58 protein-coding genes and 14 tRNA genes are annotated in these 57,671 nt (G+C 27.8%); 18 read left to right on the top strand and 54 right to left on the bottom strand.

What is annotated here, in order from left to right; translation table 11 throughout:
• Positions 1-385 precede the first annotated feature (385 nt).
• The 9 genes from AC4FQW_RS12955 to AC4FQW_RS12915 all read right to left on the bottom strand — a co-directional run bounded on the left by AC4FQW_RS12955 (position 386) and on the right by AC4FQW_RS12915 (position 9,379).
• On the bottom strand, positions 386-1,987 hold the full coding sequence (locus AC4FQW_RS12955) for a recombinase family protein (protein ID WP_491149474.1): 1,602 nt from the start codon (positions 1,985-1,987) through the stop codon (positions 386-388).
• A 162-nt stretch (positions 1,988-2,149) separates the two neighbouring features.
• Positions 2,150-3,742, bottom strand: a complete 1,593-nt coding sequence (locus AC4FQW_RS12950; RefSeq protein ID WP_491149472.1) for a DNA primase family protein — start codon at positions 3,740-3,742, stop codon at positions 2,150-2,152.
• Positions 3,743-3,946: 204 nt separating this feature from the next.
• A complete protein-coding gene (locus AC4FQW_RS12945; RefSeq protein WP_491149470.1) occupies positions 3,947-4,885 on the bottom strand; it encodes a hypothetical protein in 939 nt (312 codons plus the stop codon).
• 112 nt (positions 4,886-4,997) lie between these two features.
• On the bottom strand, positions 4,998-5,477 hold the full coding sequence (gene rlmH / locus AC4FQW_RS12940; protein ID WP_491149469.1) for a 23S rRNA (pseudouridine(1915)-N(3))-methyltransferase RlmH: 480 nt from the start codon (positions 5,475-5,477) through the stop codon (positions 4,998-5,000).
• 169 nt (positions 5,478-5,646) lie between these two features.
• Positions 5,647-6,288, bottom strand: a complete 642-nt coding sequence (locus tag AC4FQW_RS12935) for a lactate utilization protein (RefSeq protein WP_303130628.1) — start codon at positions 6,286-6,288, stop codon at positions 5,647-5,649.
• Positions 6,289-6,403: 115 nt separating this feature from the next.
• Complete coding sequence (locus AC4FQW_RS12930; protein WP_303130626.1) at positions 6,404-6,901, bottom strand: SEC-C metal-binding domain-containing protein; 498 nt, start codon at positions 6,899-6,901, stop codon at positions 6,404-6,406.
• Positions 6,902-6,925: 24 nt separating this feature from the next.
• Complete coding sequence (locus AC4FQW_RS12925) at positions 6,926-7,717, bottom strand: MBL fold metallo-hydrolase (RefSeq protein ID WP_491149466.1); 792 nt, start codon at positions 7,715-7,717, stop codon at positions 6,926-6,928.
• 19 nt (positions 7,718-7,736) lie between these two features.
• Positions 7,737-9,002 carry a UDP-N-acetylglucosamine 1-carboxyvinyltransferase gene (murA, locus tag AC4FQW_RS12920; protein ID WP_303130624.1) on the bottom strand — a complete coding sequence of 422 codons (1,266 nt, stop codon included), beginning with the start codon at positions 9,000-9,002 and terminating at the stop codon, positions 7,737-7,739.
• Positions 9,003-9,220: 218 nt separating this feature from the next.
• Entirely contained in the window at positions 9,221-9,379 is a 159-nt protein-coding gene (locus AC4FQW_RS12915) for a DUF1540 domain-containing protein (protein WP_491149464.1), read from the bottom strand.
• Positions 9,380-9,528: 149 nt separating this feature from the next.
• On the opposite strand from AC4FQW_RS12915, the gene AC4FQW_RS12910 reads away from it, so the two are divergent.
• The 5 genes from AC4FQW_RS12910 (at position 9,529) to AC4FQW_RS12890 (ending at position 13,392) form a co-directional block, all read left to right on the top strand.
• Positions 9,529-10,071 carry a hypothetical protein gene (locus AC4FQW_RS12910; protein ID WP_303130622.1) on the top strand — a complete coding sequence of 181 codons (543 nt, stop codon included), beginning with the start codon at positions 9,529-9,531 and terminating at the stop codon, positions 10,069-10,071.
• 190 nt (positions 10,072-10,261) lie between these two features.
• Positions 10,262-10,720, top strand: a complete 459-nt coding sequence (locus tag AC4FQW_RS12905; RefSeq protein ID WP_303130621.1) for a dUTP diphosphatase — start codon at positions 10,262-10,264, stop codon at positions 10,718-10,720.
• An 83-nt stretch (positions 10,721-10,803) separates the two neighbouring features.
• Complete coding sequence (locus AC4FQW_RS12900) at positions 10,804-11,235, top strand: DMT family transporter (RefSeq protein ID WP_491149462.1); 432 nt, start codon at positions 10,804-10,806, stop codon at positions 11,233-11,235.
• A 24-nt stretch (positions 11,236-11,259) separates the two neighbouring features.
• Positions 11,260-12,084 carry an MBL fold metallo-hydrolase gene (locus AC4FQW_RS12895; RefSeq protein ID WP_303130618.1) on the top strand — a complete coding sequence of 275 codons (825 nt, stop codon included), beginning with the start codon at positions 11,260-11,262 and terminating at the stop codon, positions 12,082-12,084.
• Between the two features lie 108 nt (positions 12,085-12,192).
• Positions 12,193-13,392 (top strand): S8 family serine peptidase, encoded by a 1,200-nt coding sequence (locus AC4FQW_RS12890; RefSeq protein WP_491149461.1) that lies wholly within the window; start codon positions 12,193-12,195, stop codon positions 13,390-13,392.
• Here the strand turns inward: AC4FQW_RS12890 and AC4FQW_RS12885 are convergent, their stop codons facing one another.
• Positions 13,393-14,592 carry a peptidoglycan DD-metalloendopeptidase family protein gene (locus AC4FQW_RS12885; protein WP_491149460.1) on the bottom strand — a complete coding sequence of 400 codons (1,200 nt, stop codon included), beginning with the start codon at positions 14,590-14,592 and terminating at the stop codon, positions 13,393-13,395.
• Between the two features lie 182 nt (positions 14,593-14,774).
• On the opposite strand from AC4FQW_RS12885, the gene AC4FQW_RS12880 reads away from it, so the two are divergent.
• Together AC4FQW_RS12880 and AC4FQW_RS12875 are read left to right on the top strand one after the other, a co-directional pair.
• Positions 14,775-15,782: a DnaD domain protein gene (locus AC4FQW_RS12880; protein WP_303130614.1), complete on the top strand. Its 1,008-nt coding sequence runs from the start codon at positions 14,775-14,777 to the stop codon at positions 15,780-15,782.
• Positions 15,775-16,752, top strand: coding sequence for an ATP-binding protein (locus AC4FQW_RS12875; protein ID WP_303130612.1), 978 nt, complete (start codon positions 15,775-15,777; stop codon positions 16,750-16,752). Before AC4FQW_RS12880 ends, AC4FQW_RS12875 begins: the two co-directional genes overlap by 8 nt.
• Before the next feature lie 30 nt (positions 16,753-16,782).
• On the opposite strand, the gene feoB is transcribed toward AC4FQW_RS12875, so the two are convergent.
• The 17 genes from feoB to AC4FQW_RS12790 form a co-directional block, all read right to left on the bottom strand.
• A complete protein-coding gene (gene feoB, locus AC4FQW_RS12870; RefSeq protein ID WP_491149459.1) occupies positions 16,783-18,909 on the bottom strand; it encodes a ferrous iron transport protein B in 2,127 nt (708 codons plus the stop codon).
• A 12-nt stretch (positions 18,910-18,921) separates the two neighbouring features.
• Positions 18,922-19,149, bottom strand: a complete 228-nt coding sequence (locus AC4FQW_RS12865) for a FeoA family protein (protein WP_303130610.1) — start codon at positions 19,147-19,149, stop codon at positions 18,922-18,924.
• Positions 19,150-19,283: 134 nt separating this feature from the next.
• Positions 19,284-19,360 (bottom strand) — tRNA-Asp (locus AC4FQW_RS12860).
• 14 nt (positions 19,361-19,374) lie between these two features.
• Positions 19,375-19,450: transfer RNA gene (locus tag AC4FQW_RS12855), tRNA-Val, on the bottom strand.
• Positions 19,451-19,473: 23 nt separating this feature from the next.
• Positions 19,474-19,548, bottom strand: a tRNA-Glu gene (locus AC4FQW_RS12850).
• 44 nt (positions 19,549-19,592) lie between these two features.
• A tRNA-Asp gene (locus tag AC4FQW_RS12845) sits at positions 19,593-19,669 on the bottom strand.
• Positions 19,670-19,683: 14 nt separating this feature from the next.
• Positions 19,684-19,759 (bottom strand) — tRNA-Val (locus AC4FQW_RS12840).
• Positions 19,760-19,768: 9 nt separating this feature from the next.
• Positions 19,769-19,843, bottom strand: a tRNA-Glu gene (locus AC4FQW_RS12835).
• Positions 19,844-19,852: 9 nt separating this feature from the next.
• Positions 19,853-19,928 (bottom strand) — tRNA-Thr (locus AC4FQW_RS12830).
• 29 nt (positions 19,929-19,957) lie between these two features.
• Positions 19,958-20,034: transfer RNA gene (locus AC4FQW_RS12825), tRNA-Asp, on the bottom strand.
• A 15-nt stretch (positions 20,035-20,049) separates the two neighbouring features.
• Positions 20,050-20,125 (bottom strand) — tRNA-Val (locus AC4FQW_RS12820).
• Between the two features lie 9 nt (positions 20,126-20,134).
• Positions 20,135-20,209: transfer RNA gene (locus tag AC4FQW_RS12815), tRNA-Glu, on the bottom strand.
• 9 nt (positions 20,210-20,218) lie between these two features.
• Positions 20,219-20,294 (bottom strand) — tRNA-Thr (locus AC4FQW_RS12810).
• Between the two features lie 28 nt (positions 20,295-20,322).
• Positions 20,323-20,399 (bottom strand) — tRNA-Asp (locus tag AC4FQW_RS12805).
• 15 nt (positions 20,400-20,414) lie between these two features.
• Positions 20,415-20,490, bottom strand: a tRNA-Val gene (locus tag AC4FQW_RS12800).
• Positions 20,491-20,499: 9 nt separating this feature from the next.
• Positions 20,500-20,574, bottom strand: a tRNA-Glu gene (locus AC4FQW_RS12795).
• Positions 20,575-20,713: 139 nt separating this feature from the next.
• On the bottom strand, positions 20,714-21,322 hold the full coding sequence (locus tag AC4FQW_RS12790; protein WP_491149457.1) for a hypothetical protein: 609 nt from the start codon (positions 21,320-21,322) through the stop codon (positions 20,714-20,716).
• 92 nt (positions 21,323-21,414) lie between these two features.
• Between AC4FQW_RS12790 and AC4FQW_RS12785 the strand changes: the two genes are divergently transcribed.
• Positions 21,415-22,659: a BaiN/RdsA family NAD(P)/FAD-dependent oxidoreductase gene (locus AC4FQW_RS12785; protein ID WP_491149455.1), complete on the top strand. Its 1,245-nt coding sequence runs from the start codon at positions 21,415-21,417 to the stop codon at positions 22,657-22,659.
• Positions 22,660-22,687: 28 nt separating this feature from the next.
• On the opposite strand, the gene AC4FQW_RS12780 is transcribed toward AC4FQW_RS12785, so the two are convergent.
• From AC4FQW_RS12780 to AC4FQW_RS12710, 15 genes are all read right to left on the bottom strand, one after another.
• Positions 22,688-23,449, bottom strand: coding sequence for an acyl-[acyl-carrier-protein] thioesterase (locus tag AC4FQW_RS12780; protein ID WP_303129430.1), 762 nt, complete (start codon positions 23,447-23,449; stop codon positions 22,688-22,690).
• Positions 23,450-23,673: 224 nt separating this feature from the next.
• A complete protein-coding gene (locus tag AC4FQW_RS12775) occupies positions 23,674-23,868 on the bottom strand; it encodes a DUF1858 domain-containing protein (protein ID WP_303129429.1) in 195 nt (64 codons plus the stop codon).
• Positions 23,869-23,960: 92 nt separating this feature from the next.
• Complete coding sequence (locus tag AC4FQW_RS12770; RefSeq protein ID WP_303129428.1) at positions 23,961-25,247, bottom strand: adenylosuccinate synthase; 1,287 nt, start codon at positions 25,245-25,247, stop codon at positions 23,961-23,963.
• A 418-nt stretch (positions 25,248-25,665) separates the two neighbouring features.
• Positions 25,666-26,466 carry a pyrroline-5-carboxylate reductase gene (gene proC / locus AC4FQW_RS12765; RefSeq protein ID WP_303129427.1) on the bottom strand — a complete coding sequence of 267 codons (801 nt, stop codon included), beginning with the start codon at positions 26,464-26,466 and terminating at the stop codon, positions 25,666-25,668.
• A 77-nt stretch (positions 26,467-26,543) separates the two neighbouring features.
• A complete protein-coding gene (locus tag AC4FQW_RS12760) occupies positions 26,544-27,878 on the bottom strand; it encodes a replicative DNA helicase (RefSeq protein WP_303129426.1) in 1,335 nt (444 codons plus the stop codon).
• 95 nt (positions 27,879-27,973) lie between these two features.
• A complete protein-coding gene (lonC, locus tag AC4FQW_RS12755) occupies positions 27,974-29,869 on the bottom strand; it encodes a Lon family ATP-dependent protease (RefSeq protein ID WP_491149452.1) in 1,896 nt (631 codons plus the stop codon).
• A gap of 14 nt (positions 29,870-29,883) precedes the next feature.
• Positions 29,884-30,330, bottom strand: a complete 447-nt coding sequence (gene rplI, locus AC4FQW_RS12750) for a 50S ribosomal protein L9 (RefSeq protein ID WP_303129424.1) — start codon at positions 30,328-30,330, stop codon at positions 29,884-29,886.
• Position 30,331: 1 nt separating this feature from the next.
• On the bottom strand, positions 30,332-32,275 hold the full coding sequence (locus tag AC4FQW_RS12745) for a DHH family phosphoesterase (protein WP_303129423.1): 1,944 nt from the start codon (positions 32,273-32,275) through the stop codon (positions 30,332-30,334).
• Between the two features lie 21 nt (positions 32,276-32,296).
• Complete coding sequence (locus tag AC4FQW_RS12740) at positions 32,297-32,617, bottom strand: MazG-like family protein (protein ID WP_303129422.1); 321 nt, start codon at positions 32,615-32,617, stop codon at positions 32,297-32,299.
• A 133-nt stretch (positions 32,618-32,750) separates the two neighbouring features.
• The gene (rpsR, locus tag AC4FQW_RS12735) at positions 32,751-32,996 is read right to left on the bottom strand and encodes a 30S ribosomal protein S18 (RefSeq protein WP_024614038.1); all 246 of its coding nucleotides are present in this window, start codon (positions 32,994-32,996) and stop codon (positions 32,751-32,753) included.
• Positions 32,997-33,024: 28 nt separating this feature from the next.
• On the bottom strand, positions 33,025-33,465 hold the full coding sequence (locus tag AC4FQW_RS12730; protein WP_491149449.1) for a single-stranded DNA-binding protein: 441 nt from the start codon (positions 33,463-33,465) through the stop codon (positions 33,025-33,027).
• Between the two features lie 16 nt (positions 33,466-33,481).
• Complete coding sequence (gene rpsF, locus AC4FQW_RS12725; RefSeq protein ID WP_024614036.1) at positions 33,482-33,769, bottom strand: 30S ribosomal protein S6; 288 nt, start codon at positions 33,767-33,769, stop codon at positions 33,482-33,484.
• A 101-nt stretch (positions 33,770-33,870) separates the two neighbouring features.
• Positions 33,871-34,065: a DUF951 domain-containing protein gene (locus AC4FQW_RS12720; protein ID WP_303129420.1), complete on the bottom strand. Its 195-nt coding sequence runs from the start codon at positions 34,063-34,065 to the stop codon at positions 33,871-33,873.
• 37 nt (positions 34,066-34,102) lie between these two features.
• Positions 34,103-34,975 carry a mechanosensitive ion channel family protein gene (locus AC4FQW_RS12715; RefSeq protein WP_303129419.1) on the bottom strand — a complete coding sequence of 291 codons (873 nt, stop codon included), beginning with the start codon at positions 34,973-34,975 and terminating at the stop codon, positions 34,103-34,105.
• A 25-nt stretch (positions 34,976-35,000) separates the two neighbouring features.
• The gene (locus AC4FQW_RS12710; RefSeq protein ID WP_303129418.1) at positions 35,001-35,234 is read right to left on the bottom strand and encodes a putative Se/S carrier protein; all 234 of its coding nucleotides are present in this window, start codon (positions 35,232-35,234) and stop codon (positions 35,001-35,003) included.
• A gap of 154 nt (positions 35,235-35,388) precedes the next feature.
• Here AC4FQW_RS12710 and AC4FQW_RS12705 point away from each other — a divergent pair, with 154 nt between their 5' ends.
• The 3 genes from AC4FQW_RS12705 to yyaC are packed head-to-tail and all read left to right on the top strand — an operon-like array spanning position 35,389 to position 37,839.
• Positions 35,389-36,027 (top strand): LysE family translocator, encoded by a 639-nt coding sequence (locus tag AC4FQW_RS12705; protein WP_303129417.1) that lies wholly within the window; start codon positions 35,389-35,391, stop codon positions 36,025-36,027.
• Between the two features lie 16 nt (positions 36,028-36,043).
• A complete protein-coding gene (locus tag AC4FQW_RS12700) occupies positions 36,044-37,195 on the top strand; it encodes an aminotransferase class V-fold PLP-dependent enzyme (protein ID WP_303129416.1) in 1,152 nt (383 codons plus the stop codon).
• Positions 37,196-37,251: 56 nt separating this feature from the next.
• A complete protein-coding gene (gene yyaC / locus AC4FQW_RS12695) occupies positions 37,252-37,839 on the top strand; it encodes a spore protease YyaC (protein WP_491149446.1) in 588 nt (195 codons plus the stop codon).
• A 44-nt stretch (positions 37,840-37,883) separates the two neighbouring features.
• Here the strand turns inward: yyaC and AC4FQW_RS12690 are convergent, their stop codons facing one another.
• The 12 genes from AC4FQW_RS12690 to rpmH all read right to left on the bottom strand — a co-directional run bounded on the left by AC4FQW_RS12690 (position 37,884) and on the right by rpmH (position 47,709).
• The gene (locus tag AC4FQW_RS12690) at positions 37,884-38,384 is read right to left on the bottom strand and encodes a DUF4446 family protein (protein WP_303129414.1); all 501 of its coding nucleotides are present in this window, start codon (positions 38,382-38,384) and stop codon (positions 37,884-37,886) included.
• A 58-nt stretch (positions 38,385-38,442) separates the two neighbouring features.
• Complete coding sequence (locus AC4FQW_RS12685) at positions 38,443-39,303, bottom strand: ParB/RepB/Spo0J family partition protein (RefSeq protein ID WP_491149444.1); 861 nt, start codon at positions 39,301-39,303, stop codon at positions 38,443-38,445.
• Positions 39,304-40,086: a ParA family protein gene (locus AC4FQW_RS12680; protein WP_303129412.1), complete on the bottom strand. Its 783-nt coding sequence runs from the start codon at positions 40,084-40,086 to the stop codon at positions 39,304-39,306. It abuts the gene before it with no gap.
• A gap of 204 nt (positions 40,087-40,290) precedes the next feature.
• Positions 40,291-41,073, bottom strand: coding sequence for a nucleoid occlusion protein (gene noc, locus AC4FQW_RS12675; RefSeq protein WP_491149441.1), 783 nt, complete (start codon positions 41,071-41,073; stop codon positions 40,291-40,293).
• Between the two features lie 136 nt (positions 41,074-41,209).
• Positions 41,210-41,929 (bottom strand): 16S rRNA (guanine(527)-N(7))-methyltransferase RsmG, encoded by a 720-nt coding sequence (gene rsmG / locus AC4FQW_RS12670; protein ID WP_303129410.1) that lies wholly within the window; start codon positions 41,927-41,929, stop codon positions 41,210-41,212.
• Between the two features lie 19 nt (positions 41,930-41,948).
• Positions 41,949-43,841: a tRNA uridine-5-carboxymethylaminomethyl(34) synthesis enzyme MnmG gene (mnmG, locus tag AC4FQW_RS12665; protein WP_491149438.1), complete on the bottom strand. Its 1,893-nt coding sequence runs from the start codon at positions 43,839-43,841 to the stop codon at positions 41,949-41,951.
• 10 nt (positions 43,842-43,851) lie between these two features.
• Positions 43,852-45,231 carry a tRNA uridine-5-carboxymethylaminomethyl(34) synthesis GTPase MnmE gene (mnmE, locus tag AC4FQW_RS12660; RefSeq protein ID WP_491149437.1) on the bottom strand — a complete coding sequence of 460 codons (1,380 nt, stop codon included), beginning with the start codon at positions 45,229-45,231 and terminating at the stop codon, positions 43,852-43,854.
• Between the two features lie 257 nt (positions 45,232-45,488).
• Positions 45,489-46,118 (bottom strand): RNA-binding cell elongation regulator Jag/EloR, encoded by a 630-nt coding sequence (gene jag / locus AC4FQW_RS12655; RefSeq protein ID WP_303129402.1) that lies wholly within the window; start codon positions 46,116-46,118, stop codon positions 45,489-45,491.
• 49 nt (positions 46,119-46,167) lie between these two features.
• Positions 46,168-46,938: a membrane protein insertase YidC gene (yidC, locus tag AC4FQW_RS12650; protein ID WP_491149435.1), complete on the bottom strand. Its 771-nt coding sequence runs from the start codon at positions 46,936-46,938 to the stop codon at positions 46,168-46,170.
• Positions 46,939-46,958: 20 nt separating this feature from the next.
• Positions 46,959-47,168 (bottom strand): membrane protein insertion efficiency factor YidD, encoded by a 210-nt coding sequence (gene yidD / locus AC4FQW_RS12645; RefSeq protein WP_303129400.1) that lies wholly within the window; start codon positions 47,166-47,168, stop codon positions 46,959-46,961.
• A complete protein-coding gene (gene rnpA, locus AC4FQW_RS12640) occupies positions 47,140-47,514 on the bottom strand; it encodes a ribonuclease P protein component (protein WP_303129398.1) in 375 nt (124 codons plus the stop codon). The genes yidD and rnpA overlap by 29 nt, the downstream gene beginning before the upstream one ends.
• Before the next feature lie 60 nt (positions 47,515-47,574).
• Positions 47,575-47,709: a 50S ribosomal protein L34 gene (gene rpmH / locus AC4FQW_RS12635; RefSeq protein WP_024614019.1), complete on the bottom strand. Its 135-nt coding sequence runs from the start codon at positions 47,707-47,709 to the stop codon at positions 47,575-47,577.
• Positions 47,710-48,245: 536 nt separating this feature from the next.
• Between rpmH and dnaA the strand changes: the two genes are divergently transcribed.
• The 7 genes from dnaA (at position 48,246) to gyrA (ending at position 57,214) form a co-directional block, all read left to right on the top strand.
• On the top strand, positions 48,246-49,604 hold the full coding sequence (gene dnaA, locus AC4FQW_RS12630; protein ID WP_303129395.1) for a chromosomal replication initiator protein DnaA: 1,359 nt from the start codon (positions 48,246-48,248) through the stop codon (positions 49,602-49,604).
• Positions 49,605-49,878: 274 nt separating this feature from the next.
• On the top strand, positions 49,879-50,979 hold the full coding sequence (gene dnaN / locus AC4FQW_RS12625; protein ID WP_491149433.1) for a DNA polymerase III subunit beta: 1,101 nt from the start codon (positions 49,879-49,881) through the stop codon (positions 50,977-50,979).
• Positions 50,980-51,037: 58 nt separating this feature from the next.
• Positions 51,038-51,244, top strand: a complete 207-nt coding sequence (yaaA, locus tag AC4FQW_RS12620) for a S4 domain-containing protein YaaA (protein ID WP_303129392.1) — start codon at positions 51,038-51,040, stop codon at positions 51,242-51,244.
• 88 nt (positions 51,245-51,332) lie between these two features.
• Positions 51,333-52,418, top strand: a complete 1,086-nt coding sequence (gene recF, locus AC4FQW_RS12615) for a DNA replication/repair protein RecF (protein ID WP_303129391.1) — start codon at positions 51,333-51,335, stop codon at positions 52,416-52,418.
• Positions 52,419-52,433: 15 nt separating this feature from the next.
• A complete protein-coding gene (gene remB, locus AC4FQW_RS12610; protein ID WP_024614014.1) occupies positions 52,434-52,694 on the top strand; it encodes an extracellular matrix regulator RemB in 261 nt (86 codons plus the stop codon).
• Between the two features lie 52 nt (positions 52,695-52,746).
• Entirely contained in the window at positions 52,747-54,657 is a 1,911-nt protein-coding gene (gyrB, locus tag AC4FQW_RS12605; RefSeq protein WP_303129388.1) for a DNA topoisomerase (ATP-hydrolyzing) subunit B, read from the top strand.
• Positions 54,658-54,679: 22 nt separating this feature from the next.
• Entirely contained in the window at positions 54,680-57,214 is a 2,535-nt protein-coding gene (gyrA, locus tag AC4FQW_RS12600) for a DNA gyrase subunit A (RefSeq protein WP_491149430.1), read from the top strand.
• Positions 57,215-57,671: the final 457 nt, after the last annotated feature.

Genomic DNA, 57,671 nt, shown 5'->3' with positions numbered 1-57,671 from the left:
CTCATCCATCTTTCAGAATAACCTAGTTCCCTTGATAACTCTGTTAAATTTTTACCATTATATTTATATTTTATATCCCTTAAAACATATTCTTTAGAATACAATCTCATGAAAAATGTTATTTGTTGCCTTTATAATTCTTACATAGTTTTATAGTAGCTTCTTCTCCTAATAAATCAGCAATATTCTTATATATCCCTTTAAAATCTTCATTTTCCATTTTTATATTATAATACGCCTCTAAATCAAGTATTCTCTTAAAATAATATGCAATTTTTTAAACTTTTTCATTTTACATCCTCCTTTATAAATATAATTAAATTATTATGTCTTGTAATTTGAATTATGTCTTGTAAAATTTATTGATTGCTTTATTCATTTCTGTTTAAAATTCTATATAAAAATAAAAGGGTGAACCCAATGGCTCACCCTTATTTAACTTAATAAATCGCTTATTTACTTCATCATTAAATTTTATACTTATTGAGTTAATTTCTCTATTTTCATTCATTGTTATTTTATCAATCAATAAATGTAATAACATTTTTTTATTATCCTTATTAAACTCATTAAATATGTCTGATATTTTGCTTATTACTAATTTTACATCTTCTAAACTCACTTTTGTAACTGTATTATATTTTATTTTTTCTTCAAGTTCTTTTTTTCTTTTAAAATCTAATTCAATTACTCTTTCAAATTCTTCTATTCTTGTTTTCAGTATTTGTTTATCTACTATTCCATCTTCATATAATTCAAATATTTTATTTTTCTTTATATTTAAATTATTTAATTTATTTTCAAGTATTTTTATTTCATTCTTTACTGGCTCTATTCCTTCTAAATTTTTCTTATTAAATTTATCTATTGCTTCATTTAATAGATTTTCATTCTTTAAAATGTTATTTATTTTAGCAATAATAAATTCTTCTGCTTTATCTGCACGTATTCCATTACTTTTACAAACAGCACTTCCTTTATTCCTCCAGTTTCCACAATGATAATATCGTATCACTTTTTCTTCTCCATTTTTTAGTTTTCTTTTAACTCTTCCAGCAACCATCGAAGCTCCACATACAGGACATTTTAATAATCCTGTTAAAAGATAATTTCCTTCAAATACTCTTGCTGGTCTTTTACTTTTACTTTTAAAAATACATTGAACCTCTTCCCATTTCTCCTTAGAAATTATTGCTTCATGTATTCCTTCTACTATTATAGGATTTTTATTTATTCCTCTTCTTCTTTTCTCACTCCAATTTTCTCTATAATTATATCTTATGTTACCACAGTATATTGGATTTAATAATATCTCTTTTACTCCAACTATATTAAAATAATTATTTTTCTTAGTTTTATATCCCTCCTTATTTAACATATTGGTTATAGCTTTAAGTCCTAATCCATTTAGATATGAATTATATATTTTCTTTACTACAAAAGCCTCTTCTTTATTTATAACAAGTACTCTTTTCTCTTCATTATTGTTCAAACTCACACTATCATACCCTAAAACTCTGCCACCATTCCACTTCCCCCTTTTTGCTCGTTCTTTATGCCCCATTTTTACATTATCTACAATTGTTTCACGCTCAAATTCTCCAATAGAAGCTAATAAATTTAATAATAATTTCCCTGTTGCTGTATTAGTTTCAAATGGTTCTGTACAACTTTTAAAACCTACATTATACTTATCAAATATGTGTACCATATTTAATAAATCTAAATGATTCCTTGCCAATCTATTTGTTTTCCATACCCATACTTCATCAATTCCACCTTTCTTTATATCTTCTAATAATTTTTGTAAAGCTAATCTGTTTTTTAAAGACTTACCACTTATTCCTCTATCAACATAACTATCAATTACTTCTCTTCCTTCACTTATACACTTATTTTTTACCATACTAAGTTGTGCGTCTATACTATATCCTTCTTCCGCCTGTTCAATGGTACTTACCCTTGCATATATAACCGCCTTCTTCAACTTAATCTTCCTCCTTTTTTATAATATCTTCTATAACCTCACTAATCATTTCAATAATAATTTCAAAATTACTTATCTCCATAAAATCCTCTTCTTTCACTAAAATAATATATAATTAAATTTTTCTTTAATCCTATGTGGAAAATTCCAAAATTCCAACATCTAATAAAAAACTTTTAAATTTAAAAATCCATATTTATTTTCTCCATCTCTATTTATTCTCTTATATAAATATTTTTTTTTGATTTTATCTATAAGTTCTTTTAACTCTATATCCTTTGGCATTACTCCTTTTTTTTCAGAGTAATAATTTATAAAATATTCTTCAACCTCATATTTAAAGCTATATTCATTTTCATCATATTTACAACATTCATTAATAAATGAATCTACTAAATTTATTGAGGATATATATTCTTTCATCATCCTTTTTGTAATATTAGGCTCTATAAATTTATTACCTTTGTCTATATATTGTTGTAATCCATCAATAGACCATGAAAAAATTAAATCTCTTTCTTTCAAAAGTTTTTTGAAGAGGTTTTTATCTTGCTTTTCTTCAGGTATACTATTTAAACAAGGAATAATTATTAATCTATTAAAAAAAGCACTATAATCTAAGCTTTTATTATTGCTAATAGTTGGAATATTATTACATGCGAATACTAACTTTGCTTTATTATAAAAACTAAATGGATTATTATATAATGCCTTACCAGTAACTTTATCATTATCACTAACCAAAGCTTTAAATATGCCAGTATCAGTTATTTTATAGTCTGGTAATTCGTTGCATACATTTAATTTTTTACCATATAAACTTGCTATATTTTCTCTCTTATTTAGATTTTGTAATTCTATATTTGAGACATTGCTTTCTCCACATATATTAATTAATAAATTTAACAGTACACTTTTCCCTGTATTAGACTTTCCATAAAATATAAATGCTTTTTTTGCATTATTAAAGTTAGATAGACAATATCCTAAAACTTGTCGTATTAATATTATTAATTCTTCATCTCCATTAGTTAATGTTTCAATAAATACTTTAAATCTAGAATTTTTAAAATCATATTTTTTTAAATAATTAGCATTAATAACATTTAAAAACAAATACTTTTTACTATGTTCCTTAATATCAATATCTTCGTTTTTATTTATTTTTAAAACACAATTCTTACAATTAATAAATTTTTTATTTATTTTTTTATCTTCTTCATAAATCTGAATACTTGGGTGTATTTTAAGCAGTCTTAATATACCTATAATATCATTTCCATTAAAAAAGTTTATTTTATTCTTTAGAATTTTGGAATAAATGTAAGTACCAGCTCTATGATCACTTAGCTGTCTAAAACAACCATTTTCTTCATCATACTTCATCAAATAATTGTTAAAAATTATATTTCTATTTGATATTATGTCTTCTACAATATCATTATGAACTAGATTTTTATTTTTAATATTAATATAACTCTTATTAAAATAATCTATTTCTTTATTGTAATCATTTTTTTCTTTATAATTTAGTCCATATTTAAAAAGTTCTTTATTTCTTTCCTCATAATGTAACCCTTTTTTATCTTCAAAATAATCTAAAAATGTTTTTTCTTTAACTTTATTCAATTTATTCTTTCTCTCTTTTTTTTCTGCATAATTTTTATCAATATTCGATTGTAAAGTTTCATCTTTATTCTTAAAGATTTTTTTATATCCCCTTTCATTTTTATTTTTAAATATATTTTTTTCCACTTTAATCACTCCTTAAAATTTATCTTACACTTTTATTTTAAGGGTAATCATAATACACAAGTTTACAAAAAAATTTACAGTATTTTTTATTAAAAAGTAAATTTTTAATCCAATTTTATATAAAAATAAAGAGTAATAACTAAATTATTACTCACAAAAAGAATCCTTTTTACATACTATTTTCTAAAATTTTGAATAAGAATATTAATATTTGTCTTCTAATTCAAGTATTTCTTCTCCTATTTCCATAGCTTTCAAATATGAAAATCCAGTTTTTTCTTTTATTTTTAATATCTCTTTTTCAGTAATATGATTCCTTAAAGCTATTTCATTTGTATATTTATCTAATATAGAATTATTCTTATTTTTTTTAAACCTTTCATATTCCTTTATTATTTCTTTTTTAATTTTTCTATTTAGATTACATTTACTTTTGTAATTCATTTTTAATATCTTATTTTTCAATAAATTTTCTAATTCTTTATCTATATCCTTAGTTTTACTTTCCATGAACTTACTATATTCCATTACTATGTCAATTGATCTTTTCATTCCATAATCTAAATCTTTCTCAAAAGAATCTTCATCTTCTCTTTCAATTTTATTAATTTCTTTAATCTTTTTACACCTTAAATTTTCAGATTTTATACACTTAATAATTCTACGAATTTCTTTTTTATTTTTAGATTTCTCTTTAAATATATGTAATGCAATTTTCTTTACTTCAATTAACCTATCATCTACTAATTTTGTATATTCAGAAAAGTTTAAATCTATATATTCATTTTCATTTATATTATTTTTCATTATATTTTTAACTAAATTATTATTACTACTCTCCTCAATTAATAAAAATAAAACTATTAAACAAAATGTTTTATAAGAAAATCTAGTTTTATTTGACAGTATTGGACTTATTGCATCACAAAAAAAACTTTTTTCACTTTCTAAACTATTTTTTTCTAAATACTCTAAAAATCTTTCATCATATATTTTTTTTATTATTTTTCTAGATTTTCTACTTATAACAGTTTGTTGTACATTTAATGTTTTACACTTTGGAAAATATAATTCATTATATATTTTCGTTAAATCAGCAAATTTTATATCATCACTTCTCATATACAATTTCACTCTTTTCATATATTTGGTCTGCTAAACTTATTATACAAAAAAAGTCCACTTAAAATAATATATTTTAGTAGACTTAATAATTTTTATATTCTTTATTTATAATTAGGTATAATATTTACCGTTACTTATGGTACGGTTCATTGTTCATTATTCTAAAAGCTCTATATACTTGTTCTAAAAGCATAACTCTAAATAGCTGATGTGGGAAAGTCATCTTAGAGAAACATAACTTATAATCTGCTCTTCTTCTCACTTCATCAGAAAGACCAAGGCTTCCACCAACTATAAATACTATATTTGAATTACCAGTAACTCCACACTTTTCTATAAAACTCGAAAACTGCTCTGATGTAATTTCTTTACCTTGTAAATCCATAGCTACAACGTAGGAATTATCCTTTATTTTTGAAAGTATTAATCTACCTTCTTTCTCCTTTATTTGAATTTCCTCTTTCTCTGATGCATTATCAGGAGTTTTTTCATCCGGAAGTTCTATTATATCAAGTTTGCAGTATCTTCCTAACCTCTTTGAATATTCATCAATAGCTTGTTTTAAATATTTTTCTTTTAATTTACCTACAGTAACTAATGTTATGTTCATTTTTTCCTCCTAAACTAAACATTTTTGAAATTATGTAATAATGTTTTAACCAAAATCATATATTTATAATAGTTAAATGCACTAGTTATTTTAATTTTATTTTGAAAGTATCTCCTTGCGTTCAAAAAATTAAGTATAGTTATACTTTATTAACTAGTGCATATGTTTTTTAATATCCTAAGTTTTCATTTAAAAATATTATGTGCATTCTCTCTTTTCTATTTTGTCTTTTTATTAAAGTATACTCATTGCATATTCTATCTTTACTTTTACAATCCATGCAATATCCAACCTTTGAACATGGTGTTTCTTTATTTAATCTTTTTGCATTTATTGGTGCAGCACATTCTCTATTTCTTTTTATTGCTTCTTCAACATTCTTTACTATTTTATTTACTCCACAAATAACTATAACCTTTTCTGGTCCATAAAGCATTGCTGCAACTCTATTTCCATTTCCATCTACATTATAAAGTTCCCCATTTTCAGTAACAGCATTACTACTTGTAAAATATGCATCAGCAAAAAATGATTCCTTAAACATATTTACAACTTCTTCTCTTGTAATATCTTCTTTATACCTATCTAAAAACTTATATCTTCCGCTCCTTAAATGTTCCATTACACCAGTTTCCAAAAGAGTCATAGAACCTCCACATGAAACTAAGGAATTTTCACTTACTATATCTTCTATAATTCTTATAAGTTCTTCTCTATCTTTTGCATAGTATCCGTTCATATTATTTTTATTTATAGCTTGTACAGTTCTGGTTATCTTTTGTTCATTTGCCCATATAACATTTTTATCCATAATACAAAACCTCCTAAATATTTATATAAAAATAAAAAAAAATATAAATTTAATATAACTTGTTCTAAATATTAAGAAAAGCTCATAAAATCTTATGAGCTTTTAAATGTCTAAATTATTTTCCACAACATTTCTTATATTTTTTTCCGCTTCCACATGGACATGGATCGTTTCTGCCTATCTTTTCTTCATTTCTTACTGTCTTTGAATCATTATATGCTTTTTTAATTTCTTTTCTCTTTTCTTCTGAAAAAATTCCATCCCATTGTGGTAAATTAAATAAATAATCAGCTTTTGCATCTAACATATTAAAATATAATTTCTCAAAATCTATATCTAATACTAATTCAGTGTTTCCATCTATAGTTTCTAAATCATATGGAACTTTTAAACTATCATTTATTCCATCAACAAATCCCATTACGAATTCTTCAGTTGTATTTTGTTCTTTAGCTAAATTATTTATTGTTGTTTTTTTAACTTCTTTGTGGTTTGATAATAAATCTTTATAAATATTTGTTTCTATCTTACCATACTCTTCCCAAAAAGCTTTTTCACCTTTTGTTTTTACATATTCAACAACCATGTCAGTCCAATTTTTGTATAAACTCATCTCATTCTCCCTCTTTCCTTCTTATTATAAGTTAATTAATGAGCTAGGTTCATGTCTACTAGCCATTGAAATTTTAACATCCAAACCTTCTTCAATACCTTTTTCGGCTAAAGAAGTTAAAACTGTCTGATAAGCTAAGTCTGGATGATTATTTGTACCACTTAAGTGACCTAATATTATTTTTTTATCATTACCATGCTTTATAATTTCAGCAATGGCTTCTCCACAATCATCATTTGATAAATGTCCTATTTCACTTAATATCCTTCTCTTAAGACTGTAAGGATAAGGACCAAATTTAAGCATACTAACATCATGATTGCATTCTAAAAGTATAATATTAGAATCTTTTATATTATCTCTTATTTCTTCAGTAAATGTACCAAAATCAGTTGCAATACTTATTAAATTATCTTTTGACTTTATTGTATATCCAACTGGAGAAATAGCATCATGAGGTATTACAAATGATTTAATCTCTAAATCATTTATAATTACCGTACTTCTTCTGTCCATTATTTTTATATTGTGTTCTTTTATTTTGCCAATCGATCCTTTCATGGCTTCCCATGTTTTATCATTTGCATATATAGGTATATCATATTTCCTTGATAAAACTCCCACACCTTTAATATGATCTGAATGTTCATGTGTCACAAAAATACCATTTATATCTTTTGGATTTTGATCTATCTTTGCTAGTGCTTCATCAATCTTCTTGCCTGGCATTCCAGCATCAACTAATATTCTAGTATTATCGTTACCTACAAAAATACTATTTCCACTACTCCCACTATAAAGCGAACAAAATTTCATTATATATCTTCGCCCCCAATTATTCTGCTACATCAACTCTTACTATTTCAGCACCTAAACTTCTGAACTTATCTTCAATATGAGGGTATCCTCTATCTATATGCTCTATACTTGTTATTTCAGTTGAACCATCTGCTATAAGACCAGCTATAACCATTGCGGCTCCGGCCCTTAAGTCAGTTGCCTTAACAACCGCCCCAGTAAGTTTTTCAACTCCATCTATTATAGCAACTCTTCCTTCAACCTTTATATTAGCACCCATTTTCTTAAGTTCATCAATATGTTTATGTCTGCTTTCCCATATTGATTCAGTTATTAAACTTCTTCCTGGCACTATACTTAATAAAGTTGACATTGGTTGTTGTATATCTGTTGGGAAACCTGGATATGGAGCTGTCTTAACATTTACTCCTTTTAACTTTCCAGAACATGTAACTCTTACAGAATCATCACCTTCTTCAACTTTAGCACCCATTTCATTAAGTTTAGCTGTTATTGATTCTAAGTGTTTTGGTATAACATTTTTTATAGTTACATCTCCTTTAGTAGCAGCTGCAGCTATCATAAATGTACCAGCTTCTATCTGATCTGGTATTACGCTATATGCACAACCTTTGAACTTTTCTACACCTTGAATTCTTATAATATCAGTACCAGCACCCTTAATATTTGCTCCCATTGAGTTTAAGAAGTTAGCAACATCAACTACATGTGGTTCCTTAGCAACATTTTCTAAAGTAGTAACTCCTTCTGCTCCTGTAGCAGCTATCATAACATTTATAGTTGCTCCAACAGAAACAACATCAAAGAAAATATTTGTTCCTACTAATCTATCAGCTTTAACCTTTACAGCACCATGTTCTATAGTAACATCTGCACCTAGAGCTTCAAAGCCTTTAATATGTTGATCTATAGGTCTAACACCTATAGGACATCCCCCTGGAAGTTCAACTCTTGCTTCTTTAAATCTTGCTAAAAGTGCTCCAATAAAATAATATGATGCTCTCATTCTTCTTACATCTTCAGTACAAGCATCATAATTATTAACCTCTGTGCTATCTATTTCTAATGTATTATTATCAATTTTTCTAACTTTACAACCTAAGCTTACAAGTATTCTTTCTAAACAATGTACGTCCTCAATATCTGGTATGTTATCTATAACACACTTTGATTCACTAGCAATTACTGCTGCTGGTAATATTGCGACTGCTGCATTTTTAGCTCCATTTATATCAACTGACCCTACTAAAGGTCTTCCTCCATTTATAACTAACTTTTCCATCCAATTCACCCTTATTTTTAGATTCTATATACTTAAAATTCCCAAAATTATATTATTTATCAAAAAAATATTTATTAGACATTATAATCCTATTATCAATTTTTATAGTTCGTTTATCATTATAACACAAAGTTGCATTATTGAAATATTTTTTTGACAAAAAATAAGATAGATAAAAGCTTTGTGGGCTTTTATCTATCTCCAAATGGTTATTTTTGTTATTTAACTTCAAAAGAGTTACAATCTGTACATTCAGTTGTAGTTGCTTTATGAGAATGTTTTCCTACCATAATTGTGTCTAATGTACAATAATTATCTTCTTTGCAATGATATTTACATTCATTAACTACACATTTAATACTTGAATTGTGATTCATAAAAAATCCCTCCTAAACTTAAGTTACATAAGTAGTATGTGATAAAACCTTTTATTTATTCCTTTTAGTTTTTTTCTTTAAAGTATTATGTTATAATTTATAGAAAAGTTTGGTTATTAAATCAAAGAGTATATTAGGCGAGGTAAAATATGAGATACTATATTGTTGCATTATTTGATGATTCTTCATATGAATTTATAAACCCTATTCAAAAAACCTTATCAAAAAAGTTTAGAGCAAACAGAAATTCACCTGCTCCATATATAGCACTAGAAATATTAGATAATCCTAATATTGAAAAATTAACACCAGTAATAGAAAAGGTTTTAAAACCTTACAAGAAATTTAAAATAGAACTTTCTGATGAATTTGCTATAAATGAAAATTTAAAGACTATAAATATAAATTTAAATGGAGTTGGATATATCAAAAAAATCGAAAGATGTCTAAAAGATACATTAAAACTTCATGGATTTAATGTTAGAGAAGAAAATATAGATAAATTATCTGTTTCCTTAGCTAACTTAAATTATCTTCCAAAAGATAATAAGAAAAATTCTTTTGATTTAAAATCTACCATAAATAAAAATTTAGAAAATCAAACACTAAAAATAGATAAATTTGAATTATGGAAAGTTCCACATAATAAAAAAGAATTAAAAATAAAAGATTTTGATTTAAAAACATTTTAAATTATTTTTTAATTAAGACTTCATTTAAAATAAATGAAGTTTATTTTTTTAATTTTATTTCTAAATTTTATGAAATTTTATAAATTTTCAAAAAAGTTTTATTTGTATTCGTTTACTGACCTTTTCATCTACTGAAAGTTTTTGTAAAATAAATAAAGATAATTGCTTTAAGAGCAGGGAGGATTCGTTGATGTTTGTTTCCAATTTATTTAAAATTCAAAAAAAACTTGATAATAAAATAACTATTAATCCAGATTTAGATGATTATAAAATTAAATCTCGTAAAAATTTAGAGTTACATATTAAGATTAGTGACCTTGCAAATGAAACTGATTGCTTTAACTATTCTAAAAATATAAACTCTCATCTTGATAAGAAAAAGATTTTTAATAAGTATTTAATTTGTTTACAACAAGTATTATCAATAGGAATTACTAATGAATATGACAACGTAACTGAAATTTCTATGCAACCTACAGAATATTGTTTAAGTGATCAATTTCTTAATCTCTATATAGATATAAATGATTTAATCATATCACGTTCAGAAGATCATTTTGAAACTTTATTCGAAGATTTACTAAGTCTTGGAAATTCTCTTGGATTTTCAGAAGATGAAATAACAGAAGGATTTAAACAATTTAATTAATCATTTGGCTATAAGATTTTCTTATAGCTTTTTTTTATTATAATTTTTACTTAATTGGTAAAACTAACTTTGAGGTGATTCAATTGTTAGGAATAATTTATGCAATAGTATCTGGAATTTCAATGAGCCTTCAAGGAGTTTTTAATACAAAGCTTGGAGAGAAGATAGGTACTTGGGAAACTAATGTATTAGTTCAATTAATAGGTTTAATACTTACAGTCATTATAACTGCATTTGCTGGTAAAGGTAATTTTAAAGAACTTAATAACGCAAACAAACTATACCTTTTAGGTGGAGTCCTTGGAGTAGTAATAATATTTACTGTTATGATGAGTATAGGTTCTCTTGGAACTACTTATGCTATAGGAGTAATATTAATATCTCAAATTATTGCTGCTGCAATAATTGATTACTTTGGACTATTTGGTACTGAAAAACTTAATTTTACCTTAAAAGATTTTTTAGGTATTGCAATTATGATTATAGGTATTATAGTATTTAAGTGGAAAAGATAACTAACACTTAAGGAGATAATACTTATGAATTTATTTAAAAACATTCATTTTTTATCTAAGTTAACTTACACAAATATGAGAGAATATTTTAATGATAGAGATAAATCTGCAAATGATCCAATCCATGAAGATTCAATACACTGGTACGGTCATGCTACAACAATACTAAATTTAGGTGGAAAATTAATTTTAACAGATCCTGTTATTTCAAATAGATTAGGATATTTTAAAAGAGTTATAGAAAAACCATTTGATATTACTGAATTAAAATTTGATTATATTCTTTTATCACATGGTCATATGGATCATATGCATTTTCCATCATTAAGGCAACTTAAAAAGTTAAACAAAGATGCAACTGTTATAGTTCCTAAAGGCTATAAAAGGATTTTATCAAAGCTAGGATATAAAAATGTTCACTTATTAAGATCTGGTAATACATTTGAAGATGATTTTATTAAAGTGAAATCTATTCAAGCTAATCATGATGGTCGTAGATTTTATATTGGTATAGACGATGAGAGTAACTCCTATATTATTGAAGGTAACAATAAGAAAATTTTCTTTGCAGGAGATACAGCTTACACCGAAGCATTTAAAGATATAGAATGTGATGTTGCACTTATGCCAGTAGGTTGTTATAAACCCGCTAGATTTGAATATATGCATTGTAATCCTGAGCAAAGTTATAAAATGTTTAAAATGATGAAAAGTAAAATAATGATTCCTATTCATTATAAAACATTTAAAATATCATTAGAAGACTTTGATGAAACTCATGATACATTAGTTAACTTTAAAGATAACACCGTCAAAATTATAAATGTCGGAGAAACATATAAGCTATAGTCTTACTATAGCTTATTTTTTATAATTTTTATATTAAATAAAATATTATTAACAATTATTGTATCAAATTTATACTATGATATTGTAATAATATTTTAGGAGAACTCTATGTTTAGTTTTAAAAATAAACTTGATTATAATCTAAACATCGCATTAAAAAATAATTCTTATAAAAAATATAGAGTCCTTGTAAAGTGTAAAAACTTATTTTCATCTATAGTAAAGAAAATATCTCACTTTAAAGGTGCTTTAATTTATTCACTAGATTATTGTAATATAGTTGTTGCTAATTTAAATAAATATGAAATAAAAAAATTAATTGAATATCCAGAAGTAGAAAGTATATTTCTTGATGACTACTTATTTTTATGTGGAATAAGTGTCACTTCAGCAAATAACTGTAATTTATACGACACTAATAAATCAAAATATTCAGGAAAGAATATAAACATAGGCTTAGTAGATAGTGGTGTTTTTCCTCACCCTGATCTTCTAAGCCCTAATAATAAAATAGAATATTTTTTTGATCTTATAAATGAATTTAAATATCCTTATGATGATAACGGACATGGAACTGCAATAGCAGGATTAATGTGTTCTAGTGGTTTAAATTCTAATAATCTATATAAAGGTATATCACCATCAAGTAATATAATTTGTTATAAAGCCTTTGACAAATTAGGTAAAGGATATGCTTCTGACGTACTTTATAGTATTGAATGCTTAATAAAATTATCAGAAGAAAAAAATATAAGAATTCTTTGTTTACCTTTTGAACTTTTAAATTTAAATTATTATATAATTGATGCCTTTAAATGTGTATTTAATGTTGCAATAAAACATAATTTAATACCAATCGTTCCAAGTGGAAGTGTAAATTATGAAAAAGATATGATTAAAGGAATAGCAACATTAAATAATTGTATAACTGTAGGTGGGGTAAATAGCTCAAAACCAGTCACACCTTATTTATATTCATCAAAAGGTCCGTACAATAAAATTATTAAACCTAATTGTGTTGCATCCTGTACTAATATAGCATCATTAAATAGTAATACTTCATATGTTTCCGAAAGAAATGGTATTAAGGTATATCCAAGTAAGCTAAATTCTAACTATAAAACATTTAGTGGAACATCTTTAGCAGTTGCATTTGTTTGCTCTGTATGTGCATTAATATTAGAGAGTAATCCATCTTATACATTTAATGATGTTTTATCTATAATAAAGTTAGCTTGCGATAAAAAGGATTTACCTAAAGATATTGTTGGTAATGGAATTTTATCTTTCAATAATATATTAAAATAATTAATCTATATAATCTTCAGGATTTACAGGGTTTCCATTTGCTCTTAATTCAAAATGTAAGTGTGGCCCTGTACTTCTTCCAGTACTTCCAACCTTTCCAACAACATCACCTTTCTCAATTTTTTCTCCTTCCTTCACATCTATCTTACTCATATGTGCATATCTTGTCTCAAGTCCATTTTCATGTTCTAGAATAACAATGTTTCCATAACCATTCCTCTCAAAGAATGCATTTTTAACAACACCATCAAATGCAGCTACTACAGGTTCTCCAGTATTTCCTGCTATATCAATTCCATTATGATTTTTACCCCATCTCTTACCAAAGCTAGATGTTATGACATCTCCTCTAGTAGGTCTCATTAAAAATGGAGTATTACCATTCAAAGGATTTTTTGTCCCTTTGCATATAACTTTACTTTTACTTTCTACTATTGTATTTTCAGAAATAACTTTACTATTCTTCTTTTCATTATTTATATATATTGTTTCTATGTATTGTTCCTTTCTCCCTCTTTCCCCCTTGCTTTTTACATAACTTTCTCCTAAAAACAAATCATCAGTTCTTTCAATTTTAACTGATGGCTCTACATCTACTATTAATTTATCCTTTACCGTTAATTCAACTTTTAATAATTCTTTTTCATTTCTTTCTATAATAGAATTTGCTAAATCTTCACTTCTATCTAATTTTGATAAATTAACCTTTTCATCTTTTAAATTTATATTACCTTTTATATTTATGTTATTAATTTTTTTATTATCTATTTTATTTTTAGTAATATATATATTACTAACCTCTCTTAAAACATCTTCTAATTGATTTTCATCAATAACATATCCTAACTTTACACCATCTATACTTAATAACTTTAATGTTACTTCATTATTCAGTGAATTTATAATACTACTCATAAATTCATCATAGTTCGTAAGCTGAACATCTTCATAAATTCTTTTAAAAGATAATCTTTTCTTATCTATTTTTTCTTCTTTTGATAATTTATCATTTATACTCACTAATATTTTATTGTAATCTTCTTTAATTCTTTCTTTATTATTTCCATAACCAATTACAGCATTTCCTAAATATACTTCAAAGCCTTTTGCTCTATAATCTAAAAAGTTGTTTATTAATAATGCTCCTGATATTAATATAAATAGTAATAGTATAAATTTCTTAATATTTCTCGAGCTCATAAAAATCTCCTTTTCTATAGTTTTTTAACACATCAATTAATTTTTCCAATTGATATTATTTTTATTCATATCAAAGATTTTCCTTAAGTTGTTATATAATGTTCCCTTTGTTATAATTAGTTTACGTAAATGAAATAATATAATTTAACTATTAAATTTAATTTGAAAGGTAGAGAATCTAAATGAGCACTTTTATGCTTAAAAATAAACCTTTAGATTTTACCCCTGTTAGCAATGTCTTTCTAGAAAAATACATGCCAAAAGCTCGTGGTGAATTTGTTAAGGTTTATTTGTTAATGTTAAAATATAACGTAAGTGGTGAGCTTGGAGTTAATTCTTCAATTTTAGCTTCAACATTAAACTTGCTAGAGTCTGACATAATGAATGCATTAAACTACTGGAATGATGAGGGTGTTTTAAAACTTGTTCCAATAGATAAAATGAATAATTTTAATATAGAATTTATTGACCTTAAAGAAGAAGATGTAGAGTTTAATAAAGACAGTATAAATATATTAGAGGCCCTAAACAGTTCTGAAACACACGATATGCTTAAAGATATAGAAAAAATATTATCAAGACCTCTTTCAAGCAAAGAAATGGAAATATATCTTGGTTGGCAAAAGGACTTTTCATTCCCATCTGAATTAATACTATTATTAATAGAATATTGTTCCTCAAAAGGAAAAACTAATTTCAGATATATAGAAAAGGTTGCTGAAGCTTGGAATGATATGGGCATAAAGACTATAGAAGATGCTCAATCTCAAATTAAACAAACAGAAGATAAGTGGACTAAAATAAGAAGAATTTTATCATATCTTGGAATGAAATCATCCGAAGTTATGAAACCACAAGAAGAAATGCTTGAAAAATGGATATTTACTTATAAATTTCAAATGCCTTTAATAGAAAAAGCTTGTGATATATGCTTTGAAAGACTAAATAGAGCAGACTTTAAATACATAGATGGCATATTAGGTAATTGGCATAAAAATGATATAAAAACTATAGAAGATGTTGCATTAAAAGATAAAAATCATAATAAGTCAAATAAAAACTTTAATAACAATTTTAATTCTAATAATCAAAACAAGCCAAAAGCTATCAGATTTAATGATTTTAAACAAAGAGAGTATGATTATGACTCCTTAGAGAAAAAACTGTTAGGATGGGATAAAGATGATTAAGGGATATCAATCTGAATTAATGGAAGTATATCAAAAAATTCGAAATGAAGAAACTCATAACTTAAAAAAACGTAGAGCTGAAATTAAAGCACTACATCCTGAAATAATTGACTTAGATAATGAAATCCATAAACTTTCTTTAAAATTATCTATGACAATTTTAAAGAGTAACGCTACTGAAGATCAAATTCAAGAAATTAAAGATAATATTATTGATATAAGAGCTAAAAAATGTGAAAAGCTTGTTCAATATGGATATGATCCTGAATACTTAAATATGCATTATAGATGTAATAAATGTCAAGATACAGGTTATGTAGGAATAGAAAAATGTGATTGTTATAGAGAAAAACTAACTAAACTATATTACAAAGATTCAGAACTTGAAGAAATACTTAAAGATAACAACTTTAGTAACTTTAATATTGAACTCTTTTCATCATCAAAAGATAGTTATGAAAAATTTTCTCCTAGAACTAATATGAGAAATAATCTAGAATTCATAATGAAAGACTTTATTCCAAACTTCAGTAATAGTTCTGATAACTTATTGTTTTATGGAACTCCAGGTAGCGGAAAAACCTTTCTTTCATATTGTATAGCTAAAGAACTTTTAGATCGAGGATTCTTAGTTATTTATAAAACTTCTGATGAATTAATAAAAGCATTAAAAGAAGTAAGATTTAATAATAATACTTATATGGAAAAACTTCTTATAGACTGTGATCTTCTTATTATAGATGATTTAGGTTCAGAACAACTTAATGATTTTGTTGCTACAGAATTATTTAATTTAATAAATAAAAAACTGCTTAAAAAGAAAAAGATGATTATATCAACTAACTTCACATTAGCTGAACTTTCAAGACATTATAGCGAAAGAATATCATCAAGACTTTTAGGAAACTTTAAATTACAAAAGTTTTATTCTGAAGATATAAGAATAAAATTAAATTTATCAAAGAGATAAAAAATGGAGTATTTATAAATACTCCACTTTTTATACGATCAATCTCCAAATTTGTGTTGTACAAAAACATATAAATATACCAGCAACAGTTGGTATTAAAAAACTTATAATAGTCCACTTAATACTATTTGTTTCCTTTTTTATAGTTAAAAGCGTTGTTCCACATGGATAATGCATTAAACATAATATCATAACATTAATAGCCGTAAGTATTGTCCAGCCATTTGCTATTAACAAGTCTTTAAGCTCATATAAACTTTCTAGTTCAAGCATTGTTGTCGCTCTTAAATAACTCATTATTATAATTGGCATAACTATTTCATTAGCTGGTAAGCCTAGTATAAATGCCATTAAAATATATCCATCTACACCTATACTATTAGCAAAAGGTGCTAAAAAATCAGCACATACTGTTAAAAGCGAACTATCTCCAACATTAATATTAGAAAATACCCATATAACAACACCAGCTGGTGCTGCAACAACTACCGCTCTTCCTAGTACATATAATGTTCTATCCAATATTGATCTAACTATTATTTTACCTGCTTGAGGTTTTCTGTATGGAGGAAGTTCTAATATAAAGTTTGATGGAACTCCCTTAAGTATAGTCTTAGATAAAATTTTAGATACTAGAAAAGTCATAAGAACTCCAAAAATAATAACAACAGTAACAGTAATTGCTGATACTAAATTTCCACTAATTCCTACTGATATTCCTCCCATGAATATAGTAGCTATAGATATAAGCATTGGAAATCTGCCATTACAAGGCATAAATACATTAGTTAAAATTGCTATTAATCTTTCTCTAGGAGAATTTATTATTTTACATCCTATTACACCAGCTGCATTACATCCAAGACCCATGCACATAGTTAAAGCTTGTTTTCCGCATGAACAGCATTTTTTAAAGCACTTATCTAAATTAAAAGCAATTCTTGGTAAGTATCCTAAGTCTTCTAAAAGAGTAAACATAGGAAAAAATATAGCCATAGGTGGAAGCATTACCGAAACTACCCATGCTAATGTTACATATACACCATCTATTAAAATTCCAGAAATCCAATTTGGTACAGATGTATTTAAAAATAAATCTCTTAAATACTCTTCACCATATCCGAATAAATTTGCAAGCATAGAAGATGGATAATTTGCTAATGTTATTGTTATCCACAAAACAACAAGCAATGTAATTATCATTATAGGTATTCCAGTTATTTTAGAAACTAATACTTTATCAATTTTTCTTTGAAAATTATTATATTTATTCGTTACTTTTACAACTTTATTACAAAGATTTTCAGCCTTACCTATAAGAGTTTTTATTATTTTATCCCCTATAATCTTATCTCTATTTTCTTCTAGTATCTCATTAACTTTTAATGAAATTATATCCAAATTCTTTTCATTAAAGTTATATATATTGTATATAGAATTTTTTATACTGCTATCTCCCTCTAATAATCTTAAAGCTATCCATCTACCTTCTTTTTCTGTAATTTCATTATTAGCTTCCATTAGAACATTTTTTAAAACTTTAATATTTTTTTCTATATAATTATCATATTTTATTAAGCATTTTTCATTTTCTTCTCTTGACACTTCAATAAGTATAGCTTCCTTTAATTCTTCTATACCTACTCCTTTTGTTGCAGCTGTTTCTATGACTGATGTTTCTATTTCTTTTGATAATAATTTAGTATTTATATTTATACCCTTTTTCTTAGCCTCATCTATTAAATTAACACATAAAATTACTCTTTTACTTATTTCTGAGATCTGAAAAAATAAATTTAAGTTTCTCTCTAAAGAAGTTGCATCAGCTATTACAACAACTAAATCAGGTTTATTAAAACATATATAATCCCTTGCAATTTCCTCTTCTTCTGAATTAGATAATAGTGAATAAGTTCCTGGTAAATCAACTACCTTAATAATTTTATTTTTAAATTCATAATATCCTTCCGCATTACTTACTGTTTTTCCTGGCCAATTACCAGTATGCTGATTTAATCCAGTTAATGCATTAAAAACCGTACTTTTTCCCACATTTGGATTTCCAGCTAATGCAATTACAAAATTCTCTTTAGTATTATTTTTATAATTATTTAAAGATAATATATTTATTCCAGTTGAGTTTTTATTTAGTCCCAATTTAATCCTCTCCTAAAATTGATTAACTACACTAATCTTTTCACTATCCTCTTCTCTTATTGCAATTACAGTCCCTCTTATTAAATATGCTCTTGGATCTTTAAATGGACTCTCGTATAAAACTTCTATTAAAGTCCCTTCTACTATTCCCATATCAAAAAACCTTCTTCTAAGATCTCCATCTACTTCTATATCAATTACCTTCACAATAGACCCTAACTCAACTTCATTTAATTTCATTATTAACCTCCTTTTCGTGTTAATTTTTATAATTTCTTATTAATAGATTATGAAAATAATTATATGTCGTGATTGATAATATAAAGAATAAAAAAATAAAAAAAAGAAGTAAGATAAAATCTTACTTCTAACTTTGGCGACTCAGAAGGGGTTCGAACCCTCGACCTCTGGCGTGACAGGCCAGCACTCTAACCAGCTGAGCTACTGAGCCGCATTAAAATTATGTGGTGGGCACAACAGGGATCGAACCTGTGACCCCCTGCTTGTAAGGCAGGTGCTCTCCCGGCTGAGCTATGCGCCCATTTTTGTATAAAAAAAAAGAAATGGTGACTCCTAGGGGAATCGAACCCCTGTTACCACCGTGAAAGGGTGGTGTCTTAACCGCTTGACCAAGGAGCCATATTAAATTTTAAAAAATAATTTTTCAAATAATAATTTTAAAGTGGCGACTCAGAAGGGGTTCGAACCCTCGACCTCTGGCGTGACAGGCCAGCACTCTAACCAGCTGAGCTACTGAGCCGCATTAAAATTATGTGGTGGGCACAACAGGGATCGAACCTGTGACCCCCTGCTTGTAAGGCAGGTGCTCTCCCAGCTGAGCTATGCGCCCACATAAAAATGGTGACTCCTAGGGGAATCGAACCCCTGTTACCACCGTGAAAGGGTGGTGTCTTAACCGCTTGACCAAGGAGCCATATTAAATTGGAGCTGATGATCGGACTTGAACCGATAACCTGCTGATTACAAGTCAGCTGCTCTGCCAATTGAGCCACATCAGCATATTATAAAAAATTATTAATTTTAAAAATGGCGACTCAGAAGGGGTTCGAACCCTCGACCTCTGGCGTGACAGGCCAGCACTCTAACCAGCTGAGCTACTGAGCCGCATTAAAAATTATGTGGTGGGCACAACAGGGATCGAACCTGTGACCCCCTGCTTGTAAGGCAGGTGCTCTCCCAGCTGAGCTATGCGCCCACATAAAAATGGTGACTCCTAGGGGAATCGAACCCCTGTTACCACCGTGAAAGGGTGGTGTCTTAACCGCTTGACCAAGGAGCCATATTAAATTGGAGCTGATGATCGGACTTGAACCGATAACCTGCTGATTACAAGTCAGCTGCTCTGCCAATTGAGCCACATCAGCATATTATAAAAATTATTAATTTTAAAAATGGCGACTCAGAAGGGGTTCGAACCCTCGACCTCTGGCGTGACAGGCCAGCACTCTAACCAGCTGAGCTACTGAGCCGCATTAAAAATTATGTGGTGGGCACAACAGGGATCGAACCTGTGACCCCCTGCTTGTAAGGCAGGTGCTCTCCCAGCTGAGCTATGCGCCCACATAAAAATGGTGACTCCTAGGGGAATCGAACCCCTGTTACCACCGTGAAAGGGTGGTGTCTTAACCGCTTGACCAAGGAGCCATGTTAAAACTTTTTATAATCTGCGCTTATTCGTTACTTGGCGCTAATCACATAGACTATATTACATAAAATCAATTTAAGTGTCAACACTTTTTTAAATAATTTTTTATTTTTTTTATTTTTTATATTTAATAATTCATTATTCTAGCAATTTAAATTCTTTTTTATTATTTGGTTTATTCTTTAAAACACCCGGATTTTCAAGGTTTTCCATAGCTAAAGTATATTTTGATATTAATTTTTCTCTTTCATCAACTTCTTTCTTTATTTTACTAATTTCTCTATTACATAATTCTTTAAATTCAGCTTTTTCTATAGTCCTAATCTTTAAACTATAATCTTTTCTACTAAATTTTTTCCCAATTGCTTCAACTTTTATAGGAAATTTATTATTAACTAGCATGAGTAAGTTTTTTTCCCAAACATTACGTTTATTTATTGAATAAGTATCTAATAATATTATTAGTTCATCTAATTTTTCCTTACACTCAATTTCTATTCCATCTAATAAAGCTTTATATAAAAATACTGAAATTCCCCTTTGAAGTCTTATTTTTAAAAGTTCCTTATTAGAAAATAAAAATTCATCTATTTTATTTTCAGTTAATATTTCTACATCTTTATTATAAAATTCTTTAATTCCTTCAGTATTTGGATATAATACTAAAACTTTATCATAATTTATTCTTCTTACACTAAATTGCTTATTATAATCCTCTGAATACTTATCTTTTACAATAACTTTCATAATACACACCTCTATTTTTAATATTCCATTCTTTAATCAAAATTATTACTATGGTAGAATTATTTAAAAGATTTATTAAGGAGCGTTTTAAAATGATATATCACGATTTAATAATTGTTGGCGGTGGTGCTTCAGGACTTATGTCTGCAATACTAGCTAAAGATCTTGGTTTAGATGTTGCTATAGTTGAAGGAAATGATAGAGTTGGTAAGAAAATTTTAACTACTGGAAATGGTAGATGTAATATTTCAAATTCTTCTATATGTTATCCATTTAAAAATTATCATAGTTCAAATGATAATTTCTTTATTGATGCATTAAATAGTTTTTCTATAGAAGATACTAAAAATTTCTTTTTATCTATAGGACTTCCAATCGTTCAAATTGAAAATAGCAAACTTTATCCACAATCCTTACAAGCATCTTCAGTTGTAGATATTTTTAGGTTAGCTCTTGAAGATAGAAACATACCTGTATACACAAATTGTAAAGTTAAAACTATCCACAAGAAAAAAACTTTTAAATTATCCACAAGTAATGATGAATTTCCTAATTTTAATTGTTCAAAACTTTTACTTTGCTGTGGTGGAAAATCTGCTGTTAAAACTGGTTCAGATGGATCAGGGCATAAACTATCTGAAATCCTAGGACACTCAATAACTCCTACAATGCCTGGCATAGTACAATTAAAACTTGATTATCCTCGACTTAAAGGATTGTCAGGAATAAAATTTGAAGGTAAAGTATCTTTAATATCTAACAATAAAATTATTAGAGAAGAATTCGGAGAAATATTATTCACAGATTACGGAATTTCTGGTCCACCAATACTTCAAATTTCATCCACAGTTTCTCGTGAATTAAAAAAACATAACGATGTGTGGATAAACTTAGATATGATGCCTGAAAAATCTTTAGATGATGTTAGTAATTTTATATATGGACACCTTGCTATGTTCTCTCATAGAAGTATATCTGATTCTTTAATTGGAGTAGTTAATAAAAAACTTATACCTATTTTACTTAAAGATATAGGAATTATCGATATTCATATTCCTTGTTGTGATATGGATTGGAGTTATCAAAATACTTTAATTGAAAGACTTAAAAATTGGTCATTTAAATGTATAGGAACTAAAGAATTCCAAAATGCACAGGTAACAGTAGGTGGTGTAAATACTAAAGAAGTTAATCCAAAAACCTTAGAATCTAAGTTAGTTGAAAATCTATACTTTGCAGGTGAAATCTTAGATGTAGATGGTGATTGTGGTGGTTTTAATCTTCAATGGGCATGGAGTTCAGCATTTTTAGTAGTTAATTCAATTGCAAAAAAATAGACTGCAAAAGCAGTCTATTTTTAAAATTTTATATTGATTTTCTCCAATGAGCTTCTAATAACGTAAGTTCTTGACCATCTTTATCCATAATTTTATGAAGTGTTATTAATTCATTATTTTCTTTTATAACTTCTGCTGATACATGAATTCTATTTCCATAAGTTGTTTCTTTTTCAAATACTACTTTTAATTTATCTATTTCATAATCCTTAACCACATCTATTGGAACTGATTCTATAGCCCATTCAATGTATTTTACATTATTAACATGAGTATTAGAATCTATATCACTATACCTTATTTGAAATTCTTTATAATGATCTTCTTTATCTATTCTTCTTATTTTTCCCATATCTATGGCTTTTTCCATATCTCCTAATTCACCATAAAATTTATATTGCTCTTTAAGTATTCTAGCGGGTCTTCTCTTTTCTATATTTATTAAGAAAAATAGTGCTGTCGCCTCTGCTAAAAGTTCTCCATCTTCATTTTTTATTAAATATTTTCTAAATGCATAAAACTTCTTAAATCCTAATGGAACTGTTGTTACATTTATTTTCTGTCTATATTTTGGATATTTATAAATATTTATATCATATTTATAAAATACCCAAGTACATCCATGTGATAATTGAAAATCTATTGAATCTCCTACTGCTTCTGCATGAATATTACCAATATCACAGAAAAAATCTACCATAGATGCAAGTTTACATCTTAATTTATAATCTGAATCTCTATACATTACTTCATATTGTTTTGTATATTCTTTAATACATTTATTAGTCATTATTCTCACACCTCAAAGTATTATTTATTATAATCCTACATTAAATTAATTAAACTTTCTATCTTCCATGTACTTATTAATTTAGTTTTTACAAATTATTAATTATATTAAGTTTGCAAATATAATATTAACTAATAACATGTTAAAACTATTTTTTACAAACTTCTAACAAAAACATATATGTAAAGTAAAAAGCAGATAGCCTAGGCTATCTGCTAAATTTATTAATATTCTACTTTATTATTTAAAGCTTCTAATAAAGCTTCTAAGTTTAATCCATGAACTTCAGCTGCTTCTTCTAAAGTTTCAGCTTGTGCTGATGGACATCCAACACAACCCATTCCAAACGCCATTAAAACTTCTGCTCTTGTTGGGTCCTTTTTTATTATTTCACCGATTGTCATATCTTTAGTTATCATAAATTCACCTCTTTAATAATTTTAGTACATAAATATCATCTATAAAAAATTATATTTTATACATTTATTAAAGTCAAGTTCTTCAGTCGGAATTAAATTTCTTTAACTCTCATTGTTTGGTCTCTCTTTGGACCAACTGAAACTATAGATACTCTTGTATCTGTAAATTCCTCTATTCTTTCAATATACTTCTTAGCATTCTCTGGAAGTTCTTCGTAGCTTCTTGCATCTGCAACACTATCATCCCATCCATCGAACTCTTCATATACTGGCTCACAATTTGCAAGATCTTCTAAGCTAGCTGGGAAGTAATCAATAACTTCTCCATTAAACTTATATCCTGTACAAACCTTTATTTTATCAAGTCCTGCTAATGTATCTATTTTTGTTACTGCAAGTGAAGTTAATCCACTTACTCTAACTGATGTTTTAAGTATAACTAAATCTAACCATCCACATCTTCTTGATCTACCAGTAGTAACTCCATATTCATGTCCTTTTTCTCTTATCCAATCACCAATTTCATCATTTAATTCTGTTGGAAATGGTCCTTTACCAACTCTTGTTGTATAAGCCTTAGCTATACCAACTGAATTAGTTATCATATTTGGTCCTATTCCTGAACCACTAGCTACACCACCAGCAGTTGTATTTGATGATGTTACATATGGATATGTTCCATAGTCAATATCAAGAAGCATACCTTGAGCACCTTCAAATAATACATCTTTGTTAGCCTTGATTGAATCATAAACTTGAACTGATGTATCTTTTACAAATGGTCTTAACTTTTTAGCAAGCTCTTTATATTCATTGAATATTTCTTCAAAGCTTAAAGGTTCTCCACCTAAAACTTTTGTTATGTATGCATTTTTAGCTTCTACATTTTCTCTTAATTTTTCTTCAAATACATTCTCATGCATAAGATCACAAACTCTTATTCCTGATCTTTCATATTTATCTGTATAACATGGTCCGATACCTTTTCCTGTTGTTCCGATATCATTTTTTCCTCTAGCTTTTTCTTTTAATCTATCTAATACTTTGTGATATGGCATTATAAGTTGTGCTCTATCACTTATCATTAATTTTTCTGGTGTTACCTTAACTCCAACACCTTCTAAATATTCTATTTCTTCAAATAATGCCTTTGGATCAACAACTACACCATTTCCAATAACATTAACCTTATCATCATATAGTATTCCTGAAGGTATTAAGTGAAGCTTATATTCTTTATCTCCAACAACTACAGTATGACCTGCATTATTTCCTCCTTGGAATCTAACGACAACATCTGCCTCTTCTGCAAGGTAATCTGTCATTTTACCTTTTCCTTCATCTCCCCATTGGGCTCCTACTACTATAAATGCTGACATATTATTTGCCTCCTTTGGATTATAAGTCTTCTTAGACCTATTATTCACTAACTTTATTATTTACATTAATTAAATAAATTAATATAAATTATTGAGATTTTTATAATCTCCATGAATATAGTAACAAACTGGAAGTTGTAAATCAACATATTATCGAATATTTTTCTATAAATTTAATAAATAATTCGTATAGAATTAAAAATAACAGAAAAAAACCTTAGACCTGTGGAATCTAAGGTTTTTTTCTCTTAACTTAATAATTAAGAGGAGTTTTTCGCGTTAATGTTTTTTTATGTGTGTTCTGTGTGTCCAGTATATAACCAATTCAAAATTCTTACGCTTTCTAATTGATATTGATTATCACTAACTATAGTATATATTCTATTTTTTACTTTGTCAACATATAAAAATAAATTTATTACATATTTTTTGATTTATCTGCGCATTTATCCATAGCTCCTATTATAGAATTTCTAAAACCAAGCTTTTCAAGTTCACATACTGCTTCTATAGTTGTACCTTTTGGTGAACATACCATATCCTTTAATTCTCCAGGGTGTTTACCTGTTTCTAATACCATCTTTGCTGAACCTAGTACACTTTGAGCTGCCATTTTGTATGCCTTACTTCTTGGAATACCAAGTTTTACAGCTTCATCAGCCATAGCCTCTATAAACATAAATACATATGCTGGTGATGATCCACAAAGTGCTATAAATCCATGAAAATCCTCTTCTGAAAGTATTTCATATTTACCAAATGAATTAAACATATTACAAACATATTCTAATTCTTCATCATTAATATTTGAATTAGGGCATATAGCAGACATTCCTTCTCCTACTAAAGCAGGTGTGTTTGGCATAGTTTTTATTATTTTATAATCTTCTCCTATCATTTCATGTAAATCTTCTAAATCTATTCCAGCTGCAATACTTATTATTATTTTGTCTTTAGTTATATGTTCTTTTATTTTACTAATAACATCTTTATACATATAAGGTTTTACTGCAAGAATTAATACATCAGCAAATTCAACAACTTCTTCATTATGTACTGTTGCATTAACTCTATATTGCTTCTCTAATCTTTCTTTTGATTCTTCACTTCTAGTTGAAACTATAATATCTTCATTATTAGAAAATCCTTTGCTTATTAATCCTCCAAGCATTGAGCTTCCCATGTTACCACAACCTATAAATCCTATTTTTTTACTCATAATCAATCCTCCAATTTTAATTTATTATAAAGAAAACTCACCTGATACGGTGAGCTTTTCATAGTAGTTGTAAATAATTATTCTGTATGTATAGTATCTAAATTTCCAAATTTACTAAATTGACCAAGCCAAGCTAATTTAACAGTTCCAACAGGACCATTTCTTTGCTTTGCTATTATACATTCCCCTACATTTTTATCTTCAGTTTCCTTATTATAATATTCATCCCTATATAAAAACATAACAAGGTCAGCATCTTGTTCTATTGAACCAGATTCTCTAAGGTCAGATAGCATCGGTCTATGATCTGCTCTTTGTTCTGGTGCACGAGATAACTGAGATAATGCTATAACTGGACATTCCATTTCCTTTGCTAATGCTTTTATAGATCTAGATATTTCTGATACTTCTTGTTGTCTACTCTCTGATGAAGATCCTGACATAAGTTGAAGATAATCTATAAGAATTAAATCTATACCATACTCTATCTTTAATCTTCTACACTTTGATCTCATTTCCATTACCGAAACCCCTGCGGTATCATCTATATATATCTTTGCTTTAGACAATGGTCCTGTAGCTCTTGCTATGTTCTCCCAATCTTTATCATCTAAAGCACCTGTTCTAAGCTTTAACATATCAACATTTGCTTCTGAACATAAAAGCTTATATGCCAATTGTTCTTTAGACATTTCTAAAGAAAATATAACTACACTTTTACCTTCTCTAAGTGCTGCATATTCTGCAATATTTAGTGCAAATGTTGTTTTACCCATTGATGGTCTTGCAGCTATAAGAACCATATCACCTTTTTGGAATCCTGAAGTTTTCGCATCCAAATCTACAAATCCAGATCCTACTCCTGTTATTTCACCCTTATTATTAAATAATCTCTCTATTTCAATAAATCCTCTTTCAAGAACTTGATTTAAAGGTTCAAAATCACTTGTAGTTCTTTTTTCTGCTATATCAAATATTCTTTTTTCTGCTGCATCTAATACATCTTCAACTTCTCCTTGTTTATTATAACTTTCTTCAATAATAGAAGTTGAAGCTTTTATAAGCTTTCTAAGCGTTGATTTTTCTTGAACTATCTTTATATAAGAAGAAAGGTTAGCTGTAGTTGGTACAGATGATGTTATTTCTGTTACATATGTAACACCGCCAGCTCTTTCTAACATATCGTTAGCTTTTAACTCCTCAAGTACAGTAACTAAATCTACAGCCATATCCTTTTTAAACATATCAAGTATGCTTTTAAATAAAACTTTATGACTGTCTCTATAAAAATCATTTTCTTCTAGTCCTTCAGCAGCCTGAGCTATTGCACTTCTATCAATAATCATAGAACCAATTACTGATTGTTCCGCTTCTATACTTTGTGGCAATGTTTTATTAACTGTTGTTTCCATGCTTATACCTCCTTCCAAATTTTAATTTTATCATATAATCTATATAATAAAAATAATAAAATAAAGTAAAGAAGATTAAAATCTTCTTTACTTTATTATTCAAAAACTAAATTCATTACATCTTCAATAGTTTTTGCAGTTTTAACTTCTATATCAGTTAATCCTTGTGGAACATCATTTTTATTATCTTCTGGCACAATAGCTAATTTTATTCCTTTTCTTCTTGCACCATATATTTTTTCAAATATTCCTCCAACAGGCTTAACCTTTCCTCTTAATGATATTTCCCCGGTAATAGCAACATCTTGTCTTAAAGGTTTATTTAATAAAGCACTTATTATACAAACTGTTATTGCTGCACCTGCTGATGGACCATCTATTTTTCCTCCACCAACTACATTGACATGAATATCATAATCTTTTATGTCTTTATCAGTAAGTTTTCTTATTACTGAAGCTGCATTATATACTGAATCTTTAGCCATACTTCCTGCAGTCTCATTAAATCTTACAGTTCCTGCACCCTTTTTCTTTGCTTCAAAAACTGATGCTTCTATTTCTAGTGTTGAACCTATAAATCCACTTACTCCTAAACCATATATATGACCAACTTCATATTCAGTATGATTTTCTACTATTTCAAACGGAGTATACCTTCCTATTGATACTACTTCCTCTACATCTTTTAAAGTTATTTTTAACTTTTTAGGCTTATTCTTTCTCTTGTATAATGCAAATCCATAAGCATCAGTAAGTATATTTACAGCTTTTCTTCCCTCTATAGTAAATCTGCTTATATACTCTGGAACCTCTTTTTCTAATGAAACCCCAAGCTTTTTAGCAGCATTTCTTACTATATCTTGAATATCTTTAACTCCAAGTGGCTCAAAATAAACCTCTGTACATCTTGATCTAAGAGCAGGATTTATTTCTCCAGGTTCTCTTGTTGTTGCACCAATTAAAACGAAATCCGCTGGAGCTCCCTTTTCAAATAAGTATTTTATATATTTAGGAGTTTTTTCATCATCTGGATCATAATATGATGATGAAAATTCAACTCTCTTATCTTCTAATACTTTTAAAAGTTTATTTTGAAGAATATTATCAAGTTCTCCTATTTCATCTATAAATAATACTCCTCCATGAGCCTCTGTTACTAAACCTGGCTTTGGTTCAGGTACTCCAATATCCGCTAAATCCCTCTTACTTCCTTGATATATAGGATCGTGTACTGAGCCTAGTAAAGGATTTGTTATTTCTCTTGGATCCCATCTTAAAGTTGTTCCATCTACTTCAACAAATTTAGATTTATCATCAAAAGGTGTAAATTCTAAATCTTTAGCAGCATTAAGTGCTATTCTAGCTGCTGTAGTCTTACCAACTCCTGGTGGTCCATAAAGAATTATATGTTGTGGATACGGAGATGATAATTTTGATATTAATGATTTTATAGCTCTCTCTTGACCTACTATTTCATCTAACTTTTCAGGTCTTAAAAAGCTCATTATATTTTTACTTGTTACTCTATCATCTAATTCTTTAAGTTCTTCATATTTTTTCTTTGTTTTTTGGTTTTCACTGCCCTTTTCTTTTTTAATAATGGAAAGTCTCATTTCATCTATATACTTTTCTTGCTTTTCCATTATAGCCTTCTCTACTTTTGATTCTATTTGATTTTGAACATATCTTTTAGCTATCTCTTCTGAAATCCACACAACAGCATCTTCAATAACTTCATCTACTTTATCTTCTGGTGGTACTACTTCAATTCCAGCACCATCTGAAGCTATCATATTTAATGCATATGCTCTCTCAGCTATATTCTTTGATCCAACATAATCTTTAAGTTTAAATCTTACTGTTCTAGCTCTTATAGCACCTTCATCTAATACATTTTTTAATATGTCAAATAGAACATTTATTTGAGAGTCTTGTGATAAATCACCATTTATTATATCTTGCAGGAAACCAATTTCCTCGCGTAATTTCAAAATACTATTCCTCCTTAAGCTTGTGGAACAATAATAACCTTCATTTTTGTTGATACTTCTGGATATAATTTAACTTCTATATCATATCCTCCAGCTACCTTTATTGTTTCCATAACAATCTTTTTCTTATCAATCTCAACTTTATAATTTTCTTTTATCTTTGTAGCTACATCTTTGCTTGTTATAGCTCCAAATAACTTACCATTATCTCCTGTTTTAGCAGTTATTTTTATTTCTTTTCCTTTTAATTCTCCTGCTAATTTTTGAGCTGCTTCAAGTTCTGCAAGCTTTTGCTTTCTTTCATTTTCTTTCTTATTATTTAAGATGTGTAAATTATTATTTGTAGCTTCTTCTGCAAGCTTCTTTGGAAATAAGAAATTTCTTGCATATCCATCTGATGTATTTACAACATCACCTTTTTTTCCTAAACTTTTAACATCCTTTAATAAAATTACTTTCATGTTATTCACCCACCCTTAAGTATTTTGTAATTGCCTCATTTAATTCAATTAAGGCATCATCTATTGTTTTATTTGGCATCTTAGTACCAGCCATATTCATATGACCTCCACCACCTAAAGCTTCTAAAACTATTTGAACATTTATATCACCAATAGATCTAGCACTAATATAAGTGTGGCCATCAATATTTGCTAAAACAAAACTAGCTAAAACGCCTGATATATTTAACAAATCATCTGCTGATTTTGCAATCATTACTGTATCCTTAACATTTGCAGGACATACTGATATAGCAATATTATCTTCTATCTTTGCTGATTTAATTATATCAGCTATTTGTATAAAATCTTCTAAATTATCAGTAAACATCTTTTTAACTTCTGTAGTTTCAGCCCCCATTTTTCTAAGAAATGATGCTGCATCAAAGGTTCTTACTCCTGTTTTAAAAGCAAATCCCTTTGTATCCATATAAATACCTGCTAAAAGACCTTCGGCTTCTAATTTATTTAAAGTTACATTTTCAATCATATATTGTATAATTTCTGTTACCATTTCACATGTTGATGATGCATAAACTTCTATATAATTTAGTAAAGTATCTCCTATTATATCTGCACTTCTTCTATGATGATCTATTATAACTTTTCTTTTTGAATTTTCTATAAGATCTAAATTATCAACATAGTTTCTATTGTGTACATCTACAATTATCAGTAATGATTCATCAGTTACTTCTTTCTTAGCTTCTTCTGATGTTTCAAATAGATTAGCATACTTTCCATCTACTTGCAATTGTTTCAAATAATATTCTACTGCATCTTTATTGCTGTCATCTAATATTATATTACATGATTTACCAAGTTGTCTTACAGCACTTGCCATACCTACAGCAGCACCTAAACAATCCATATCAAAATTTTTATGTCCTAATATAAATATCTTATTACTTTCATATATAAGTTCTTTTAATGCATGAGAAACAACTCTAGCTCTAACTTTAGTCCTCTTTTCTATCTCCTTGCTATTTCCTCCAAATATTTTTACACTATCTGGACTCTTTACAACAACTTGATCTCCGCCTCTTCCTAAAGCTAACTCCTTTCCTATAGAAGCATACTTATAGTTTTCTAATGGTGATATACCACCTCTTCCAACTCCCACACTTAATGTTACTTCTATTTTATTTCCTTTATTTATATTAGATATTTTATCTAATATATTAAAATTATTACTTATTTCCTCATCAATATATTTATCCTGAATTGATAGTATATATTTATTAGTCTGATATTTCTTTATCATAGCTTCAAGTTTATGAGCATAGCTACTTAATTCTCTATCAATTTCTGCAATAACTAAAGGCTTATCTGACTCAATTGTTGAATCTAAAACTTCAGTAAAATTGTCTACTTCTATTAATACTACGCTTTCTCTTGTTGCATCTAATCCTATAAGCTCACTTATATCATTAAAATAAATTAAATATAATTGTTTATCTTTTCTAAATATCTTCTTACTATAAACATCATAAAGTTTACTATTTAATTTTAGTTTTTGATGCAATCCTTTATCAGAATCTAATATATCACTTAACTTTAATCCTCTTGCTATACCAAGTATATTTTCTCCTAGAAAACTTCTTCGATCATCTAACTCATTAAATACATTATTATGCCATTCTATAATACCCTTATCGTCTATTAAAGCTATTGGTAATATTGTATTTTCTACAGTATCCTTAACAGCTTCATTTATTTCTTTAGTAAATTGATTTATATCCTCTTCCTTCTTCCAATAATTATTTAACTGATAAAAATTATCTATAAAATATATTATTGCTATCAATAATCCAATTTGACTATATCCTAATAAAAAGAATATTACAGAAGATAAAATTAATCCTACGGGCTTTATGAGTTTTTTCAATAATTTATCTATATTCATAAAACTCCTCCTATTTAATTATTAGTCTCTTCTGTTTGAAATATACTCCTTAAGTTTACTCAAGCTCTTTCCTTCTTTTTCAACTTCATCTTCTGATCTTATCCCAAAATCAAGCTTCTTTTTCATCTCATGATCTATCTCAGGTAGAGAATATCCTAGTTTTTCTCCTAATACATATAAGATTATTATAGCTCCTGCTATACATTCAACAATAGCTTCTTCAGCTACATTACTACCTCTAGTTAATAATGTATAAAAATCACCTATAACCCTTATTAATTGAGCCTTTAGATTATCTATGATTTTTACATTTCTCATAATATTTAAATCTCTCTTTCTCACAAATACCCCTCCCACAAATACCCTGTATGTATATTTTAATTTTTTTCTATTACTAATGCAAGAAGCTGATAATTTTTTGCAAAAAATAAGAGTACTACAGAAATACAAATTCTGTAGTACTCTTTAATTACTACTATTCAGTTGTGAATGGTAATAATGCTATGTTTCTTGATCTCTTGATTGCAGTAGTTAATTGTCTTTGGTGCTTAGCACATGTTCCTGAAATTCTTCTTGGAAGTATCTTTCCTCTTTCAGTTACATACTTTCTTAACTTAGCTACATCTTTGTAATCTATTGATTCAGCTTTTTCTACACAAAAAGCACAAACTTTTCTCTTAGATCTTCTCATTCTACCAGATCTTCTGTTGTTTTCTCTCATCACTTAAACCTCCTTACCTTGAAAATCTCTAAAATGGCATATCTCCGTCATCAACAGGAGTCATGTCATCATCGAAACCACCAAACGGATCGTTTGCTGGCTTTGAATAATCAGAATTATTTCCGCCAAAATCATTATTAAATGATCCAGCGCTGTTGCCACTCTTACCACCAACAAATTCAAAGCTTTCTACAACTACATCAGTAGTGTATCTCTTTGAACCGTCTTGTGCATCGTAACTACCAGTTCTGATGTTTCCAGTAATTGCGATTTGGCTACCTTTTGTAAGATATTGTGCTATTGTCTCAGCTTGCTTTCCAAATGCTACGCAATTGATAAAGTCAGCCTCATCTCTCTTGAATTGTCTTGTAACTGCAACTGAAAATCTAGTAACTGCATTACCACTTCCTGCTGCAAATCTTAATTCAGGATCTTTTGTAAGTCTACCTAAAAGTATAACTTTGTTCATTACAATATCACCTCTCTTACGCTTCCTTACTTACTACGATGTGTCTTATAAGACCATCAGTAATTCTGAATACTCTTTCTAATTCTCTTGGTAATTCTGGGTTTGCTGTAAATTCTACTAATGTGTAGTATCCTTCGCTAACTTTTGAGATTTCGTAAGCAAGCTTTCTCTTACCCCAAACATCAACGTTTTCTACAGTTCCTCCACCATTTTCGATTACACCTTTAAACTTTTCGATGTTAGCTTTAACTACCTCTTCGTCAAGTGATGGGTGTTGTATGAATATAGTTTCGTACTTTCTCATCATTTTCACCTCCTCCCCTCGGACTAACGGCTGTGCTTTGCACAGCAGGGATTACAATTTATAATTCTATCATTATAATTTTACTTTTTCAAGAACTTTTGTTAATTTTCTGCCTTATGAACTATTTTTTTTGCACCTTTTTGGAATTTACTTCTTGGTATCATGATAATTCTTCCACAACCGACACATTTTATCTTTATATCTGCACCAATTCTTGTTATTTCAAAATTTTTTTCTCCACAAGGATGCTGTTTTTTCATTTCAACTATATCGCCTAAATTAAAATTTTCTACCAATTATATTCCTCCATTCTATAAATTTAAAAATTTATTATTACTCATTTTTAACTATTATTTCTGTTTTATTATAAGGAATCTCTATTTTTGCCTTATCTAACGCTTCTTTTATTTCTTTTCTAAGCTCTCTTTCCATAGCCCATTGCTTCATTGGTTTACTAAAACCAACGACTCTTATATTAACTCCTGATGCTCCAAGTGCAGTTACTCCCCATATATCAATAGGATTTGGAACATCATCTTTATACTTTTCTTGAAACTTATCACAAGTTTCTCTTATTACACTTAGCGCATTATCAATATCTTGCTCATAAGCTATTGATACATCGACAATAAACCTAATATTATTTCTTGAATGATTTGTAACTTCTTTTATTGTTCCATTAGGTATTAAATGCAAGTCACCATTAAAATCCTTTAATATAGTTGTTCTTATTCCTATACTATCTATTATTCCCTCAAAATTTCCTATAGTAACATAATCCCCTACTCCATATTGATCCTCAAACAATATAAAAAATCCATTTATTATATCTTGTACTAAGCTTTGTGCACCAAAACCTAATGCAAAACCACCAATACTAGCTACAGTTAATGATACGCCCTTAAATATATCTGATAATATTATCGCAAGTCCTATAAAATACACTGCATATTTTAATATACTATGCATTACAGCACCAACAGTAATTGCTTTTTGAGGATTAATTGATAATCTAGAATTTTGATTATTAACTTGTCTATCAACAAATTTTTTTATTGCTCTATTTCCTATCTTTATACATATAAACATTAAAAATACTACAATAATAATTTTAATACCTTTTGATACTACATAATCTAATGTTTCAATAGCAACCTTATAAAATTTTTCTGTCCAAACAGATGAATCAAAAAGAAAATTTTTCATCTCTCCACTCTCCCTAAAGTTTTAATTACATTTCTTTATATCCATCTTCATCTTTACAATATACATTTTTATATTCAAAATTTTCACTTTTTACCTGTTCAATATTTATTCCATCTTCAAATCTAACACAAATTCCACAACTTTGAGTTATTAAAGTAGGTGTTGGCATTATCCTAAAATTATAACCCTTTTCCTTTAAATATTTTTCTCCAGCCATTGCATCATGTGTATTCTTAAATACTACTATATAATATTTCATAATTCTCTCCTTCTAAAATGTATTCTAACTATATTATATATATTTTAAAAATTTTATAAAGAAATATAATACTCTTTTTATTCAAATTTAATGAATTGTATTAATATTTGTTTTATAATAAAATACATAACTTTATGTATAGAAGGAGATTGTTATGATGCCTATTATAAAAGCGCCTTTTATAGGTTTTTTATCGGGACTTTTTGCATCTATACCTATTGGCCCTGCTGGGCTAGAGGCCGTAAACAGATCATTAAGCAAAGGCTTTTGGAGTGGATTTAAAGTATCTATGGGTGCATTAGTTGCTGATTATACATATTTACTAGTAATAAATTTAGGATTATTTAGTATGGTAAATAACAACAAATTTTCTAAAGGTTTATTTTGGATTATTTCTGGAATAGTATTAATTATATTTGCTAAATTTTCAAAAAAAAATAAAACTTCTGCTAATAAAGTTTCAACTAAATTTGTAAATTCAAATAAATCAAAAGGGTTCATGTCTGGATTTATAATTACACTTATTAATCCATTAACTTTTTCTTTTTGGATAGCTTTTAGTGGAACTGTTGCAGCAGTTTGGAAAAGTTATGGTTATTTATTTTTTTGTATATCTTTATTATTTATGATTATTGGAAGCATGTCCTGGTTAATTGTATTAAATATTCTAGCTTCAAAAGGACTTAAATTATTAAAAAAAGATATTAATAAAACAGCATCAAATTTATTGACTTATGTTTTGTATATTATCGGTATTATTTTTGTTATTTATGGAATATATGTAATATTATAGAAGAAGGTGTAAGAATATGAAAGTTTATTTAGACAATGCTAGCACAACCTTTCCTAAACCTAAGGTTGTGAGCGATTCAATTTATAATTACTTAGTAAATATAGGTGGAAATGCTAACAGGTCAAATCATTCAAATGCATTAGAAAGCAATAGAGAAATATTCTTAGCAAGAGAAAGAATAGCCAAATTTTTTAACTATGATAAATTTGAAAATGTAGTTTTTACAAATAACATAACTATGTCTTTAAACATCCTTATAAAAGGAATATTACGTAAAGGTGATCATGTAATAACTTCATCATTAGAACATAATTCTGTAATCAGACCTATAATTTCATGTAAAGAAAAACTTGATGTTGAAGTTGATTTTGTTAAGGCAAGCTTCGATGGTTTTATAAATCCTAAAGATATAGAAAATTTAATAAAAAAAAATACAAAGCTAGTAATAATTACACATGCTTCTAATGTAATTGGTACTATTCAACCAATTAAAGAAATCGGAGAAATATGCAAAAAAAATAATATATTCTTCATAATAGATACAGCTCAATCGGCAGGAACAGTACCTATTGATTTTTATGATATAGGAGCTAATGCATTAGCTTTTACTGGTCATAAAAGTTTATTTGGACCACAAGGGATAGGTGGATTTATCATAGATGATAAATTAAATGAAATATGTACACCATTGTTAGAAGGTGGTACTGGAAGCTTATCTCATGAAATACATCAACCTAATTTTATGCCTGATAAATTTGAATGTGGCACTTTAAATATTCCTGGGATAGTTGGTCTATCTAACGGAATAGAATTTATAAATAACGTTGGAATAGAAAATATAAAAAACAAAAATAAAAAATTATATAAAAAATTAATTAAATCAATAAGTTCAATGGAAAGGTATAAAGTTTATGGAGATATTAGTGGAGAAAATTCAACTACTTCAATATCTTTTAATTTAGATGGAGTTGAAACATCAGAACTATCATTTTACTTAGAATCAAATGGTATAAGTAATAGATCTGGACTTCATTGTGCACCTATGTGTCATAAAACTATAGGCACTTTTCCAGAAGGAACTGTAAGACTCAGCATTTCCTATTTCAATACAGATGAAGAAATAGATTACACAATATCTATTTTAGAAAAAGCTCATAAAGAATTATAAAATGTAAGAATAAAAAGCCTCATCTTTGGAAATAATTTCAAAAAAGGAGGCTTTTTATGTTAAATAAAATTTCAGTAGATAGCACAATAAATAATTCTTTTATTGATATTGGAGAATATCTTTACTATAAATTAAAATCAGAATTTGATAAAAATAGACCTATAGTTTTTTTATGTATAGGGTCTGATAGGTCAACTGGTGATTCACTTGGTCCTTTAGTTGGTCATAATTTAAAAAATGTAAGAGATAACTCAAAAAATATATATGTATATGGTTCATTAAATTATCCAATTCATTGTCAAAACTTACAGGATACATTAAATAAAATATATACTAATTTTAATGATCCATTTATAGTTGGAATTGATGCTGCATTAGGTGAATTTCAAAATGTAGGTAAAGTATTAATAAATAATTCTCCACTTTTACCTGGATTAGCGTTAGAAAAAGATTTAACTCCAGTTGGTGAATTAAGTATAATAGGTGTTGTTAATATAAATAGTAAGTCTCAATTTATGGTACTTCAAAATACACGTTTAAATACAGTTTTTAACTTAGCTGAAGCCATCTCAAAGGGAATATTATACTCTATAAATAAATTAATAGAGTATAATTCACCTTCTCTTTTTTCAAATAAAATATAAATAAAAATGTACTTTATGATTAAATCATAAAGTACATTTTTATTTTATTTACTATTCATAGCTTCCTTTAATACATGAGCTTCTTCTTCTGATAACTCATATCTTGATATACCTTTATCAACTGGCTTAGCATATGTTGTACTATCATGTCTTCCATACAAACCAGTTAATATTATACCATCATTATATCCATCTAATATAGCTATTGAGAAACTTAAGTCACTTCCAACATCTTCAAAAGCTTTATATCTCATTATACCAACTTTTTGTACGCATCCTTGCATTTCAACTTTTAAAGCTTCACATGATGATGCAGCAGCATTTGCAGCATTAGTTGCTTCTTCAACACTATCTAATTTATTATTTATAAGTTCTTCTAAATTTTTAGTAGTAGTTCCCCTCATTAATCTTCTAAATTTTCCTTCCAACTTACTCATTGATCTCCATAACACAATAACTAAGATAAGAAGTAATAAAATTATTATTCCCATTCCTATTAATATGTAAGGTAAATAGTTTTCTAATGATGCTATTAAATTTTCCACTTTTTCTTCCGTCCTTCCTTTAAAAGTGTTTCACGTGAAACATGTTTCACGTGAAACATTACATATTTAATAATTCTAAAATTCTATTCAAATCATCATCTGAATAATATTCTATTTCTATTTTTCCTTTTTTATTTTTTGAATTTATATTTACCTTCGTTCCGAAATAATCTTGAAGTCTATTTTGAATATCATTTATATAAGGATTTTGTTCTATTTCCTTTTTAATTTCATTTTTCTTTTTAAATAAATCTTTAATTAACTTTTCTACATCTCTTACTGAAAGATTCTCATCAATTATTCTTTGAGCAATTTCATATTGCAAATCCTTATTTTCTATAGATAATAGTGCTCTTCCATGACCTTCAGAAATAACACTTTCAATAAGATACTGTTGAACTCTTTCATCTAGGTTTATAAGCCTCATTGTATTTGATATTGCAACTCTAGATTTTCCAATTCTTTTACTTAATTCTTGCTGAGTTAATTTAAAATCTTCTATTAACTTTCTATATGCTAAAGCCTCTTCAATTGGATTTAAATCTTGCCTCTGAATATTTTCTATTAATGAAACTTCTAATATTTCTTTCTCGCTTAAATCCATTACTATTGCTGGAACCTCTTTAATGCCTAAAATTTTAGATGCTCTCCATCTTCTTTCTCCAGCTATTATAGTATATTTAGTTCCATCTTTCTTTAGTATTAATGGTTGAATTATTCCATGGTTTTTTATAGATTCAGCTAACTCTGCTATATTATCACTATCAAAAAATTTTCTTGGTTGATCTGCGTTGTTTACTATTTTATTTAATGGTATAAGTGTACTGGAATTCTTTTTTTCTTTCTCTTTTGATTTAGATTCAACCTCATCTGGAATCAAAGCTCCTAATCCTTTTCCTAAACCAAACTTCTTACTCATCTATTTATCACCCTTCACCATATTCTGTCTTTTTAAAAACTCTTTTGTTAATTCAGAATAAGCGTCTGCACCTTTACATTTTTCATCATAAAGCATTATTGGTAATCCAAAGCTTGGTGACTCTGCTAATCTAATATTTCTAGGTATTTTATTTTCATAGACTACATCACCAAAGAAATTCTTAACCTCATTAAATACTTCATTACTTAATTTTGTTCTGTAATCATACATAGTCATAATTACTCCCTCAATTTTTAAATTAGGGTTTAATGACTTATTTATAAGTTTTACTGTATTTATAAGTTGTCCAACTCCTTCTAATGCATAAAACTCACATTGAATTGGAATTAAAACTGAATCACAACATGTTAATGCATTTATTGTTAATACGCCTAGTGATGGTGGACAATCAATAAACACAAAATCAAATTCTTCTCTAACTTCATTTATTTTATTTAAAAGTATTCTTTCTCTATCATCTTTTCCTATAACTTCTACCTCTGCCCCTGCAAGTTCCATTGTTGATGGTGCTATATATAAGTTTGAAATAAGATCACTATGTATAATAACATCTTTCAAACTTGCATCAGATGTTATAACATCATACATTGATGTCTCAAGCCCTCTTTTGTCTATTCCTAAACCGCTAGTTGTATTACCTTGAGGATCTATATCAATTGTTAACACCTTATAACCGGACATAGCAAGATATGCTGCTAAATTAATATTCGTGGTTGTCTTTCCAACACCACCTTTTTGATTAAATATGCAAATTGTCTTCATTCGCAGTTAGCCCTAATCAATCTTAGAGCCTTGCACCCCCTCTCTCTTCATAATATATTATATATTTTTTTATATCATATTAAAAGATAAAACTAGTATCTTAATACATTCTTCAGCTTTTATTTATTTTGCTAATAAATGTAAATTTAAAAATAAATAAATCGCTAAAGTTTTTAAAACCTTAGCGATTTATTTTACAGTTATTTACTTCTTTTGCTTTGGAATTCTTACATTTATTTCTATATATTCTTCAGAATCATTAACATTATATTTAGCAGGTATACTAAATTTATCAAATACTTGTTTTATAGTATTTACATATAATTTTGCTGGAAATATAGCTTTAATTTTTTTCTTAGATTTTCCACTCAATTCTTTTCCTGCAATTTTTAAAAGCTCCTTATTTATAAGTTCTTCAGTTTGTCTTACATTTAAACTTCCCTTTATAACTTTTTTTAATATACTTAATTGAAGCTTCTCATCTTGAACAGAAAGTAATGCTCTTGCATGTCTTTCTGTTAAATTATTAATAACACATAATTCTCTAACCTTATTACTAAGCTTTAATATTCTTAACTTATTAGCTATAGTAGACTGCTTTTTACCCATACGTCTAGCTAATTGCTCCTGAGTAAATTTATGGTCATTAATTAAATTGTAATAAGCCTCTGCTTCTTCTATAAAATTTAAATCTTCTCTTTGTAAATTTTCAAGAAGTGCTATTTCTGCTGATTCCATATCATTAATATCTATTACATTACAAGGAACTTCTTTAAGCTCAGCAAGCTGTGCCGCTCTCCATCTTCTCTCTCCTGCCACTAACTCATAGAATTCACCCCTTTTTCTAACAGTTATTGGCTGAATTATTCCATGTGTCTTTATAGATTGTGATAATTCATTTAAAGCATTTTCATCAAAGTATTTTCTTGGTTGATATGTATTGGGAATTATATCCTTAATATCAATCTTTAATATCTCATTATTCATATTGGCTCTACCCATCCCTTATAAAATTACAGTAATATTCAAATATATATTAAATTCGCTATATTACATTTATTTCCTCTTTTTATGATTTTATTTTGTATTAAGCTTTTTTATAATATATATTTATTATAATAATCTATTTTATTGGTTTTTTAGCTACAGTTCCCGCTTTTCTAGGGTATGTTTTTGGACATTGTTTTATCTTTTCAACAACTACTATATTATGATTTAAATCTGTTCCTTCAATAATAGTTTCATCAACTCTTAAAAGTTTTCCACCTAATGTATCTAATGCTTTTTCACTATTAGCTAATTCTTCTTCTATAGCAGGACCTTTTAAAGCTACAAAATATCCGGATACTTTTACATAAGGTAAGCAAAATTCTGATAATACAGCCATATTAGCAACAGCTCTTGATGTAGCAACATCAAATTTTTCTCTTAATTCTTTTTTTCTCGCTCCATCTTCCGCTCTTGAATGAATAGTTATTACATTTTTTAACCCTAACTCTTTAATAACTAAATTTAAGAAATTTATTCTTTTGTTTAATGAATCTAATAAAGTAACTTCTATATCTTCTCTCAATATAGCTATTGGCATTCCAGGAAAACCTGCTCCTGTTCCAACATCTATTATAGTCTTAGCATTTTTAAGTTCATCACTCTTAAATGCTTTGATACAATCTATAAAATGTTTTTTTATAAATTCTTCATCTTCTGTTATTGCAGTAAGGTTTATTTTTTGATTCCACTCTTGTACTAATCTCATATATTTAATAAATCTATCATACATTTGTTCATCAAATTGTATATTAACCTCATCAGCTGCCGTTTTCATAATATTATAAAAATCCATATTTTCCTCCTTTATGAATCTAGATATCTTGCTTTTCTTTCTTACCATAATGATATTCTAAATATATTAGCAACACAGATATATCTGCTGGTGATACTCCTGATATTCTTGATGCTTGACCTATACTCATAGGTTTTATATCATTTAATTTTTGTATAGCCTCTGTTCTTAATCCCTTTACATCCATATAATCTATGTCTTTAGGTAATAATTTCTTTTCAAATTTCTTAAATTGTTCTACCTGTTCTAATTGATTTGTTATATAACCTTCATATTTTGCCATAATATTTATTTGTTCACCAACATTATCTGGATATTCTAGTCTTTCAGGGTCTAACTCTACTGCCATAAAATAATCAAGCTCTGGTCTCTTTATAAGTTCATAAAAACTTATAGGTTTTTTAAGCTCTGTACTTCCTAATTTAACTAATATATTATTATTTTCTACCTTATTAGTTATTTGAAGATTTCTTAATCTTTTAAGCTCTGACTCTATATTATTTTTTCTTTCTAAAAATTTATTATATCTTTCTTCTGTTACAAGACCTACATTATGTCCAATTTCAGTTAATCTAAAATCTGCATTATCTTGTCTTAAAAGTAATCTATATTCAGCTCTTGATGTCATCATTCTGTAAGGTTCATTAGTACCTTTTGTAACTAAATCATCTACTAATACACCTATATATGCATCTGAACGAGTTAATATCATTGGATTTTCGCCCTTTATCTTTAATGCAGCATTAATACCAGCAACTATACCTTGTGCAGCTGCTTCTTCATATCCTGAACTACCATTTAATTGTCCAGCTCCATAAAGACCTTCTATATTTTTAAATTCAAGTGTTGGCTTTAATTGCATTGGATTTATTGAGTCATATTCAATAGCATATGCTGATCTCATTACCTCTGCATTTTCTAAACCTTCTATTGTTCTTAACATTTTAATTTGTACATCCTCTGGAAGTGATGATGAAAATCCTCCGATATATAATTCATCTGTATCATCACCTTCTGGCTCTACAAAAATTTGATGTCTTCCCTTATCTGGAAATCTCATTACCTTATCCTCTACTGATGGGCAATATCTTGGTCCTATTCCTTTTATTGATCCATTATATATAGGAGATCTTCCTATATTATTATTTATAACCTTATGTGTATCTTCATTTGTATAAGTTAAATAACATGAAACTTGCTCTCTATCTATGTTTTCACTCATAAATGAAAACGGAACTATTTTTTCATCACCTTTTTGTTCTATCATCTTTGAAAAATCTACTGATCTTCTATTTACTCTTGGTGGAGTACCAGTTTTGAATCTTCTAAGTTCTATTCCTAAATCTAATAATGTTTGAGATAAATCATTTGCTGGTAATAATCCATTTGGTCCACTGTTATAACTTACTTCACCAATTATTATTTTAGCCTTTAAATATGTTCCTGTAGCTAATATAACTGCCTTACATCCAAATATTGCTCCATTTTTAGAAACAGCCCCTTTAATTTTTCCATTTTCAACAATTAAATCAACTATTTCTACTTGTCTTACATAAAGATTTTCCTGACTTTCTAAGACTCTTTTCATTCTTTGTTGATATTTCATTTTATCTGCTTGTGCTCTTAATGAATGAACAGCAGGACCTTTTGATGTATTAAGCATTCTTGATTGTATATAGGTGTTATCAATATTAACTCCCATTTCTCCACCTAATGCATCAACTTCTCTAACTAAATGTCCCTTAGCAGTTCCTCCTATATTAGGATTACAAGGCATCATTCCAATTGCTTCTAAGTTAATTGTGCATATTAATGTCTTTAATCCCATTCTTGCAGATGCAAGAGCTGCTTCACAACCTGCGTGACCAGCCCCTACAACTACAACATCATAATCTTCAGCATTGTATCTCATATTTTTCCTCCTATTTACCTACACAGAATTCACTAAATATCTTATTAACTAAATCTTCCTCAAGCTCTGATCCTGTAATTTCTCCTAATGCTCTCAATCCTGATGTTACATATATTGAAATAAGATCTAAAAACTCATTAATTTTTAATCTATTCTGTGCATTTTCACAATTTTCTAAAGCTCTATATAACGCTTGTTTATGTCTACTATTAGTTATTATTAAACTCTCATTATCAACTTCTCCATTAAAGAATAAATCCTTTATCTTATTTTTTAAATCCTCTAATCCAAAGCCTGTCATAGCTGATATTTCAATGAAATTATCTAAATGTTTTAATTCATCTAAATCTATCTTACGCTCTAAATCAACCTTATTTAATAAAACTATTACCTTCTTATTTTTTATTGACTCTATAATCTCTCTATCTTCTTCTTCTAATGGTCTTGAAGTATCAAGCATTAATATTACTAAATCTGCTTCTTCTAGCTTCTCTTTTGATCTTTCAACGCCGATTCTTTCAACAACGTCTTCAGTTTCCCTAATTCCTGCTGTATCAGTTATTTTTACAGGTATACCACCAAGATTTATATATTCTTCAATTACATCTCTTGTAGTCCCTGGAATATCAGTAACTATAGCTCTCTTTTCTTGAAGTAATGCATTCATAAGTGATGATTTACCAACATTAGGCTTACCTATTATTGTTACTTTAAGACCTTCTCTTATAATCTTACCTTCATTAGCTCCATTTATTAATTTCTTCATCTCTAATATAGCAATTTCTAAGCTCTCTGAAACTCTTATTGGAACAGTTTCATCTGGTTCTTCATCATCTTCTGTAAAATCTACATCATACTCAATAAGTGCAAGAACATCTAAAAGATATTTTCTAAGCCTATTTATTTCCTTAGAAAGTAATCCTTCACTTTGCATAACAGCTGACTTCATAGCTAAATCTGTTTTAGCAGTTATTATATCCATAACAGCTTCAGCCTGACTTAAATCTATTCTTCCATTTAAAAATGCTCTCTTTGTAAATTCACCCGGTTCTGCAATTCTAGCTCCACTCTTTATTACTTCCTCAAGTACCCTGTTAGTTGAGACAACACCACCATGACAATTTATCTCAACAACATCTTCAGCTGTGAAGCTTCTAGGACCTTTCATATAGCTTATTATAACTTCATCTATAACTTCACCACTTGAAATATCAATAATATTACCATACTTCATAGTGTAAGTTTTCATAGTATTTATATCAAATTTATTTTTACCTTGAAATATTTTTCCAACAATGTCTAATGACTTACTTCCTGAAACTCTTATTATAGCAATTCCACCCTCACCTTGTGCAGTTGCTATTCCACATATAGTATCAAATTCTTTCATTATATAATCCTCCTTAAAAGAGCGTTCTTTTGTTTAATATAACCGAATTAAGACTAATATCAATTTTACAGAAATCTAATTAATAAGTCAAAGCTATATATTGTATCTTTTGGATTATTAATATATAAAAAAAGACATATAAATTTGCAAATTTATATATCTTTTTTTATATAATATAGCCTTATATGTTTTATAATAATCCATATTTAATTATTTATATAATACTTTTAATAAAAATAGTGCCAATAAAATTGGCACTATTTTTCATTATTTAATGCTATTACAACTCTTCTAAAAGGTTCTTCACCTTCACTATGTGTAGAAATTCTATCATCACCTTGTAATGCAGCATGTATTATTCTTCTTTCATAAGGATTCATTGGTTCTAATTTTAAAATCCTTTTACTTTTCTTAACTTTGTTAGCTGATTTTAAAGCAACTCTTTTTAAGGTTTCTTCCCTTTTAGCTCTGTAATTTTCAGTATCAAGTATAACCTTTTTATAAGGAAAATCATGACCTTTGTTAATCACTAAAGATATTAAATACTGAAGAGAATCTAACGTTTCCCCCCTATATCCAATTATTATTCCCATCTTAGGACCAGTAAGATCAACTTTTACAGTATCATTTTCTTCACTTATTCTTATCTCAGCTAAAACTCCCATTGAATCTAACACACTTCTAACAAAGTTTCTAGCTTCTTCTATATAATCCCTTTTTAATGTTACTTTAACCTTAGCAGGCTTTACCCCTATAAGGTTTAAAAAACCTTTAGAACCTTCCTCTATTACTTCTATAGTAACTTTGTCTTCAGTAACATTTAATTGTTTTAAAGCAGAATTTATTGCTTCTTCAACATTTCTTCCATCAACTTCAACAAATTTCATATACCCTATTCACCAACTCTCATACGATACTAAATAATATTAAAGAATATTACTTCTTTTTCTTTTTCTTATCATATTCTTTAGGCATAGCAAACTTAGTTTTATTTTCTACTCTTAATGCCTCTTCAGCTTCTTGTTTCTTCTTTGTTTCCATAACTGGTTTAACATTTAAGAAATAAGTTTGAACTAATTGATATATTCCACCTATAACCCAGTATATAACAAGAATTGCAGGGAAATTAAGTGACATAAATCCCATCATTAACGCCATACCAATATTCATTGGCATCATGTTCATACCTGATGACTCTGCAGCTGGGTTTGCTTTTGTCATTAAATATGATGGTATAAATGTACTAAGTGCCGCAAGTATTGGTAATATATAATAAGGATCTTTTCCTGCAAGGTCTGGTAACCAAAGGAAAGATACTCCATTTATCCCTTGTACTCCATACATAAATGTGTAATAAAGAGCCATTAATATAGGAAGTGGAATCAACATAGGTAAACATCCACCAGTCATACTAATATTATTTTCTTTATATACCTTCATCATTTCCATATTAGCCTTTTGAGGGTCATTTTTATACTTTTCTTGGATTTTCTTAATTACAGGTTGAAACTCCTGCATCTTTCTTGTTGATTTAACTGATTTTATACTAAATGGTAAAACAAGTGTTTTTATTATTACCGTTAATAATATAACCGCTAAAACATAAGCCCATCCTGGATCCGTTATACCAACATTTATAATTAATTGATGCAACTTATCAAAGATGATAGTAAAAAACTTAATTATCGGTTGAAACAAAGTCATCATAAATTTTTTCCTCCCATACTCTATTTAACAGGGTCATATCCACCTTTACTTAAAGGATTACACCTTAAAATTCTCCAAATAGCCATAAAACTACCTTTCAAAGTCCCATACTTTTGGATTGCATCTATAGCATATTGTGAACATGTAGGAGTATACCTACAACATGAATTTTTTAAAGGTGATACATTTCTCCTATAAAACCTAATCAGAATTAGAATTATCTTCTTCATTATATAGGCCTGCTTTCTTAAATAAATTTTTCATAGCTCTTTCAACTTCATGAAAGCTTTTATCTTTCATATTTGTTCTTGCAATAAATATAAAATCAAACCCCTTTTTTATAGAAGCTTCATTTAATCTATAAGATTCAACTATTAATCTTTTGCTCCTACTTCTAACTACGCTATTTCCAACTTTTTTACTAACAGACACTCCGATTTTATTATAAAGACTTCCATCTATATTTCTGTTTCTTCTATTATTATAAGTATATAATACCAAAAGATTATTAGCTATAGATTTACCTCTTCTATATACTATTCTAAATTCATTATTCTTTTTTAATCTGTATATCATGGGTATTTAATACTCCTTTTTTTCCTACATTGTAGAAAAAAGGCCACTAAAATGCGGCCCTTATGCTGTTAATTTTTTTCTACCTTTTTGTCTTCTTTTTCTTAGAATGTTTCTACCTGATGCAGTTTTCATTCTCTTTCTGAAGCCATGTTCTTTTTTTCTTTGTCTTTTTTTAGGTTGGTATGTCATGAACATTACACTACACTCCCTTCAATAAAAAATTTATATAGCAAAATAACTATACTTATCATATTTTAGATTTACCTTATCATTATATATATATCCATTTATTATGTCAAGAATATAGCTAATTGTTGATAATTAAGGATAGTATATTTTAAAAATTGTGGATAACTTATTGAATCCCCCTATTTACTTATGGTATCATAATTAATATATTGTGAATAACTTGTTATTAAATGGAACTTATCCACAACTGTGGATATATCTGTTGATAACTTGTTCTTTTTTTCTCAAAATTTTTAAATTAATCTACTTTTTTTATTATTTTATGCGATTTTGAGTTAAATTAAACTGTTAAATATTTAATAACTTACATATGTTAATAACTTTAATTTTTATATTTAAATCAACATAATTATCAACATGTGAATATCTTTATATACATATATTTTTATAAATCTTATTTTGTTAATAAATTGTTGATATGTTGTTATTATTGTATTGTATTTATAAAAAAATAAAATAAAAATTTTTATGGAGGATCGGAAATGGATGCAGAGCTGAAAGAATTGTGGGAAAAAACATTGAATATCATAAAAAGCGAATTAAGCGAAGTTAGCTTTAATACATGGATTAAAAGCTGCGAACCTATTTCTATGTCTTCTGATACTATTAAAATTAGTGTTCCTAATGCATTCACTCAAGAAATACTTGAAAAAAGATATAAGGATTTAGTAGCCAATTCAATAAAAGCAATTTGTTCTAAACTTTATACAATTCAATTTTTAATAGCTTCTGAAGTTCAGGGTAATGAAGAAGAAAATAAAAAACAAAAAAGAAGCTTAAATAATGATAAAAAAATAATAGTAAATGATGAGATGAATACAAACCTTAACCCTAAATATACTTTTGATTCTTTCGTAATAGGTAATAGTAATAGATTTGCTCATGCAGCTTCACTTGCAGTTGCTGAATCTCCAGCCAAAGCATATAATCCATTATTTATATATGGAGGCGTTGGACTTGGAAAAACTCACTTAATGCATGCTATTGGTCATTATGTTTTACAAAATAATAAAAATGCAAAAGTTGTTTATGTTTCATCAGAAAAGTTTACTAACGAATTAATAAATGCTATTAAGGACGATAAAAATGAAGACTTTAGAAATAAATATAGAAATGTAGATGTACTTTTAATTGATGATATTCAATTTATAGCTGGAAAAGAACGAACTCAAGAAGAATTTTTCCATACATTTAATGCATTACATGATGCAAACAAACAAATAATCTTATCATCAGATAGACCACCAAAAGAAATTCCTACATTAGAGGATAGATTACGTTCTAGATTTGAATGGGGACTTATCGCTGATATTCAAGTTCCTGATTTTGAAACTAGAATGGCAATATTAAAGAAAAAAGCTGATGTAGAAAAATTAAATGTAGCAAATGAAGTAATGGTATATATAGCTACAAAAATAAAATCAAATATTAGAGAATTAGAAGGTGCTTTAATTAGAATTGTAGCATACTCATCTTTAACAAATAGAGAAATAACAGTAGATTTAGCATCTGAAGCTCTTAAAGATATTATTTCTAAAAAACAAAGTAAACACATTACTATAGAAATAATTCAAGATGTAGTAGCTAACTATTTCAATTTAAGAGTTGAAGATTTAAAGTCTCAAAGAAGAACTCGTAATGTCTCTTACCCAAGACAAATTGCAATGTATTTAAGTAGAAAACTAACAGATATGTCTTTGCCTAAAATAGGTGAAGAATTTGGTGGTAGAGATCATACTACCGTTATTCATGCTTATGAAAAAATATCTGATAACTTAAATAGAGATGAAAGTTTACAACATACAATTGATGATATTACAAAAAAACTAACACAAGGTTAATTTTTATATTCTTATCAACAATTGTTTATAATAACTTTATAATAACATGTGGATAACTATTTAAATAAAATAAATTGTTGATAACTGTGGATAAGATGTATAAAAAGTTACTGACTTATCCACAATATTTTTTTATATAATGTTGTTGATTTTACTGGCTTTAGAATACTTATCAACATATCCACATGCCCTACTACTATTATTACTATATAAATTATATTTATCTAACTAAAATAAACTAAACTTACCTGTGTATAAATAAGGAGGATATTTAATGATCTTTATATGTGAAAAACAAAAGTTACAAGAAGGAATATCAATAGTACAAAAAGCTATTACAGGAAAATCAACTATGTCTGTATTAGAAGGTATATACATAAATGCTACTAAAGAAGGATTAACATTAATTGGTTCAGATATGGATGTTAGTATAGAAACTAAAGTTGAAGCAGATGTAATAAGTGAAGGTAGTATTGTAATAGATGCAAAAATATTTGGTGAAATAATACGTAAATTACCAAATTCAGATATAAAAATAGAAACTATGGAAAATGATACTGTTCAAATAACATGTGAAAAATCAGTATTCAATGTAGTTTATATGAATTCAGATGAATTTCCAGAACTACCAAAGCTAAATGAAAATATGCAAATTGAAGTTCCACAAAATATATTAAAAAATATGATTAAATGTACATCATTTGCAACTGCTCAAGATGAAACTAGACCAATACTTCAAGGAATATTGTTCGAAGTTAAAGAGAGAACATTAAATCTAGTTGCTTTAGATGGATATAGATTAGCTATAAGAAGTGAATATTTAGATAGTGATTTTGATATAGAAATTGTAATTCCTGGCAAAACTTTAAATGAAGTATCAAAAATATTAGAAGATGTTAATGATTTAGTACAAATAACATTTACAAATAATCATATTTTATTTAATTTAAACAAAACAAGAATAATTTCAAGACTTTTAGAAGGAAAATTTGTTAATTATAAGTCATTACTTCCTGAAGAACATAAGTTGTTAGTTACTGTTAAAAAACAAGATCTTCAAAATGGAATAGAAAGAGCATCTTTAATGGCTAAAGATGGAAATAATAATCTTATTAAATTAGATGTTCAAGATGATGCATTAGTTATAACTTCAAATTCTCAATTGGGAAAAGTAAGAGAAGAAGTTTTCATAAATCTGCAAGGAGAAAAAATTCAAATTGCATTTAACTCAAGATATTTAATTGATGTTTTAAAGAATTTTGAAGATGAAGAAGTTGTAATGGAAATGACTTCAAGTGTAAGTCCTTGTATTATAAAAGCAAAAGATGCTGATAATTATAAATATCTAGTATTACCTGTTAGATTAATAAGATAAAAAAGGAGGAAAACCAATGCATAAATATTCAAATTATATACATTGGTTATGAATAAAAATGCAAGAAATTAAAATAAATACAGAATTCATAAAATTAGATGCTTTTTTAAAATGGGCTGGTATTGCATCATTAGGATCAGAAGCTAAAGTATATATAATGGATGAAATGGTTAAGGTAAATGGTGAAGTTTGTACCCAAAGAGGAAAAAAAATAAGAATTAACGATATAGTTGAGTTTGATGGGGAAAGTTATAAGGTAATATAGCTTTATTTAGAGGACTATATTAGTTACATTCTCATAAACATAAGCTTTTATTATTTTAATATGATATAATTAATATGGGTGTTTATAAATGTATGTAAAAAAGCTTAAATTAATAAATTATAGAAATTATGAAAATTTAGAAATAGATTTAGGAAGACACGTTAATGTTTTTATGGGCGATAATGCACAAGGTAAGACGAACATATTAGAAGCTATATATTATTGTGGTTTTGCTAAATCACATAGGACTTCACGTGATAAGGACCTTATAAATTGGAATAGTGAAGTTGCATTTCTAAGTGTAAGTGTTGGCAAAAATCGATTAGATAAAAAAATAGATATTAACATCCTAAAAGACGGCAAAAAAATCATAAAGGTAAATTCTGTAAAAATAAATAAAATAGGAGAATTATTTGGTAATTTTAATGTTGTTATGTTTTCTCCGGAAGACCTAAAAATTATAAAAGATTCTCCAGGAATAAGAAGAAAATTTATAGATATGGAATTATGTCAATTAGACTCTAAGTATTATTATAATTTAGTTCAATACAATAAAGTAATGAACGAAAGAAATATAATTCTAAAAAATAGAAATCTTGATTTAGAGATGTTAGATATATATGATCTTCAGTTATCAAATTTTGGAGCTTATATAATTGAGCAGAGATTATCTTATTTAAAGTCTTTAAACGAATATTCCAAAGAGATACATAAGGATATTACATCAGGAAAAGAAGATGTTGAATTTAAATATAATTCTACAATAAAAAATTTAGATAATATTCAAAATGATTTTTATGAAACATTAAAAAAGAATAGAAAAAGAGATATGGATAAGGGGATAACTGGCAATGGGCCTCATAGAGATGATTTTTCTGTTTATATAAACAATGTTGATACAAAAAGCTTTGGATCCCAAGGTCAACAGAGAACGGCAGTTCTTACTATGAAGTTTGCATCCTTGAGGATTATAAAAGAGAAAACTGGTGAATATCCAGTACTTTTATTAGATGATGTGTTATCAGAGTTAGATTTCAATAGAAAAAGGTATGTTCTAAGTTCTATTAAAGATATACAAACAATAATAACATGTACTGGAATAGAAGATTTGAATAATTACTTAAATGGTGATTCAAAGCTATTTAAAGTTAAAGAGGGAATAGTCTCAAAATAGAAGGAGGAATTCTGAATGTTTTTACACTTAGGTGAGAATGTTGTAGTGCCTATAAAAGATGTTATTGGAATTTTTGATTTACAAACAACAATGTATAGTTCTGATACAATTCAATTTTTAAGAATGGCAGAAGAAGATGGATTTGTGGAAAGAATAACAAAAGATAAGCCAAAATCATTTGTTATAGCAGAGGTTGATAAGAAAAGTAAAATATACTTATCCCCTATTTCTTCATCAACACTAACTAAAAGAACAGATTTAGATTATAATCCATAGATCAAAGATGCCTTCGCCTATAGGATTCAAAATAAAATTTTAGGAGGAATCTATGTTGGAACAAAAAAAACAAAGTTATGATGAAAATCAAATACAGGTTCTTGAAGGATTAGAAGCAGTAAGAAAAAGACCTGGTATGTACATAGGTAGCACTAGTTCAAGAGGACTTCATCATTTAGTTTATGAAATAGTAGATAATAGTATAGATGAAGCTTTAGCAGGATATTGTAAAAATATAAAAGTTATTATAAATGAAGATAATTCAATAACAGTTGAAGATGATGGTAGAGGTATGCCAGTTGGTATGCATCCAAAGATGGGTAAACCAACTGTTGAAGTTATAATGACAGTACTTCATGCTGGTGGTAAATTTGGTGGAGGTGGATACAAAGTATCTGGTGGACTTCACGGAGTTGGGGCATCAGTAGTTAATGCACTTTCAGAAGAATGTTCAGTAACAGTAAGAAGAGAAGGTAAGATGTGGAAACAATCTTATGAAAGAGGTGCTGTTGTTAGTGATCTTGATATAGTTGGAACAAGTGAAGACACTGGAACAACAGTATATTTTAAACCTGACTCTGAAATATTTGACGATTTAACATATGATTTTGAAATTCTTGCACAAAGATTAAGAGAACTTGCATTTTTAAATAAAGGAATAAATATAACGTTAATAGATAAAAGATATGATAAAGAACAAAATTATCATTATGAAGGCGGTATAAAATCATTCGTTGAATATTTAAATAGAAATAAGCAAGTTCTTCATGAAGAACCTATATATGTTGAAGGTCTAAAAGATGATGTTATGGTCGAAGTTTCTCTTCAATATAACGATGGATATAACGAGAATATATTCACATTTGCTAATAATATAGACACAATAGAAGGTGGTACTCACTTAGTTGGGTTTAAAACTGCTTTAACTAGAGTGTTTAATGATTACGCTAAAAGATTCGGTCATTTAAAAGAAAATGATAAAAACCTTTCAGGTGATGATATAAGAGAAGGTTTAACAGCAGTAATATCAGTAAAAATTGGAGAACCACAATTTGAAGGACAAACAAAAACTAAGCTAGGAAATAGCGAGGTTAGAGGAATTGTAGATTCAATAGTTGGTGAAGGGGTTGGAACATTCTTAGAAGAAAATCCTAATATATCTAAAATTATAATAGATAAAGCTTTAATGGCTGCAAGGGCAAGAGATGCAGCGAGAAAGGCTAGAGAACTTACAAGAAAATCAGTTCTTGAAAGATCAGCACTTCCAGGTAAGCTTGCTGATTGCTCATCAAAAGATCCAATGGAATGTGAAATATATATAGTCGAAGGTGATTCAGCCGGTGGTTCAGCAAAACAAGGAAGGGATAGAAAATTCCAAGCTATTTTACCATTAAGAGGTAAAATAATGAATGTTGAGAAGCAAAGGTTAGATAAAATTCTAAATTCAGATACTATAAGATCAATGGTAACTGCATTTGGAGCTGGAATAGGAAAAGATTTCGATATATCAAAAATAAGATATAATAGAATAATAATAATGACAGATGCCGATGTTGACGGAGCTCACATAAGAACATTATTATTAACATTCTTCTATAGATATATGAGGGAATTAATAGATGGAGGTCATGTATATATTGCACAACCACCATTATATAAAGTATCAAAATCTAAGAAGGATTATTATGCCTATTCAGATAAAGAACTTGATAATATCTTAGAAGAAATTGGTGGAAAAGATAATTCAACAAATATTCAAAGATATAAAGGTCTTGGAGAAATGAATGCAAGCCAACTTTGGGAAACAACAATGGATCCAGAACAAAGAATATTATTAAAGGCAACTGTAGAAGATGCTATGGCTGCTGATGAAATATTTACAATACTTATGGGCGAAAAAGTTGAACCAAGAAGAGAATTCATTCAAGAAAATGCTAAACAAGTAAGTAATTTAGATATTTAGTACTAAATACGAGGTGAAGTACATGAGTTTTAATGAGGGAAGAGTTATACCCGTAGATATAAAAAACGAAATGAAAAAGTGTTATATAGACTATGCTATGAGTGTTATAGTTGGTCGTGCACTTCCAGATGTTAGAGACGGGTTAAAACCAGTTCATAGAAGAATATTATTTTCAATGCATGAATTAGGATTAGCCCCAGAAAAGGGTTATAGAAAATGTGCAAGAATAGTAGGGGAAGTTTTGGGTAAGTATCATCCACATGGTGATTCATCAGTTTATGATGCTTTAGTTAGAATGGCTCAAGATTTCTCAATGAGATATATGCTAGTTGATGGTCATGGTAACTTTGGTTCTGTAGACGGAGATAGTGCAGCTGCGATGAGATATACAGAAGCAAAGATGAATAAAATAGCATCTCAGATGATTAGAGATATAAGTAAAGATACAGTAGATTTTATTCCAAATTTTGATGGGGAAGAGAAAGAGCCATCAGTATTACCTTCAAGATTTCCAAATCTTTTAATTAATGGATCATCAGGTATAGCTGTTGGTATGGCAACTAATATACCTCCTCATAATTTAGGAGAAGTTATAGATGGTACTATAATGCTTATAGATAACCCAGAATTATCTGTACTTGATTTAATGACTGTTATAAAAGGTCCAGATTTTCCAACTGGTGCTACTATAATGGGTAAATCAGGAATAAGATCAGCTTATGAAACAGGTAAGGGTAAAGTAATAGTTAGAGCTAAGGCTGAAATTGAAGAAGAGAACAATAGAAATAAAATAATTGTTACAGAGATACCGTATCAAGTAAATAAAGCTAAGCTTATAGAGAATATAGCAGAATTAGTAAAAGACAAGAGAATAAATGGAATATCAGATTTAAGAGATGAATCAGATAGAGAAGGTATGAGAATTGTTATAGAATTAAAGAGGGATGCAAATCCTAATGTAGTTTTAAATCTTCTTTATAAGCATACAAAAATGCAAGATACATTTGGGGTAACAATGCTTGCATTAGTTGATAATCAACCACAAATACTAAATTTAAAGCAAATACTTAAACATTATATAGAATTCCAAAAAGAAGTTATAACTAGAAGAACTTTATTTGAATTAAATAAAGCAGAAGCTAGAGCACATATTTTAGAAGGATTGAGAATAGCTTTAGATCACATTGATGAAGTTATAAGTATAATAAGAAATTCTAAGACATCAGAAATAGCTAAAAATACACTTATGGAAAGATTTAATCTTTCAGAGAAGCAAAGTCAAGCTATATTGGAAATGAGATTAAGAAGACTTACTGGTCTTGAAAGAGACAAAATTGAAGATGAGTATAATGCACTTATGAAAGAAATAGAATACTTAAAATCAATTTTAGAAAGTGAAGAAAAACTTCTTTCAGTAATAAAAAATGAGTTATTAGAAATAAAGAATAAATATAGTGATGAAAGAAGAACAGAAATAGAAGCAAATGTTAATGAAATAGATGTAGAAGATTTAATTCAAGAGAGAGAAATAGTAATAACATTAACTCACTCAGGATATATTAAGAGAATTACTTCTGACGTCTATTCAGCACAAAAAAGAGGTGGAAAGGGAATCCAGGCAATGTCTACTAAAGAAGATGATTTTGTAGAACATGTAATGGTTACTTCAACACATGCTGACATATTATTCTTTACAAATAGAGGAAGAGTATATAAGTTAAGGGGATATCAAATACCAGAGGCTGGTAGAGCTGCAAAAGGAACAAATTTAATAAATCTTATTCAAATAGAGTCAGATGAAAGAATAGAAACTGTACTTACTGTAAATGATGTTTATGAAGATGGATATCTGTTTATGGGAACTAAAAATGGTATAGTTAAGAAAACAAGTCTTTCAGAATTTAAGAATTTAAGAAAGAGTGGACTTATAGCTATTAACTTAAGAGAAGGAGATGAACTTCTTAAAGTTAAAATGACTAGAGGAGATGCTAACATAATAATGGTTACTCAAAATGGTTTAGCAATTAAGTTTAATGAAAAAGATGTTAGACCAATGGGAAGAACAGCTTCAGGGGTTAAAGCTATAACATTAAATGATGATGATGTAGCGGTATGCATGGATATAGCAGTAGATGAGGAAGATTTATTAGTAGTTAGTGAAAATGGGTTTGGTAAGAGAACACCTATAACTGAATATAAGGTTCAAAATAGAGGTGGAAAAGGCCTTATGACATATAAAATAACAGATAAAACAGGAAAAGTAGTTGGAGCCACAGTATGTAGAGGTGAAGATGAATTAATGTTAATAAACACTAGTGGTGTTGCTATAAGAATTAATATAGAAGATGTATCTGTTACGGGAAGAAGTACTATGGGCGTTAAGCTTATGAGAACATTAGAAGAAGAACAAGTAGTTGCAATAACAAAAATTAGTAATGATGGTTCAGAAGATTTAGATGAAGAAGTGCAATCAGAATTAGAAATAGATGTTATTGAATCCGAAGTTAATAGTGATTCATTGGATGAATTATTAAAAATAGATAATAAGGATAAATAATAATACTAATAAATAATAGTTATAGAAGGCTAAATGAATTTTTAAATTTCATTTAGCCTTTTTTTATATAAATTAAAAGGAATTATTACTTTAAAACTTAATATTTAAGGTGTTATACATGTAATCTCATCCTAGTGTATCATTAATAGAAATAAAGAGAAATATATAGAAAAATAAAGAAAAATAAAAATAATTTCATGAAAAATAATATTATTAATTATATGTATGTTAGTATGTATGATATTATAAATCTCGTCGCTGATGACATATCGAAACAACCCAAAAAACTTCGAAAAAAGATTTTTAAAAAGTTGTTGACATAACATGAAATTAGTGATATGATTTAATAGTCGCTTGAGGGCGGCGGAATAAAATGGTCTTTGAAAATTGAACAGAATATAGAAATACATTTAGAACCAGCAATTCTTTTTACAAGTAAGTTTTAAGAGCGAGATTA

It is taken from the genome of Clostridium sp. TJA085 (assembly GCF_058310235.1).
This window is presented reverse-complemented; position numbering and strand designations above follow the sequence as displayed.

Coding starts and splice junctions, on each gene's coding strand:
- AC4FQW_RS12890 (WP_491149461.1), top strand. CDS start 12,193: ATGTTTAGTTTTAAAAATAAACTTGATTATAATCTAAACATCGCATTA.
- noc (WP_491149441.1), bottom strand. CDS start 41,073: ATGAATAATGAGATATTAAAGATTGATATTAAGGATATAATTCCCAAT.
- AC4FQW_RS12915 (WP_491149464.1), bottom strand. CDS start 9,379: ATGAATCACAATTCAAGTATTAAATGTGTAGTTAATGAATGTAAATAT.
- AC4FQW_RS12745 (WP_303129423.1), bottom strand. CDS start 32,275: ATGAATATAGATAAATTATTGAAAAAACTCATAAAGCCCGTAGGATTA.
- jag (WP_303129402.1), bottom strand. CDS start 46,118: ATGAAATTTGTTGAAGTTGATGGAAGAAATGTTGAAGAAGCAATAAAT.
- rlmH (WP_491149469.1), bottom strand. CDS start 5,477: ATGAACATAACATTAGTTACTGTAGGTAAATTAAAAGAAAAATATTTA.
- remB (WP_024614014.1), top strand. CDS start 52,434: ATGTTTTTACACTTAGGTGAGAATGTTGTAGTGCCTATAAAAGATGTT.
- AC4FQW_RS12775 (WP_303129429.1), bottom strand. CDS start 23,868: ATGATAACTAAAGATATGACAATCGGTGAAATAATAAAAAAGGACCCA.
- AC4FQW_RS12785 (WP_491149455.1), top strand. CDS start 21,415: ATGATATATCACGATTTAATAATTGTTGGCGGTGGTGCTTCAGGACTT.
- AC4FQW_RS12770 (WP_303129428.1), bottom strand. CDS start 25,247: ATGTCAGCATTTATAGTAGTAGGAGCCCAATGGGGAGATGAAGGAAAA.
- AC4FQW_RS12790 (WP_491149457.1), bottom strand. CDS start 21,322: ATGAAAGTTATTGTAAAAGATAAGTATTCAGAGGATTATAATAAGCAA.
- AC4FQW_RS12760 (WP_303129426.1), bottom strand. CDS start 27,878: ATGGAAACAACAGTTAATAAAACATTGCCACAAAGTATAGAAGCGGAA.
- gyrA (WP_491149430.1), top strand. CDS start 54,680: ATGAGTTTTAATGAGGGAAGAGTTATACCCGTAGATATAAAAAACGAA.
- yidD (WP_303129400.1), bottom strand. CDS start 47,168: ATGAAGAAGATAATTCTAATTCTGATTAGGTTTTATAGGAGAAATGTA.
- AC4FQW_RS12910 (WP_303130622.1), top strand. CDS start 9,529: ATGAGATACTATATTGTTGCATTATTTGATGATTCTTCATATGAATTT.
- rpsF (WP_024614036.1), bottom strand. CDS start 33,769: ATGAGAAAGTACGAAACTATATTCATACAACACCCATCACTTGACGAA.
- AC4FQW_RS12875 (WP_303130612.1), top strand. CDS start 15,775: ATGATTAAGGGATATCAATCTGAATTAATGGAAGTATATCAAAAAATT.
- rsmG (WP_303129410.1), bottom strand. CDS start 41,929: ATGGATTTTTATAATATTATGAAAACGGCAGCTGATGAGGTTAATATA.
- AC4FQW_RS12930 (WP_303130626.1), bottom strand. CDS start 6,901: ATGAGTTTATACAAAAATTGGACTGACATGGTTGTTGAATATGTAAAA.
- AC4FQW_RS12700 (WP_303129416.1), top strand. CDS start 36,044: ATGAAAGTTTATTTAGACAATGCTAGCACAACCTTTCCTAAACCTAAG.
- mnmG (WP_491149438.1), bottom strand. CDS start 43,841: ATGAGATACAATGCTGAAGATTATGATGTTGTAGTTGTAGGGGCTGGT.
- murA (WP_303130624.1), bottom strand. CDS start 9,002: ATGGAAAAGTTAGTTATAAATGGAGGAAGACCTTTAGTAGGGTCAGTT.
- AC4FQW_RS12865 (WP_303130610.1), bottom strand. CDS start 19,149: ATGAAATTAAATGAAGTTGAGTTAGGGTCTATTGTGAAGGTAATTGAT.
- AC4FQW_RS12685 (WP_491149444.1), bottom strand. CDS start 39,303: ATGAGTAAGAAGTTTGGTTTAGGAAAAGGATTAGGAGCTTTGATTCCA.
- mnmE (WP_491149437.1), bottom strand. CDS start 45,231: ATGAAAGAATTTGATACTATATGTGGAATAGCAACTGCACAAGGTGAG.
- AC4FQW_RS12715 (WP_303129419.1), bottom strand. CDS start 34,975: ATGAAAAATTTTCTTTTTGATTCATCTGTTTGGACAGAAAAATTTTAT.
- AC4FQW_RS12905 (WP_303130621.1), top strand. CDS start 10,262: ATGTTTGTTTCCAATTTATTTAAAATTCAAAAAAAACTTGATAATAAA.
- recF (WP_303129391.1), top strand. CDS start 51,333: ATGTATGTAAAAAAGCTTAAATTAATAAATTATAGAAATTATGAAAAT.
- rpmH (WP_024614019.1), bottom strand. CDS start 47,709: ATGTTCATGACATACCAACCTAAAAAAAGACAAAGAAAAAAAGAACAT.
- AC4FQW_RS12925 (WP_491149466.1), bottom strand. CDS start 7,717: ATGAAATTTTGTTCGCTTTATAGTGGGAGTAGTGGAAATAGTATTTTT.
- AC4FQW_RS12880 (WP_303130614.1), top strand. CDS start 14,775: ATGAGCACTTTTATGCTTAAAAATAAACCTTTAGATTTTACCCCTGTT.
- AC4FQW_RS12710 (WP_303129418.1), bottom strand. CDS start 35,234: ATGAAATATTATATAGTAGTATTTAAGAATACACATGATGCAATGGCT.
- yidC (WP_491149435.1), bottom strand. CDS start 46,938: ATGATGACTTTGTTTCAACCGATAATTAAGTTTTTTACTATCATCTTT.
- yaaA (WP_303129392.1), top strand. CDS start 51,038: ATGCAAGAAATTAAAATAAATACAGAATTCATAAAATTAGATGCTTTT.
- AC4FQW_RS12780 (WP_303129430.1), bottom strand. CDS start 23,449: ATGACTAATAAATGTATTAAAGAATATACAAAACAATATGAAGTAATG.
- AC4FQW_RS12895 (WP_303130618.1), top strand. CDS start 11,260: ATGAATTTATTTAAAAACATTCATTTTTTATCTAAGTTAACTTACACA.
- rplI (WP_303129424.1), bottom strand. CDS start 30,330: ATGAAAGTAATTTTATTAAAGGATGTTAAAAGTTTAGGAAAAAAAGGT.
- dnaN (WP_491149433.1), top strand. CDS start 49,879: ATGATCTTTATATGTGAAAAACAAAAGTTACAAGAAGGAATATCAATA.
- yyaC (WP_491149446.1), top strand. CDS start 37,252: ATGTTAAATAAAATTTCAGTAGATAGCACAATAAATAATTCTTTTATT.
- proC (WP_303129427.1), bottom strand. CDS start 26,466: ATGAGTAAAAAAATAGGATTTATAGGTTGTGGTAACATGGGAAGCTCA.
- rnpA (WP_303129398.1), bottom strand. CDS start 47,514: ATGATATACAGATTAAAAAAGAATAATGAATTTAGAATAGTATATAGA.
- AC4FQW_RS12885 (WP_491149460.1), bottom strand. CDS start 14,592: ATGAGCTCGAGAAATATTAAGAAATTTATACTATTACTATTTATATTA.
- AC4FQW_RS12945 (WP_491149470.1), bottom strand. CDS start 4,885: ATGAAAAGAGTGAAATTGTATATGAGAAGTGATGATATAAAATTTGCT.
- rpsR (WP_024614038.1), bottom strand. CDS start 32,996: ATGAGAGAAAACAACAGAAGATCTGGTAGAATGAGAAGATCTAAGAGA.
- AC4FQW_RS12935 (WP_303130628.1), bottom strand. CDS start 6,288: ATGGATAAAAATGTTATATGGGCAAATGAACAAAAGATAACCAGAACT.
- dnaA (WP_303129395.1), top strand. CDS start 48,246: ATGGATGCAGAGCTGAAAGAATTGTGGGAAAAAACATTGAATATCATA.
- gyrB (WP_303129388.1), top strand. CDS start 52,747: ATGTTGGAACAAAAAAAACAAAGTTATGATGAAAATCAAATACAGGTT.
- AC4FQW_RS12730 (WP_491149449.1), bottom strand. CDS start 33,465: ATGAACAAAGTTATACTTTTAGGTAGACTTACAAAAGATCCTGAATTA.
- AC4FQW_RS12680 (WP_303129412.1), bottom strand. CDS start 40,086: ATGAAGACAATTTGCATATTTAATCAAAAAGGTGGTGTTGGAAAGACA.
- AC4FQW_RS12705 (WP_303129417.1), top strand. CDS start 35,389: ATGATGCCTATTATAAAAGCGCCTTTTATAGGTTTTTTATCGGGACTT.